Origin of the sequence: Anaerobacillus arseniciselenatis, assembly GCF_001865995.1 — a bacterium.
Lineage (GTDB): Bacteria > Bacillota > Bacilli > Bacillales > Anaerobacillaceae > Anaerobacillus > Anaerobacillus arseniciselenatis.
The window spans coordinates 1-57,671 of the sequence record NZ_MLQQ01000021.1 but is presented as its reverse complement, the minus strand read 5'-3'; the positions used below and the strand labels follow the sequence as shown (position 1 = coordinate 57,671).

General features: G+C 36.8%; 49 protein-coding genes (1 of these 49 running past the window's edge). 16 read left to right on the top strand and 33 right to left on the bottom strand.

The annotated features are described in order from the left end of the window. Positions 1-292, top strand: the end of a protein-coding gene (locus BKP35_RS10855; RefSeq protein WP_071313376.1) for a flavin monoamine oxidase family protein. It extends 1,166 nt beyond the left edge of the window; only the last 292 of its 1,458 coding nucleotides appear in the window; the start codon falls outside the window, past its left edge; the stop codon is at positions 290-292. Between the two features lie 166 nt (positions 293-458). On the opposite strand, the gene BKP35_RS10850 is transcribed toward BKP35_RS10855, so the two are convergent. The 5 genes from BKP35_RS10850 to BKP35_RS10830 all read right to left on the bottom strand — a co-directional run bounded on the left by BKP35_RS10850 (position 459) and on the right by BKP35_RS10830 (position 6,832). Then, on the bottom strand, positions 459-962 hold the full coding sequence (locus tag BKP35_RS10850; protein ID WP_071313375.1) for a DoxX family membrane protein: 504 nt from the start codon (positions 960-962) through the stop codon (positions 459-461). 504 nt (positions 963-1,466) lie between these two features. Then, positions 1,467-3,581 (bottom strand): methyl-accepting chemotaxis protein, encoded by a 2,115-nt coding sequence (locus tag BKP35_RS10845; RefSeq protein WP_071313374.1) that lies wholly within the window; start codon positions 3,579-3,581, stop codon positions 1,467-1,469. Between the two features lie 185 nt (positions 3,582-3,766). Next, on the bottom strand, positions 3,767-4,855 hold the full coding sequence (locus BKP35_RS10840) for a cytochrome-c peroxidase (RefSeq protein ID WP_139192855.1): 1,089 nt from the start codon (positions 4,853-4,855) through the stop codon (positions 3,767-3,769). A gap of 239 nt (positions 4,856-5,094) precedes the next feature. Next, positions 5,095-5,790, bottom strand: coding sequence for a formate dehydrogenase subunit gamma (locus BKP35_RS10835; protein ID WP_071313373.1), 696 nt, complete (start codon positions 5,788-5,790; stop codon positions 5,095-5,097). After that, positions 5,762-6,832, bottom strand: coding sequence for a 4Fe-4S dicluster domain-containing protein (locus BKP35_RS10830; protein WP_071313372.1), 1,071 nt, complete (start codon positions 6,830-6,832; stop codon positions 5,762-5,764). Before BKP35_RS10830 ends, BKP35_RS10835 begins: the two co-directional genes overlap by 29 nt. Positions 6,833-7,302: 470 nt before the next feature. Between BKP35_RS10830 and BKP35_RS10825 the strand changes: the two genes are divergently transcribed. Both BKP35_RS10825 and BKP35_RS10820 read left to right on the top strand, forming a co-directional pair. Next, entirely contained in the window at positions 7,303-8,277 is a 975-nt protein-coding gene (locus BKP35_RS10825; protein WP_071313371.1) for an arsenic resistance protein, read from the top strand. Between the two features lie 121 nt (positions 8,278-8,398). Then, entirely contained in the window at positions 8,399-8,836 is a 438-nt protein-coding gene (locus BKP35_RS10820) for an OsmC family protein (RefSeq protein WP_071313370.1), read from the top strand. 220 nt (positions 8,837-9,056) lie between these two features. Here the strand turns inward: BKP35_RS10820 and BKP35_RS10815 are convergent, their stop codons facing one another. After that, positions 9,057-10,751 carry a methyl-accepting chemotaxis protein gene (locus BKP35_RS10815; RefSeq protein ID WP_071313369.1) on the bottom strand — a complete coding sequence of 565 codons (1,695 nt, stop codon included), beginning with the start codon at positions 10,749-10,751 and terminating at the stop codon, positions 9,057-9,059. Positions 10,752-11,046: 295 nt separating this feature from the next. Here BKP35_RS10815 and BKP35_RS10810 point away from each other — a divergent pair, with 295 nt between their 5' ends. Next, on the top strand, positions 11,047-12,189 hold the full coding sequence (locus tag BKP35_RS10810; RefSeq protein ID WP_071313368.1) for a histidine kinase N-terminal domain-containing protein: 1,143 nt from the start codon (positions 11,047-11,049) through the stop codon (positions 12,187-12,189). Between the two features lie 111 nt (positions 12,190-12,300). Here BKP35_RS10810 and BKP35_RS10805 read toward each other — a convergent pair whose 3' ends face one another. Next, positions 12,301-15,366, bottom strand: a complete 3,066-nt coding sequence (locus BKP35_RS10805; protein ID WP_071313367.1) for an efflux RND transporter permease subunit — start codon at positions 15,364-15,366, stop codon at positions 12,301-12,303. 487 nt (positions 15,367-15,853) lie between these two features. Between BKP35_RS10805 and BKP35_RS10800 the strand changes: the two genes are divergently transcribed. Then, positions 15,854-16,099 (top strand): hypothetical protein, encoded by a 246-nt coding sequence (locus BKP35_RS10800; protein ID WP_071313366.1) that lies wholly within the window; start codon positions 15,854-15,856, stop codon positions 16,097-16,099. A 300-nt stretch (positions 16,100-16,399) separates the two neighbouring features. On the opposite strand, the gene BKP35_RS10795 is transcribed toward BKP35_RS10800, so the two are convergent. After that, positions 16,400-17,278, bottom strand: coding sequence for a polysaccharide deacetylase family protein (locus BKP35_RS10795; protein ID WP_071313365.1), 879 nt, complete (start codon positions 17,276-17,278; stop codon positions 16,400-16,402). A 271-nt stretch (positions 17,279-17,549) separates the two neighbouring features. On the opposite strand from BKP35_RS10795, the gene BKP35_RS10790 reads away from it, so the two are divergent. Continuing rightward, positions 17,550-18,812, top strand: coding sequence for an ATP-binding protein (locus tag BKP35_RS10790; RefSeq protein ID WP_071313364.1), 1,263 nt, complete (start codon positions 17,550-17,552; stop codon positions 18,810-18,812). A gap of 69 nt (positions 18,813-18,881) precedes the next feature. Here the strand turns inward: BKP35_RS10790 and BKP35_RS10785 are convergent, their stop codons facing one another. From BKP35_RS10785 to BKP35_RS10765, 5 genes are all read right to left on the bottom strand, one after another. Next, positions 18,882-19,508 carry a hypothetical protein gene (locus tag BKP35_RS10785; protein ID WP_071313363.1) on the bottom strand — a complete coding sequence of 209 codons (627 nt, stop codon included), beginning with the start codon at positions 19,506-19,508 and terminating at the stop codon, positions 18,882-18,884. Between the two features lie 169 nt (positions 19,509-19,677). Next, positions 19,678-20,469 carry a hypothetical protein gene (locus BKP35_RS10780; RefSeq protein WP_071313362.1) on the bottom strand — a complete coding sequence of 264 codons (792 nt, stop codon included), beginning with the start codon at positions 20,467-20,469 and terminating at the stop codon, positions 19,678-19,680. A 3-nt stretch (positions 20,470-20,472) separates the two neighbouring features. Then, positions 20,473-20,997 (bottom strand): RNA polymerase sigma factor, encoded by a 525-nt coding sequence (locus BKP35_RS10775; RefSeq protein ID WP_071313361.1) that lies wholly within the window; start codon positions 20,995-20,997, stop codon positions 20,473-20,475. 329 nt (positions 20,998-21,326) lie between these two features. Next, a complete protein-coding gene (locus BKP35_RS10770; RefSeq protein ID WP_071313360.1) occupies positions 21,327-22,412 on the bottom strand; it encodes a phosphodiester glycosidase family protein in 1,086 nt (361 codons plus the stop codon). After that, positions 22,402-22,869, bottom strand: coding sequence for a hypothetical protein (locus BKP35_RS10765; RefSeq protein ID WP_071313359.1), 468 nt, complete (start codon positions 22,867-22,869; stop codon positions 22,402-22,404). The genes BKP35_RS10770 and BKP35_RS10765 overlap by 11 nt, the downstream gene beginning before the upstream one ends. A 547-nt stretch (positions 22,870-23,416) precedes the next feature. Here BKP35_RS10765 and BKP35_RS10760 point away from each other — a divergent pair. After that, a complete protein-coding gene (locus BKP35_RS10760; RefSeq protein WP_071313358.1) occupies positions 23,417-24,085 on the top strand; it encodes an SOS response-associated peptidase in 669 nt (222 codons plus the stop codon). 117 nt (positions 24,086-24,202) lie between these two features. Here BKP35_RS10760 and BKP35_RS10755 read toward each other — a convergent pair whose 3' ends face one another. The 11 genes from BKP35_RS10755 to BKP35_RS10705 form a co-directional block, all read right to left on the bottom strand. Next, positions 24,203-24,601, bottom strand: a complete 399-nt coding sequence (locus BKP35_RS10755) for a cytidine deaminase (protein ID WP_071313357.1) — start codon at positions 24,599-24,601, stop codon at positions 24,203-24,205. Positions 24,602-24,759: 158 nt separating this feature from the next. Further along, positions 24,760-24,927: a XapX domain-containing protein gene (locus BKP35_RS10750; RefSeq protein ID WP_071313356.1), complete on the bottom strand. Its 168-nt coding sequence runs from the start codon at positions 24,925-24,927 to the stop codon at positions 24,760-24,762. 18 nt (positions 24,928-24,945) lie between these two features. Continuing rightward, positions 24,946-25,614, bottom strand: coding sequence for a deoxyribose-phosphate aldolase (deoC, locus tag BKP35_RS10745; protein ID WP_071313355.1), 669 nt, complete (start codon positions 25,612-25,614; stop codon positions 24,946-24,948). Positions 25,615-25,708: 94 nt separating this feature from the next. Further along, positions 25,709-26,923 carry a NupC/NupG family nucleoside CNT transporter gene (locus BKP35_RS10740; protein ID WP_071313354.1) on the bottom strand — a complete coding sequence of 405 codons (1,215 nt, stop codon included), beginning with the start codon at positions 26,921-26,923 and terminating at the stop codon, positions 25,709-25,711. A gap of 441 nt (positions 26,924-27,364) precedes the next feature. Continuing rightward, positions 27,365-28,303 carry a sugar-binding transcriptional regulator gene (locus tag BKP35_RS10735; protein WP_071313353.1) on the bottom strand — a complete coding sequence of 313 codons (939 nt, stop codon included), beginning with the start codon at positions 28,301-28,303 and terminating at the stop codon, positions 27,365-27,367. A gap of 119 nt (positions 28,304-28,422) precedes the next feature. Beyond that, a complete protein-coding gene (locus tag BKP35_RS10730; protein WP_071313352.1) occupies positions 28,423-29,322 on the bottom strand; it encodes a DMT family transporter in 900 nt (299 codons plus the stop codon). 251 nt (positions 29,323-29,573) lie between these two features. After that, positions 29,574-29,753 carry a small acid-soluble spore protein H gene (locus BKP35_RS10725; RefSeq protein ID WP_071313351.1) on the bottom strand — a complete coding sequence of 60 codons (180 nt, stop codon included), beginning with the start codon at positions 29,751-29,753 and terminating at the stop codon, positions 29,574-29,576. Positions 29,754-29,863: 110 nt separating this feature from the next. Further along, positions 29,864-30,679 (bottom strand): carbohydrate ABC transporter permease, encoded by an 816-nt coding sequence (locus BKP35_RS10720; protein WP_071313350.1) that lies wholly within the window; start codon positions 30,677-30,679, stop codon positions 29,864-29,866. Beyond that, positions 30,679-31,557 (bottom strand): carbohydrate ABC transporter permease, encoded by an 879-nt coding sequence (locus BKP35_RS10715; RefSeq protein ID WP_084031591.1) that lies wholly within the window; start codon positions 31,555-31,557, stop codon positions 30,679-30,681. The genes BKP35_RS10720 and BKP35_RS10715 overlap by 1 nt, the downstream gene beginning before the upstream one ends. Positions 31,558-31,632: 75 nt before the next feature. Beyond that, a complete protein-coding gene (locus tag BKP35_RS10710) occupies positions 31,633-32,934 on the bottom strand; it encodes an ABC transporter substrate-binding protein (protein ID WP_071313349.1) in 1,302 nt (433 codons plus the stop codon). A 79-nt stretch (positions 32,935-33,013) separates the two neighbouring features. Then, the gene (locus tag BKP35_RS10705) at positions 33,014-34,306 is read right to left on the bottom strand and encodes a Gfo/Idh/MocA family protein (protein WP_071313348.1); all 1,293 of its coding nucleotides are present in this window, start codon (positions 34,304-34,306) and stop codon (positions 33,014-33,016) included. A 220-nt stretch (positions 34,307-34,526) separates the two neighbouring features. Here BKP35_RS10705 and BKP35_RS19570 point away from each other — a divergent pair, with 220 nt between their 5' ends. Beyond that, entirely contained in the window at positions 34,527-34,718 is a 192-nt protein-coding gene (locus BKP35_RS19570; protein WP_071313347.1) for a hypothetical protein, read from the top strand. A 145-nt stretch (positions 34,719-34,863) separates the two neighbouring features. Here BKP35_RS19570 and BKP35_RS10695 read toward each other — a convergent pair whose 3' ends face one another. Together BKP35_RS10695 and BKP35_RS10690 are read right to left on the bottom strand one after the other, a co-directional pair. Next, entirely contained in the window at positions 34,864-35,283 is a 420-nt protein-coding gene (locus BKP35_RS10695) for a universal stress protein (protein WP_071313346.1), read from the bottom strand. A gap of 127 nt (positions 35,284-35,410) precedes the next feature. Continuing rightward, complete coding sequence (locus tag BKP35_RS10690; protein WP_071313345.1) at positions 35,411-36,871, bottom strand: SulP family inorganic anion transporter; 1,461 nt, start codon at positions 36,869-36,871, stop codon at positions 35,411-35,413. A 390-nt stretch (positions 36,872-37,261) separates the two neighbouring features. Between BKP35_RS10690 and BKP35_RS10685 the strand changes: the two genes are divergently transcribed. Together BKP35_RS10685 and BKP35_RS10680 are read left to right on the top strand one after the other, a co-directional pair. Beyond that, a complete protein-coding gene (locus BKP35_RS10685; protein WP_071313344.1) occupies positions 37,262-37,873 on the top strand; it encodes a class I SAM-dependent methyltransferase in 612 nt (203 codons plus the stop codon). Positions 37,874-37,970: 97 nt separating this feature from the next. After that, the gene (locus BKP35_RS10680) at positions 37,971-38,414 is read left to right on the top strand and encodes a CBS domain-containing protein (RefSeq protein ID WP_071313343.1); all 444 of its coding nucleotides are present in this window, start codon (positions 37,971-37,973) and stop codon (positions 38,412-38,414) included. Positions 38,415-38,484: 70 nt separating this feature from the next. Here BKP35_RS10680 and BKP35_RS10675 read toward each other — a convergent pair whose 3' ends face one another. Then, on the bottom strand, positions 38,485-39,771 hold the full coding sequence (locus BKP35_RS10675) for an MFS transporter (protein ID WP_071313342.1): 1,287 nt from the start codon (positions 39,769-39,771) through the stop codon (positions 38,485-38,487). Positions 39,772-40,011: 240 nt separating this feature from the next. After that, positions 40,012-40,134: a hypothetical protein gene (locus BKP35_RS20100; RefSeq protein ID WP_281244218.1), complete on the bottom strand. Its 123-nt coding sequence runs from the start codon at positions 40,132-40,134 to the stop codon at positions 40,012-40,014. A gap of 199 nt (positions 40,135-40,333) precedes the next feature. Between BKP35_RS20100 and BKP35_RS10670 the strand changes: the two genes are divergently transcribed. Further along, entirely contained in the window at positions 40,334-41,752 is a 1,419-nt protein-coding gene (locus BKP35_RS10670) for a phospholipase D-like domain-containing protein (protein ID WP_071313341.1), read from the top strand. A 433-nt stretch (positions 41,753-42,185) separates the two neighbouring features. Here the strand turns inward: BKP35_RS10670 and BKP35_RS10665 are convergent, their stop codons facing one another. Then, positions 42,186-43,721 (bottom strand): glycine betaine uptake BCCT transporter, encoded by a 1,536-nt coding sequence (locus BKP35_RS10665; RefSeq protein WP_139192853.1) that lies wholly within the window; start codon positions 43,719-43,721, stop codon positions 42,186-42,188. A 571-nt stretch (positions 43,722-44,292) separates the two neighbouring features. Between BKP35_RS10665 and BKP35_RS10660 the strand changes: the two genes are divergently transcribed. Together BKP35_RS10660 and BKP35_RS10655 are read left to right on the top strand one after the other, a co-directional pair. Further along, positions 44,293-45,657 (top strand): sodium-dependent transporter, encoded by a 1,365-nt coding sequence (locus tag BKP35_RS10660; protein WP_071313340.1) that lies wholly within the window; start codon positions 44,293-44,295, stop codon positions 45,655-45,657. A 292-nt stretch (positions 45,658-45,949) separates the two neighbouring features. After that, positions 45,950-47,425, top strand: a complete 1,476-nt coding sequence (locus BKP35_RS10655; RefSeq protein WP_071313339.1) for an MFS transporter — start codon at positions 45,950-45,952, stop codon at positions 47,423-47,425. Between the two features lie 111 nt (positions 47,426-47,536). Here the strand turns inward: BKP35_RS10655 and narI are convergent, their stop codons facing one another. Genes narI through BKP35_RS10635 form a run of 4 tightly spaced genes read right to left on the bottom strand, consistent with a single transcriptional unit; the run spans position 47,537 to position 53,975 of the window. Beyond that, positions 47,537-48,256: a respiratory nitrate reductase subunit gamma gene (gene narI / locus BKP35_RS10650; RefSeq protein ID WP_071313338.1), complete on the bottom strand. Its 720-nt coding sequence runs from the start codon at positions 48,254-48,256 to the stop codon at positions 47,537-47,539. A gap of 11 nt (positions 48,257-48,267) precedes the next feature. Beyond that, entirely contained in the window at positions 48,268-48,798 is a 531-nt protein-coding gene (gene narJ, locus BKP35_RS10645; protein ID WP_071313337.1) for a nitrate reductase molybdenum cofactor assembly chaperone, read from the bottom strand. After that, positions 48,788-50,308, bottom strand: a complete 1,521-nt coding sequence (gene narH / locus BKP35_RS10640; RefSeq protein ID WP_071313336.1) for a nitrate reductase subunit beta — start codon at positions 50,306-50,308, stop codon at positions 48,788-48,790. Before narH ends, narJ begins: the two co-directional genes overlap by 11 nt. Then, complete coding sequence (locus BKP35_RS10635; protein WP_071313335.1) at positions 50,298-53,975, bottom strand: nitrate reductase subunit alpha; 3,678 nt, start codon at positions 53,973-53,975, stop codon at positions 50,298-50,300. Before BKP35_RS10635 ends, narH begins: the two co-directional genes overlap by 11 nt. Before the next feature lie 169 nt (positions 53,976-54,144). On the opposite strand from BKP35_RS10635, the gene BKP35_RS10630 reads away from it, so the two are divergent. From BKP35_RS10630 to BKP35_RS10620, 3 genes are all read left to right on the top strand, one after another. Further along, positions 54,145-55,440: a NarK family nitrate/nitrite MFS transporter gene (locus tag BKP35_RS10630; RefSeq protein WP_071313334.1), complete on the top strand. Its 1,296-nt coding sequence runs from the start codon at positions 54,145-54,147 to the stop codon at positions 55,438-55,440. A 249-nt stretch (positions 55,441-55,689) separates the two neighbouring features. Next, positions 55,690-55,914: a DUF1858 domain-containing protein gene (locus BKP35_RS10625; RefSeq protein WP_071313333.1), complete on the top strand. Its 225-nt coding sequence runs from the start codon at positions 55,690-55,692 to the stop codon at positions 55,912-55,914. A gap of 13 nt (positions 55,915-55,927) precedes the next feature. Further along, complete coding sequence (locus BKP35_RS10620) at positions 55,928-57,160, top strand: DUF438 domain-containing protein (RefSeq protein WP_071313332.1); 1,233 nt, start codon at positions 55,928-55,930, stop codon at positions 57,158-57,160. The last annotated feature ends 511 nt before the right edge of the window (positions 57,161-57,671 follow it).

Sequence of the window (57,671 nt, the reverse complement as noted above, 5' to 3'; positions counted from 1 at the left end):
AACTGAAGGAGATAAGCTGAAATTTTTATTACATTATTTAGCAAAAGTTCATGGTGATGTCGTTTTTGATGAATTGGCTACTGCGGCTTCTTATGTTTGGCGACAAGACCCTTTTATTTGCGGTGATATTTCTGTATTAAAACCGGAAGATGGTACACAAATTGCCCCTTTCATTGCAACTCGTGAAGGGCGAGTTCATTTTACGGGAGAGCATACATCTTCGCACCCTGCCTGGATGGAAGGCGGGATTGAATCTGGGATTCGCGTTGCTTTAGAAGTAAACAATAGATAACCATACAAAACTAGCATGAAAGCTTTTGGCTGCGACCATTTAGAATGTCAAAGTCGCGTGCTCATTTTTCACCTTTCCAACTTTTTTACAAACAAACAAGGATACACATTCAATTTAATGAACGTGTATCCTTCGTTTGGGCAACATTAGCTTTGTTTTAATTAAGTTATGCTGCATCTTTTTGTTTTAAATTGAATTTGCTTGCAACCATTTGTCGTAAATAAGGAATTACCCAACGGTCACCACCGAATTTTCCTGCGTTATATCCTGCTACTAAAATGAACATTGACAGTAATAACATCCAAGGGTTTGTAGATACTGTACCAGCAAACATGAATGAGAAGTTCATTACGACACCGAAGAACATTGCAGCTGTTGTTAATACTCCTAAAATTAATCCAAGTCCAACTAGTAACTCTCCCCAGGCAACCATAATGCTAAACAAATCGGCATTTGGAAGGGCGAAATTTTCAATAAATGCGTGATATCTTGGATAAGTTTCCATCACTGTTTCGTTATTGACGACACCGTTTAAATATCCACCTGCATTAAAGGGGTCACCTGTCACTTTACCCCACCCTGCTGTTAACCATTGCCAACCTAAATATATTCTTAAAAATGTTAAAATACCCGCTGCATATACGTTATTTCTTAAAAAGTTCATAAACATTAGCTCATCACTCCTATTTTTTATTTTTACTATAGTGAATATCATAATTACCTAAATTGAGCCATATCAATCTGTATGTAGTTGCGAGCGGTTTAACGCAACTACATACAGTACTTAATGGTGAAAATATTGAATTATGAAATTCACTAATTTGATAGTTTATTGTTTTGTTAGTTTATGTTAGTTGGCGCTATCTAACTTACTTTTATTATATTACATTTAACTATTAACGAACGTGTTAATAGTGACAACTGTGTTACCGTTCCTTGACTAAACTGTGACAAAACTCACCCAATGCAAATGATTTGTCTTTATAGTTTCCTAGACCAAAAAACCAAATGACTAGTCAGCCATTTGGTCTTTGTGATTAAATATAATATTTTTTGAATTCTAATTAAATCTTTCTACTAAATTATAATAGTGTCCACCTCACACGGACATTTTAGCGATTTGTCCACGGGGGGTGTCTGACACCATGTGAGAAGTTCACATTCTTACCGCTACCTAAGCGTCGACTTTAAATTTATCGACAGAGTCTTGAAGGTCTTGTGCACGCTCATTTAACGTATGGACAGATGAGGTGATCTCTTCCATTGATGCTAACTGTTCCTCAGAAGAAGCTGCAATTTTATGGGCATTCTCTTCACATTGATGTGCACTCTTTGTTGTTTCTTTTACGTTCGCGACAACTTTCTCAATCGAACCACTCATTTTTAATGCTAAGCTGGAAACTTCACTTACTTGTTGTTCTACACTACTCGTAGCTGAGACAATTTTTTCAAATCCTTCTCCAGTCATATTGACGACGTTAATACCTTCTTTAGCATCTGCTAAGACTTTTTCCATTGAGCTTTTAGCTCTTTCTGTATCTGACTGCACTTCTTGAATTAACTGGTAAATATTTTTTGAAGAACGTGCCGACTCTTCAGCTAATTTCCGTACTTCATCAGCAACAACGGAAAAACCTTTTCCATTCTCTCCCGCACGTGCCGCTTCAATGGCCGCGTTTAACGCTAATAAGTTCGTTTGTTCGGCAATACCAGTAATTACATCGATGATTTCCCCGATACTTTTCGATTTTTTATCTAGCTCTTCAATAACCGCAAAAGATGTATCAATTGATTGACTGATTGTATTCATTTGGTTAATCGTATTGGTCACTAGTTGGCTACCATTTTGAGCTTCCTCTGACGTATTGTGTGATGATTGAACTACATCATTAGACGTCTCAATCACAACATTAAGTCCTGATGCTAGTTCGTTGATCGATTGATCTATTTCTTGAGCAGCGATGAGTTGGTCTTCAATCACCCTTGTAATCCCTTCAATTGAATATGTGATTTGCTCGCTAGCTTTAGCCGTATCTTCAGTAACCATTGATAGTTCTTGAGAAGATGCTGTAAGCTCATGAGCAACGGATTGATTAGACTGAACGAGATTTTTTATCGACAAAGTCATATGATTTAATGAGTTAGAGATATCTTTCATTTCATCTCTAGTCATTATTTTCACCGACTGAGTTAAGTCACCTTCAGCAATTCGTGATGAAGCTTGTTCAACCTCAATAATATTATCTTTAATCGCTGTATAAAAAGCGATAAAAATATACGCTAATAAAATCATTGTTATCGCAAGAATCACAGTAATCGTATTTCTACTAGATTTTAAATCACTTATTCTTTCAACTAGCCTTTCATCTAACAACTGTGCATTTAATTGTAAAAATTCATAGTATCCATCAATGGCATCTGTTGTAAAATCAAAGTAATCGTTTGGATTAATCGCTATAGAATTACTATTTAAAAATTCCGTTTCTAGTTTCTCAATCAAAATATTTACATTTTCAATCGCTACAGAGCTTTGTTCAGATAGGAGTTGATACAAACTATTGTCCTCCCTATAAATCGCTTCGATGGAACGTTCGACATTGTGTACTTGGTTTTCAAGCGATTGCTTTAGTTGAGAGAGCTGAAAGTTTTCCTCATCATTAATATTACCTCTTGTAGCAATACCAGTTCCTACGGCCCTAGATTGTCCCATTAATTCAGTGATCAGCGGTAGCCTGTCAACGACTAACACAACCATATGATAGTTTACAAGATCATAATCTAAAAATAATGAGGATTCTCCTGCAATCGTTGCAGCAAAGTCAAATATATCGATCATTAAATTATTATGAAGTTCAATTGCTTCTGGAGCGATATATGAAAATAAGTTCGTAGTTATCGAATTCCATTGATCTTTAACGTACTGAAAATCTTCTCTAATACTATACCTATCGTTATCATCATTAATTAAATGTTCAATATTGTTATATAGTTGATTTATATCCTCTTGTCGTTCGTTAATTGCTCCTGCAACCGCTTCGTCACCACTTAAATATCCCGATGAAAGCCCGCGGTGCTGTTGAGTGTATTGAACAATGGATCGAATTTCTTCTATATATACTAAACCGTTTCGTTCACTTTCTGAAACGCGAATATCTTCCATCATTCCATCGATGTATAAAAATGTTATGATTGAGATCGGTATAAAAATAATAATAAAAATAGATATGAACTTTTGGAAAAATGTGAGTTTATTAAGTACATATTTTACTGGTTTAATAGACGATTTCATATGGAACTCCCCTCTATGTCACAAAATTTTACAGTATAAATACACTGTATCAAAACTCCTTATAAAAATCCGGGATTCCCCCGACAAAATTGAGTCAATTGTGTGACAAAACCCTATTGCATTCGACAGTTTTCGTTAAAATACTAAAGAGACTCGCCAACTAGCGAGCCTCATAAAGACAAAGTTTATTCACTTCCTGGAAGATCTGGCTCCGTAAAAATCGGTGGTTCCCCGCCCAAAACTTTTAAGAAAGCAAGTAAATCAGCTTTTTCCTCTTCCGTTAAGTTGATGTTACTCATAAACATGTTCATAAAAATACTCGTATTTGGGTGTCCGTCACCGCCACGATTGTAAAATTCGATGACTTCTTCCAACGTTTCGATACTACCGTTATGCATGTATGGCGCAGTATGAGTAATCCCATATAAGCTTGGGGTTCGGAACCTACCTAAATCATCTTCGTCTCCTGTAACTGCATAACGTCCTTCATCATCAGAGTTAAGCCCAATATTATAAAATTCATTATCAGATAAATTTTCTCCGTTGTGACACGTAATACAAAAGGCATCTCCACTAAACAATTCAAGACCGCGAATTTCTTGGGAATTTAGTGCCTCTTTATCCCCTTGTAGAAACTGATCATAACGAGTGTCTTTTACGACAATTTGCCGTTGAAATGCCGCAAGTGCTTTTCCAACATTCTCTTCTGTGATGCCATCTTCAAACGCTGCTAAAAAAAGTGCTTCGTACCCTTCAATCCCTTTTAGTTTTTCGATAAGTTCATCAAGTGGTAGATTCATTTCATGAGGATCTTGAATAGGACCTAACGCCTGCTCTTCCAAGGTCGCAGCTCGACCATCCCAAAAGAACGATGTATAGTACGCTGAGTTAATAATAGTTTGCGAGTTTCTCGGACCATCCTCACCAGTATACGTTTCAAATGTTGCTCTACCATCACCATAACCTAACTCAGGATCATGACAAGTCGCGCAACTAACTTGATCATTTCCAGATAAACGTGGATCAAAAAATAACATTTGTCCTAATTCTAGAACTTCTGCGGTCATCGGATTATCCTCCGGAATTGGTACGTCCCCTAGAGGAACAAGTCCATCGATCGTTCTTACAAAAGATTGGTCGTGTTCATTTTCATTCGTTTCCCCTACTGATTTTGGTTCAGGTTCAGACGCCTGCAGAGCTTGGTTAGTTGAACAGGCAGCTAAACTAATGCTTACTAACATGATGATCGATAAAAAAATCAATGGTTTTATCACGTTTTCAGCCCCCTTTCACATATATTACTAATTTTTTATTAAAAATAATTATCAAATAGTTTCTAATACTAGTATAGTATAAGTTTAGTTATGATTAGGGGGATTATTGTGACAAAGTCATTAAAAATATAGAGATTTGGACGTACCTCAACCACCTAAATTACATTTGTTTTTATCGGCCATCTTTTTGCTCCTTTAAATAAACAGTTCCTTGAGTGAATTCCATAAACTCTATAAACTTATAATACTTTTCTTTTATTCTTATCTTTTTTACTTTCTTTTTCGAGCTCTTTATACCAAAGGCTATGACGCTCTTTCACGTAATCTTTGTCAACATAACCAGTAAACATTCCAGGCAACATTTTACGATTGGCTTTTACGAGAAATGCCCCAAGATGCATCACAATGCCGATAATAATTAAAACCATCGCTAAGTTATGAAGTTGAGCGCCCCAAAGTAAAACACCGTTACTTGGCTGAACGCCGGAGATGTTCTTGATTACTTTAATGATTCCTGTGACAATAACTAATCCAATTGAAAATGCAAAAAACGCATAAGCTAAACGTTGTTCAGGTAAATATTTTTCACTTGGCGGCTCATGTTTTCGCAAGACCATCGCTTTTATAATTTCATAAGAAGCTTTTACATCACCCTTTTTCGGGATAATCTGAAATTCCTTCCGCATGAAATGATAAAAGAGATGATAAAAAACAACAAACATTAATATCGCCGCAAAAATATAATGAACCCAAAGAGTAGCTTCATAGCTTAATAACCACTGTGTTCCAAAGGGTTGGACGAGTAAATACCTTCCATATAAAGGCATTTGACCCATCCCAGTAATTATTAACATGAAAATTGATATCGCAGTCACCCAATGAACAAAACGATTAGATAGCGGCTGTCTAAGAATTTTCTCTTTCTTTGTTTTCATCAAAAACGCCCCCTTCGCTCTTTTTACCTTTTAATGTTTTGTAAGCAGCAATCCCCGCCGTTGCTGCACCTGCAATCGGAGCCACTAAAGTTGCAAGTACTAGACCGTGCGCCGAATCTAACATATTTTCAACTTTTGGTTCCATCGTTGGACGGCCATCCGGACGCGGAGTTCCATCATGATTTTTTGCCTTGCTTTTGACAATTGCATCATTAATTTTGTCGAATGGAACTTTTGATACATAAAACGTTAACGTTCCACCGTTTTCTTCGTTTCCATACACATACCCACTAATTTCTTCTGCTTTTACTTCTGCAAGCTTTCTCATTTGGTCTACTGGACCAAATTCAATGGCTCCTGTTGGACATGATGTTTCACATGCTGGTTTTTCACCTTTGGCCAAAAAGTCACTACACATATCGCATTTATACATGACTCCACCACCCGCTAAATCAGGAGCAAGGTGCATATAAACTCCGACCCCCGCTTGACGTTGTGGAATATCCCAAGGGCAAACGTCTCTACATTTCGCGCCTCCCATACAGAAAAATTCATCAATCTTTACAGCGCCTTGTTCTGATTTCTCAATAACACCAAATGGACATAACTTTTGACACGGTGCATCTATACAGTGCATACAGCGCCTTGGAACTGAAACTGTTTCAGTAACGCCATCGTGAGAAACTTCTACTTGATCGACAAACGTCCAATTATATGGTGTTAAACGATCTGTTCGGTCTTGTTCCTGTGAGTAATCCTCATGTCTTTTTTGAGGCCAGTAATCTTTAAGTGGCCCTTCTGGTTGTGGAAGACGATGCTCATTTTTCGTTTTACAAGCCGTAACACATAATGGCGTATCGTAATTCGCACACCCATCACACTTCGTTAAGTCAATAATGGAAGCAACATAACCATTAACCTTGTCTTCATCCCGTTCTGCAAATACTGAATTACTTGTCGCTGCTACTACCCCAGCAGTAACCGTCGCTTGTGCCGAACGTTTTAAAAACGTTCGACGGTCTAGTTTGTTTTTTTCTGTCATTATCATTAACCCCCTCAAACCCTTATCAGTTTATTTGTTTTACTTGGATATTTATTTTGTTGAACATACCCTCATCGGTATATCTGTATATGTATAATAACACATCTCTATATACTCGTGTGGGTATATTTCAAAATCTTTCATTAAAAATTTTTAAAAAAGCATTTTAATGCAATTGCTTCATTATATTAAAAAGTTGTGTCATCGAATGAGTGCTCTTAAAACATAAGGTAAGTAACCGTCTTAAGGTTTATTTAGGAGGGGTTCTTGGATAATTTCTTCATTAATCAAATAATAATTTCTGATTGGAATAAGTTTTAATTTTTATTTAAAAATTAGGAAGGTAATATCTTTTGCATGCTTGAAAGTGATTTTTAAAGGTGTTGACAGAAATAAACATACCCTGTATAGTATAGATATACCCAATGGGGTATACAGGCGAACAAAAGGAAAGGGGCGTGAAACAGTTTATGAAAAATATTTATATGTTCCCGCAAAAATATATATTAGTTAGTGTGCCTTTAACGTTAATACTTGGATTTATTATCGGCACTATCGTAGACACTTCATTTTTGAGGGGTACGATTTTAATCGCTACCATTATTATGATTTATGCGACATTGATTGGTTTTAAGCTAAAAGAGTTAACTTCAGTCAAGGGATCAAAAATACTTGGAGCGTCGATTGTTATTAACTTCGTCGTTATTCCAGTGGTTGCTTATCTTTTAGGTAGCGTATTTTTGACAGAGTACCCGATAATGTTTGCTGGATTAGCTCTAGCCGCCTTATTACCGACAAGTGGGATGACGATATCATGGACTGCTCTTCAAAAAGGGAACGTACCTGCCTCTGTGAAGTTAACAGTTTTTGGTCTAACTATCGGTTCAATTATTACGCCTTGGTATTTACTTGTGATGGTAGGACAATACGTGAATATCGACATTTTAGCAACCATGAGAACTATAGCATTAGTCGTTTTTTTACCGATGTTTTTAGGGCATATTACGTTTAAGTTATTATTACGAAAGTACACACTTGAACAGTTTCAAAAACTAGTCAAACCAAATTTAGCTCCTTTAAGTATTTGGGCGATGTTATATGTTGTTTTTGTTAGCATTAGTACGCAAGCAACGATGATTGCAGAAAATTTACAGTTAATCTTCATAGCGATCGTTGTATTAATTGCTTTTTATGGCTTAAATTACGTGTTAAGTACATTTGTTGCTCTTAAATTTTTTAATAGAAATGATGGGATTGCACTCGTCAATGGAACTGTTTTAAGAAACCTTTCTATTGCGATTGGGCTTGCCGCTACAGCCTTTGGAGCTGAAGCTGCACTAATTGTCACGATTGCCTTTGTCGTTCAACAACAAAGTATCGCTTACTATGGAAAGCTTTCAAATAAATATTGGTTTAAGATGAGTGAAAAACCTCAAACACCATAAAAGGTGTTATAAAATATTTTTCATAATGTTTTCACGCTCGGAAGAAAACTTTTTTTAAAAAAAATCTGTTAAAAATATCATATAAAAATAAATTAAAACTAACGAAAGAGAGTGATCAACTATGAATAAAATGACATTAATGGTGAATGCAAAAACAGAAGGAATTACAGTTACAGCGAAGGCTGGAAAGCATGAGTTTATTATAGATGAAGGAAAACAAATGGGAGGACAAGATTTAGGTCCAAATCCATTACAATCTGTATTAGGAGCATTAGCAGCTTGTGAAAATGTAACAGCTCGTTTCATTGCCCGAGAAATGAATTTTGACCTTCAAGACATCTCATTTAAAATTAAAGGTGAATTCGATCCTAAAGGTTTCATGGGAGACCCATCGGTTCGTCCTTATTTTGAAACAGTAACTGTGGAAGCAACGGTAACAACTAGTGAAAGTGACGATCGAATTAAAGAAATGCAAGAGAAGGTTGAAGCACGCTGCCCAGTTTACACGATGCTAAAAGCAGCAAATGTAGAACTCAACGATACTTGGACAAAAGGATAATAATTTCTTGATTTTAGATAACTTTTCAGTAATTCTACAACATCGGTTAAACTCCCACCCAACTGGCGAGTATATTTACTGTGAGGGTTTCGCAATCAAAAAAACTAAGGCTTTCGCCACAATATGGCGGCAAGCCTTAGTTTTCTTTTATATAATAATATTTCCAAAAAGTTCGTGTCCACCTCAGACGGACATTTTAACGATTTGTCCACGAGCGGTGTCAGACACCTAATTTAAATTTGCTAACTTCAACTTGGAGTTTTTCGGCCATTTGTGAAAGGCTTTCGGCAGCGGAAGCTATTTCTTCCATCGTTGCCATTTGTTCTTCTGCAGAAGCGGCAACATTTTGTGAGTACACAGATGATTGTTCTGCGATATTTGCTGCATCTTCAATCGATCCTACCATTGTTTCAGACCCTGCTTTAATTTGCTCAACTGAAGCAGAAACTTCTTGGATTTGTTTTGAGATATCATCGATCGAAGAAGAAATGGTATGAAATTCTTTGCCAGCCTCATTAACATAAGTTAACCCTTCTTGGACAGAAGAACGCCCCTCACCCATGACCACTACTGAATTTTCAATATCTTTTTGAATATCTTGGATTAAACTACTAATCTGACTCGCTGAATTATTGGATTGCTCAGCAAGCTTTCGTACTTCATTGGCAACGACAGCAAATCCTTTTCCATGTTCTCCAGCTCTCGCCGCTTCAATGGCAGCATTTAGCGCGAGTAAGTTCGTTTGTTCAGCAACTGCAGTAATTAATGAAATAATACTACCAATTTCTTTAGATTTATCTCCTAAGTTTGTAACGACCTCGGAAATTTCACTTGTTTTCAAATTAATGGTGTTCATTTGATTAATCGCTTTATTTACAACTTCAACACCATTCTTTGATCTTTCTTCAGCAACTGTTGTTGAGCTTGAAACAACATCGACACTACTTACGATTTGCTGCATTCCGTAAGAAATATCGTTAACGATTTCACGGACCTGGTTCGTGCTTTCAACTTGTTTTTCAGCTCCAGATGCAACTGATTGGATGGCTTCCGTAATTTGGTTTGTTGCTCTACTCGTTTCTTCCGCACTACTCGTTAATTCCTCGGATGAACCAGCAACATGTTCAGCGCCCGTCGAGATTTCTGAGACCGTCTCGCGTAGGTTACTTGCCATTTCATTAAAAGATTCGTTTAGTTCATGGATTTCGTCACGACTTTTAACATTAATTCGTTCAATAGCGAGATTACCAGTAGCTAATTGTTTCGCTGTTTTTGATAGACTAATAATTGGCTTAGAAATAACATTTGAAATTATGATACCAAAAGAGATAGCAATAACTATTGCAACTACACTATTTATCACAACTAAAAACATCGCTCGACTTACTTGGCTCGACGCTTGTGAAGTTCTTTCCTCTGAGAGTTCGCTAAGCAAACCATTTAAAGATTGAACAGCCTCTCTTATTTCACGGGCTTGAGGTATCACATGGTTGTTTGTATAGTTAATTGCCTCATCCATATTAATACGAGTCAAAGATATAGCATGGTCAGCTAAACCTTTATATTCATTATTCAATTGTTCGATTTGATTGAATTGTTCTATGGTTTCAGGGAGAGTACTAAGCTCTCTTCCTTCTTGTATTGCAATATTGATTTGTTGGTTAACAGCATCTAATTGTTCCCGTTCATTTGCGTCTTCAGTTAATAAATAACCACGCAAATGTACACTCTGTTGATTAACATTGCCATCGATCGTTAAACCAATCATATTTAATTCATTAACAACATCATTTAAATAAGTATACGTATCATTAATTTGTTTTATATTTAAATAAGAAACAATACTGCCAATTCCAAAAATGATGCAGACTATTAAAAAACTAGCGATTAATTTCGTTTTTAGTTTAATATTCATCGTCTTCTCCTCTTATTTTACTTCAAATCTATAATTCTCTTATATTATAGTCCTGTTTTGGTGATTTACAACGATTATTATTTGTAAAATTTGTGTAAAGTTACGCAACGAGAAACTGCCTCTAAAAGTTCGGTGTTCCAACAGTCCAACCTTCCAACTTTCTGCTTACCAATTAACCAACTGTCAATTTTTACGCATAAAAATATTATTAAACTATTTCGATATTTCAAAAGGTATAATAGATTATTCGTAGAATTTAATATAATTAGTATTTAATACAGGAGCGGTGAGAAAAGTGAGTTCAGTATCAACCAATACTTATTTAATAGGTTTTTTCGAAAAAAACGAAAACAGGATATTAGAAGATTGGTGGGAAAATATATTAATTGATGCCACCGATACACAAAAGCAAGTAATAAAAGAAAACGGCTACCTCATGTACCAGCTAGTAAAAAGGACATTAACCGATACTTTACGTGACGATGACCTTAAACAACTTGCTCATAAAGTCGCTAAAGAACGTGTCGAAGCAAACATTAATATTGGAGATTTTGTCCACAATGTAAATTACGGCCGCTCACTTATCATTAAACAAACTTTTTTATCTGGAATTGAAATTGAACAACTTCAAGCAGTGATTGATAAAATCAATTTAAAATTTGATCACTTTATTTTTTTAGCTGTAAAAAGATATACATTTTTAAAAGAAGAAGAGATTGAAGAGAAGAATTACTTTATCAACCAATCACATAAAGATAAGCTTACTTTGCTTGGCCAAATGTCTTCAAGTTTCGTTCATGAGTTTAGAAATCCATTAACCTCAGTCATCGGGTTTGTGAAATTACTAAAAACAGATTATCCTAATTTAAAGTATATAGATATCATTGACCACGAACTCGATCAACTGAAGTTTCGAATAACGCAATTCCTTCATACTTCTAAAAATGAAGGAGCACAAGAGCAACGGAAAGAGATTTTAAAAGTACATCTATTGTTAGAAGATATTATTCAATTCTTATACCCTAGCATTGTCGATATCGATGTCGATGTGACGTCTAATTTTAAGACAGATGCACAAGTTAGTGCTAATAAAAATGAAATTAAACAAGTATTTTTAAATATATTGATGAACTCAATCGATGCGATTACCAAAAAAGAAAAACCTCGTAAAATCACCGTTTGTTCTTTTACTGAAGGTGATGAGGTTATCATTAACATATCTAACAACGGACCACGTATCCCTGATAAAACAATGAACATCATTTTTGAACCTTTTTATACGACAAAAGAATTAGGAACTGGAATTGGCTTATTTGTTTGCCGAAAAATTATTGAGAAACATAGCGGCAGTATTTCATGCTTTTCTAACGATAAAATTACAACATTTAGTACTCGCTTACCTTTATTAGAAGCAACTGAAAACGGGGCTACCCCATAAGTATCTGACACCATGTAGAACTTACTAAATATAGGCGTATAAATTAATTATCCGTCTATATTTGGTGCCAAACGGTGTCTGACACTTTATTTTTGGATAGCCCCTTTAATACTACTTTTCAATTATTCCACTGGAGACAGACATTTTACGTTTTTGTCCACGGCGGGTGGGAGACACCAAAGATTGTAATCCTCTTTTTATGTCTTCGAATAGCATGTAGACAGATGGGATTAGTAGCAATGTAATTAACGTTGCAAACAGTAGCCCTGAAATGATGACTATCGCAAGTGGTGATTGATAATTACTTGCTGCACCCGAGGCGATCGCCAACGGGAACATGCCACCTGCTGTTGTTAATGTTGTCATAAAAATCGGACGTATACGGTTTTTTCCAGCTTCAACTACGGCATCCTTAACATCATACCCCTCTAGTCTTAATTGCTTCGTACGGTCGATTAACAAAATCGCATTATTTAAAACGATCCCGATTAAGAACACCATCCCCATTCCCGAAAGTACACTTAACTCCGATTGTGTGATTAATAAACCTAACAATGCACCTGTTGCTGTCATTGGAATGATTGACATAACGATAAACGGATGGATCAAACTATTAAATTGGACAGCCATAACTACGTAAACAAGGAAAATCGCAATTCCTAAAATCATTAACATTTCTTGTTGTGCTTCTTGTTGCTCTTGCAAGCTACCACCGACTCCTATTGTGTAGCCAGCAGGTACGTTAAAATCAGATAGGAGCTCTTCAATATCACGATTGACTGAGCCTAAATCTCTATCTTCAAGATCGGCCATTACCGTTATCATTCTTTCGCCGTCTTTTCTTTTAATCTCTGAAGGAACTTCAGTTGGCATTAAGTCGATATACGTTGATAATTTTTGCATACCGCCCATCGTTGGGATTTCTTGTTCTAAAAAACTTGATTTATCATTGATGTCTATGTTTGTTGTCACGAAGATGGATGATGCTGTATCACTAAGCCTTATTTCGCCTACAGGTATACGCGAAGACCACTCTTGAAATTGTCCGAATACTTGAAGTGCCGTCACGCCATCTTCTTTCATCTGATCTGTTTTTAATTCAATTAACTCTTCATTTAGTTTCCGGTTTGCTGATGATGTTATTCCAACAAGGCCTTCAACAGAAGTCATTTCACTTATAACGTTAGAGGCGATTTCACTCAGTTGTTCTAGATCATTCCCTTTAATTTCAAGAACTACCGGATAACTCATTCCTGTAAAGTCTGCTGTTGCTACTCCTATTATCGGGTATTCATCTTGAAGGTCACGTAAAGCTCTATTAATATTTTCATTCACTATTCTCTGCTCGACAGTAGCTTCTTCTTCAGGTGTCATATTGATCAGCAAATAAAACATATCGATATTATCATTAATTAAATTGCTTTCAACATCGTCAATGGCAGAAATTTTTTGATTGATTTTAAGCGCTACTTCTTCACGTTCTGCTGGAGTGAGACCACTCTCAAGTTGAACCATTAGCTCTGCATATCGATTTAATACATCAGGCATTACAGTCATTGGGATTTTTGTTACTAACATGATCGAGCTAATAAAAACAACCATAAAAATTGTAATTATACTATAGCGATTACGTTTTTTCCTCGTAATCCAAGAAACGAGCTTTCCATATTTACTAATAATAACCCCTTCGCTACGCGCTCTTTTCTTCTTTTTTAATTTCAAGAAATTCTCACTTAACGTTGGAATTAATGTAAAAGCTACAATAACGGAACTTACGAGCGTAACGACTACAATTAAGGAAAGAATGACCATAAACTGACCCATCTCACCACCAAGTAATCCAATCGGTACAAATACGACAATCGTTGTCAACATTGATGCAAAAACTGCTGTTGCTACTTCTTTTACCCCTTGTAAAACAGCCTCAAGGTTTTGTAAGCCTTGCTCTTTTTTACGGTAAATCGATTCCAAAATAACGATTGAAGAATCTACCATCATTCCGATACCTAGCCCTAAACCGATAAGTGTTAATATATTGAAACTATGGTCAAACAGCCACATTCCAGTAAATGTTAAGAGGATCGATAACGGGATCGATAAGGCGATAATCATCGTTGCGCGAAGGTTTCGTAAAAATAAGATGAGAATAACTAATGCAAGTAACCCTCCAATTAAAACATTCGTACTTACACCTTCGAGCGCATCTGTAACATAGTCTGCTTGTGCAACTAACTCGTTAAGTTGAAATCCATTGACAAGGCCTTCTGCTCTTATTTTTTCAATTTCTGCTCTGACACTCTCTGCCATCTCTATCTGTGTCGTACCATTTGCTCGACCAATCTGTACAAAAATAAAGTCTCTATCACCATTTTGCCAACCAATCGATGTTGATGTGTTTTTCTCTTCAAATACTTTTGCTATTTCATTAAGTTCAACGATCCCTTGAGCAGATGGGATTTGAAGATTTTTAATATCATCTAACTCATTAAATGAAGTCGTCCACCGGACTGTCGGCTTACCTTCTTCTTCCTCTAAGGTGGCTACAGAAGTATCGATATTCGATTGCTGAATGATTTGAATCACTTGTTGTTGAGTAAGACCGTTCTCTTGTAGCTTTTGTAAATTCAACTCGACGATTACTTCTTTTTCTTCGAAACCGTTAAGAGAAACTGTACGAACTTCTGGTAATGCTTCGAGCCTTGATTTCAGCGTTTTCTTTGCAAATTGAGACATCTCAGCGTTTGAGCCATTCGTAATTGTCATATAAAATTCATACGGTTGCTCTGTAGAAAACTGGAATGTTGATATAAAATCAACCCCACTAAGATCGTTTTCAAACCCTCGCATTGTACTTTCAATCTCTGTATAAACTTCTTCACCTAATCCTTCTTCTGCCATGACGATAATTGAACTTACTCCGACAGATGACGAACTATCAATGGACTTAATACCATTAATATTTTGCAATACTTGTTCTATTGGCTTAGTTACTTGTTCTTCAACATCTAGCGTTGTCATTTGACCCGCACTAGCATAAATTTGGGCTCCATCAAATGAAATGGCTGGGAATAATTCACGGTCAAGCTTGTTAGCTGCAAATATCCCCACTATAAAAATAAATACTACCATCAAAGTAACTAATATCTTCCGACCAATGATAAAACGTAACAACTGCAATTACTTCTCCCCCTTTTTTCCTCAAACAAATAAATTATACACCAAATGGTTATTTTTGGTAATATTTTTCTAGGATAACAGTTCATGTTTGTGACTTTATTACCTTGACTTAATATTATTTGAAATTTACAGTAAGTGGAATGATCTGGAGTCTGAATTTAACTAAGACTTAAGGCGTAGGGAGTTTTGAGTTTTGAGTTTGTGTAAGAAGCTGGTTTGGGGCGTATTTTCGGAGTTAGGTGCGTATTTCTTTTTTTTGGGGCATATCTTCAAATTTCAGGGCGTATTTCCCTAGTTTTTGATGTGTATCTTTGTTTCTCCGTGTAACGACATAGGTACAACGTTATTCTTTTTCACCTGACAAGAGTTCTTTAGATTAATTACAAAATAAAAATCTTTTTCGTTCATTTATTTGTAATAATCTCACCATCATTGCTCCATTTTTCTATCTTACTCTTGAAATATAAATTTAAAGGAGTTGATTGGTATGAAAGCATTAGTAGTAACTGTATTAACTTCAGCGTTATTAGTATTTGGAGCAGGAAATACATTAGCAATGGAACAAGAAAAAGATGGTGGCAATACCCCTGAAGTATGTAACTTTGGACAATTTTTACAAAAACATGAGGATCTTACAGTAGCTGAAGCGAGAGTTAAATATGAGGAACATCATAATACACTTGGAGCAAAGCCAAGTAAAAACTTTAAATGTGAAATGATGATGGGTAAGTAGTTATACTAACTGTTAAAAGAATGAAGAGATAAATACACGTGATTGATACTAAGTACAAAGCAGAACAGAAAAAGCTCAAGGCAGCCCCTTGAACTTTTTTTGTAGAACTATATATTCATTATTATAATGTCCACTGGAGACGGACATTTTGTCGATTTGTCCACGAAGGGTGTCTGACACCAGTGAAAGTTCACTTTCACCAACATTAATGTAAAATAGTTGCTAAGGCGTGCTCAATTAAAGAAAGTGAACTTTCCCGTAGCAACTTATTTACAGGCCAACCCCTTGTGAATAAGTCACCTACTTTTGATACGGGATGTTCAACAATTCTGGAACGGTAACGAACTCATACCCTTGCTCTAGTAATGTTGGGATGATTTCGCGTAGAGATGCGATCGTATTTGTGCGATCATCGTCCCAATCACCACCATCGTGCATGAGGATGATTGCTCCTGGGTGTACGTTATTAGTGACGTTGTCGGCAATCACCTCTGGTGGATCTTCTTGCCAATCTAATGAGTCGACGGACCAAACGATAATGGAATACGTCATTTCAGCTAATTTTTCAACTAACTCATTATACAAAAATCCGTACGGAGCGCGGAATAGCTTGGTGCGATAGCCAATAATGTCGTTAAGGGTATCTTCTGTTCTAGTTACTTCTCTTTCTAATGTCGCTAAGTCGCCTTCCTTGACGAGATTTGGATGGAAATACGTATGGTTCCCAATAATATGACCTTCAGCGACCATGCGCTCCACAATTTCTGGATAAGCTATAGCTCTTGAACCCATCACAAAAAAGGTTGCCGGAACATTATATTCTGCTAGTACATCTAATACTTGTTCTGAGAAGCGCGGATCAGGGCCATCGTCAAACGTGATCGCTATTTTATTTTCTGTTTCTGGCCCTTGTAAAAAAACAGTTTCTGGGTACCGCTGTTGTAAAATAATATTTGATATTGGTTGTTCTTGAATTCTCTCTGGATTTTCAGACCCACCGCCTAAGCGTGGTAAATCTTCAGGTGGAGTTTCCTTATCACGATCTTTCTTCCACCACCACTGTTGCTCAACCTTCCCTAGTTCCTCAACCTCGTTCGCATGCCCAACCCCAACTACAGACAGCTGCGCACCTACCACTAAAAGTAAAATAAGCATTAACTTCCATATTCTGTTGTTCATTCATTCATCTCCTTAAAAATATATTCATTACAAACCGATGTTATTTTTTTACTAATTAAGGAGATTTATTCACTTTTATATCTATTCTCTCATTCTTTTTCCATATAAATATTACAAAATTAGTACAAAAGTATAAAAAATGGAATTTTACTATAAATTAATTTTGCTAAATAGTATAATAGTAAAAAAGGTTTATGAATTGTTAATATTTTCATAATACCCTATAGATTAACTAGGACTTTATACTCAATTGTTGTTTGGAGGCTCTCGATTGAACTCTATTAATTTTTTACTGAATGTGCTTTTTATCATTATCCCGTTATATGTTTATCAAATATTTCTCGTAGACTTAAAAAAGGTTAAACCTTCATATAGAAACCATTTTATAACCTTTTTATTAGCTGTTTCGATTATGCTATGTCTAAGTTTTCCTGTAACTGTTTCTGAAGAGTTTGTTTTTGACTTACGACAAATCCCACTAATTATTGGGGCACTATATGGTGGCTATGTGGTCGCCATCCCTTTATACTTTATCACGAATTTCTATCGCTTTATTATTAGTGCAGATGGAGTGTGGATTAGCATATTGGCAACAACTTTCATCATTATTTTTGTCCCACTTTTACGGAACAATTATTTCAAATCTAAAACTGGAATTAAAATTTTAATGAACATGGGCATTTCAATAATGAGCTCGTTAATTGTTGTACTAACAGCTATAGTAATTCTTAGCAGTTCTAACTCTATAATAATTGTAGCTTTATATTATATTTTCATACAAAGCTTAGCGATGGCATTACTTACTTATTTAATCGAAAAAATGATTGAAAACATCAGGATCATAAATAAAATTAAGGAAACCGAACGACTACAAATTGTTAGTCAACTAGCGGCTAGTGTCTCACATGAAGTTCGCAATCCGTTAACGGTCACAAAAGGATTTCTAAAACTATTACAAGATAACACCATCGCCAATGAGAAAAAATTTGATTATCTTAAACTCGCACTCAGTGAACTGAATAGAGCAGAAGCAATTATTAATGATTATTTATCAATTGCTAGGCCGAAAGAAAAAGATGTAGCTATTGGAAATATTACAAATGACACTTTAAACTCAACGAACATATTAGCTCCCTACGCAGTTATGAATCAAGTTGAATTGATGACAGAAATTGACGAGGCTTGTAAAGAGCTTACTGCAAAATATGACCAGCAAGAGTTACTGCAATGTTTAATTAACATTGGAAAAAATGCAATTGAAGCGATGCCAAATGGCGGTGTTTTAAAATTCATAGTACGTAGCGGCCATGAAAATAATATCGTAATTAACATTAGTGATACAGGGGTCGGTATGACACCAGAAGAAATTTCTAAGCTATATACTCCATACTATACAACAAAAGAAACAGGAACTGGATTAGGGTTGATTGTCGTTTCTGACATGATCCAGGCAATGCAAGGGACACTCAAAATTAATAGTAAAAAAGGTGAAGGAACAACCTTTTCAATTTCTATACCTTTACATATAAAATAAAGTGTCAGCTAACCTTTAATTGCACTCGTAAAGATGTGCTTTAAAAAGGGGCTGACACTTTTTGAACTGTTAATCTCTACTTGCGGAATATTCCTCAGATCCATGTTCAGTTTCGAGATAATGCATGATTTCATCTTCTTTTAAATAGTAGATTGAGTATGAAGTGGCAATATCATTTTCAAAAAACACCATCAATTGAGCTTCCATTTGCTCGTTGTACAGTCCCTCAACATCAACTGCGTTAAGTTGATTATCAAAGAAATACCCTTCACTTGGATAATCGTATCTCCAAACGTGTAAAATAGCATCTTTCGCCTCGACAGTCGGCCTACCTAATAGTAGCTCCACATCATTAAGCTCTTTTCCTACAATTTCTTTTTCTTTTAGAGTGTCGACATTACTTCGGTATTGCTCTTCGGTTGGTTCTTCTTTTTCTCCCTCGGTAACGTCGCCAGTTTGTTGTTCTTCATTTGTTTCCTTTTCGTCACTTTTTTCTGTATCTTCGGTGACAGGCTCTTCTTTACTTATATTATTTTCTTCACTCTCATCTTGAGTTTTTTCTTTTTCACCAATTTCTTCGTTCATTTGTTCCTTTTGATCAGCGTCGTTTTCAGGCTCATTTGTGTCCGTTTGTGTACACGCTGAGCTGAAAGCTAATACTAAGCTTAGTAACAATAATAGCAAGAGTTTTTTCATTTTTTTCCACTCCCCATTTAAAGGTTGGCGGAGGTTGGGCCAAAACAAGTCAGACACCGTTTCACACCTACAAATAGACATACATTAAAGCCTTTTTGTCTATATAAAGTGGTGTCAGACACTTTTGGCCCACCCTCTTACCGCCAAATTATCGTTTAATGTTCTTTGATTAATTTTCAGATGCATCATACATATAAAACTGTTCTAGCATATGCTCAAACCGTGCTCCATGACCTTCCCCTGCTTCTAAAAAGTATTTTTGTTTTACAACAAAGCTTCCACCTTGCTCGTTACTAAAAAAATAATATCTTACAACTGGGTCATCCCATTCATAACCACCTGTTCCACCTACTGCGTGAACGACAAAGCTTTCGATCGGCCACTCAACTTCATCAACTTCTAACACTTTTGGATATTGTTGTTGTAATTGTTCGTACATTTTGGTCGCTAAGTTAAGAGCACTTTCCTCGGTTTGTGAGATTTCCATATACACTTCTGGATAGATTTCAGGTAACTCTTCATTGAAAATAATTCGATCTTTTCCTTCTACATCAATCATTGAGTACATTTCTTTATCAAAATAGATTACATACCCTGCCTGACCTTCATGTAGTGAAACATCACTTTCATTTTCAATGCCTTCAATTTGTTCAGTAACAGTTTTTTCAGGCTCGAACATTTGTCGCACTTGGTCAATAAACGCACTTCCTGTATCTGTTGTTACGAGGGTAAGAGCGAGCACAAGTGATGCAGCCATTGAAGCGAGCATCCCTACCTTCCGATACCCTCTTTTCTTTTTTCCTTTAGCACGAGTTCTTGTCGGTACGTTAATAGTTTCCGATTGTTCATTTTCAATTTCCTTTTCGATGTTATTCCATATATCATCCTTTAACTTCGGATCATAATCAGTTCCTTCGATGAAACTATCTTTTACTTTTTTATCGAAGTTATCTTTCTTCATCGGTTACGCCTCCCTTATTTTCAGTAAAAGTTCTTTTAGCTTTCGCTTCCCCTTAAACAGTCTCGATTTCACTGTGTTAATATTTAATTCAAGCGCTAAGGCGATATCCATTTCTGTAAAATCATTTAAATATTTTAGAACGATTGGTATTCGTTGGGTGTCATCTAGACTTTGGATCGCATCATATAAATCTTCGTATTCTTCGAAATGATGAGCATCGATTTGTGGTTCCAATTTTACTTTATCGTCGATCTCCATCGGAATTACTTTTGCCTGTTTTTTTAAATAACGATTACACTCATTAATTAAAATTCGATAAAACCACGGTTTAAATGCTTTGTCACAATCAAAATCTCCGATATTCTTATACACTCGAATAAATGTTTCTTGAACAACATCACTAGCCGTATTCTGATTTTTTGTTACTGCTGTTGCCACCCTCATCGCATAATCAAAATGTAGATCATACAATTGTTTAAATGCCTGACGGTCACCATTCTTCACTTTATTTATTAACTCTTTTTCCATTAAGAAATTTCCTCCTTTCTTAACTACTTCACTATATATACCTCGTGACATAACTAAAAAGTTTTCGTTCTTACTAAATTTTTTTTGGAAAAATTATCTTATCACAAATACAAAATCTTTATGGCGATTAAACGTTACCTTCTAATATGAAAAGTCGGGTGCTTTCCCTCACTTCACCTTGACCTTCTTACAAATCTCAGACGTTCGTTCGCAAAAGCACCCGCCTTTTTTTCATAAAAAAAATCTAACTACCAATGTTCGACTGATAGTTAGATTTTTCCTTTTTATTATTCCCCATATTTACTGTTGTTTTCATTATGCTACTGCCATTACGGTAAAATGACGATATTTGTCGTGACTCTCCGTTCTTGCCCTCCGGACGGTTTGTTTAAAACCTCGCCATCGTAGTAAAACGTACTAGAACCTCCACCATCTAAATTATAGGCATCACGAATGTTAAATTCTAACAATTTTTCTTGAGCGTCTTCTAATGTTACTCCTTCACTCCATCCTGCTCTCCGTCCATCAATCACCATAAAAAAGAGATCTCCATTCGTGAAGTGTCCGACTAATGTTCGTGGATGTCTAGCGTTTGCCCACCTTGCCGGAATTGGGAGCTTCTCACCATCCTTCAATAATGTCGGATGAAAGCTTGCTCCTTGTTGCACGCCCAATTCTTTAATTTCTTCTCTAGAAGTAATATTTCCCCCTACTAAATTGCCTGTTTGATTAAAACCGATAAAACTAATGCTCGTATCGTAAAAGGTAACGATCTCCCCGTCGATCACTGTAATTCCAATTGGATGGAGTTGACCGCCCTGACTAGCAAATCCACCTGCATTGATCGCTAATATTGCATCAGATCTTTTTGCAGCTTGGCTCGTCGTTTCACCGCTACTCGCAATTTCGTCATTCGCTAACACCATACGAATTCCATCAGGGTGAAGTACACGGACTTTTGCCATAAAGCCCCGATATCCCGCCTCTTCAAGAGAATATACTTTTACGATCGAATTTTCCCCGAACGTTTGTCCTATTGGGTCGCCTAACATTGTGGCTAATAATTGTTCAATTAAATTCGTTGACCTTTGTTGGTAACCAGTACTTGCTTCTACTAAAGATTCTATTCTCTCTTGTTGCACCAAATAATCGGATAGCTCTTCATAGGCGTTATTTTGAATATAACCTAATACTTCATTTGAATCTTGAACAATCTGTTTAGTCTCAGTGATAACTTCTCTTTTTTCAAAAAGAAATTGTTGCATCCAATCACTTTGATCCTCTATTTCTGTGTACTGATCTATTAAATTAGCTTCTTCAATACTAGAATATGGGTTCAATTGTGTAAAAAAGAGGAGTGAACCGATAATGGGTGCCAATAAAAACAAGAAAAAGATCTGTATTTTAATGAGCACGGGCTGCTTCCTCCAATTTAATTAATTGCGATTGTAATTCATTTAAGCGCTTGTCTAGTTCTGTCATACGTTCTTGTAAAATCACTCTCGTCTCATCGCTACCAGTAATCGTCTCACCTGTAATTTCTAATGATTCCTTAATATAGTCTAGTTCACCTTTTATTAATGTTAACTCCTCGTTAGAGTCTTTTAATTCTGCATTAAAGTGCTCCAACTTCGAAAAAACCTCTTCATTTTGAAGTTTTATTTCTTGAATCTGTTCATCTAGCTGACTATGAGTCTCTTCGAAGTAGTTATACGCGACTGTATATCCCCCATAAAGTAACACTCCCCAAGCAAGGATGGCTAAGATCGTGGTACTGATTGTTATCATAAGTCTCCGTTTACCTTTATCATCCCCACGCCTTTTTTTCGATAAAGTATGACGAAGGTTTGTTGTTTCATGTTCTAAGCTCATTTCTAAAAATCCCTTTCATGTCGGTTTAGTATTATGTTCTCTCAGTAGAAAAGTTTAAGCACACCTTAAACTTAAAGGAATCTCAAACTTCAATTTTAAATAAGTTAATCTTTAACAACATTTATTTTAACATATGCTTATAAAAACACTAAATCCTTATGACTATTAAACAATTAATCGTAGGGATTTTCTAATAATGACAGTACTCTTACTCTCGTAACTCGTGAGTTTCTAGTCCGTAATCTGAATTTACTCCCATAAATCGTGACTTTCTCCCCGTACTCCGGAATTTACTCCCCATGTAATAATTTTTCTCCCTTAATTCACGTTTTTCTCCCGAAGTTATTTTCTAAATAACTCTCTCTACTTTAATGAATTTCATAATTCAATATTATCGCCCTTAATTAACTATATGTAGTTGCGTTAAACCACTCGCAACTACATATAGTTTGATATGACTCATTTTAGGTAATTGAGTTTCACTCTCTTGAAACTACTTTATGGAAGAGGTATTCTACTTTAAAAGACGAAAAAGTAGGTGAGATTCATGTGCGGGCGTTTCACTTTATACAGTACTGAGCAAGAACTGATCAACGAATACGCAATTGAAAATTCATTCACATTTGAGCAAAGTTTTAATATTGCGCCTAGCCAACGAGTATTAGCAGTCATTAATAACGGAAAGGAAAATCGTGCTGGGCAGCTACATTGGGGATTAATCCCGCCATGGGCAAAAGATAAAAAAATCGCTTACAAGATGATCAATGCCAGAGGAGAGACACTCGCAGAAAAGCCTAGCTTTAAACGAGCATTCCAGTCGCGAAGGTGTATTATACCTACTAGTGGGTTTTATGAATGGAAGCGTACAGAAGATGGAAAGAAAAAGCCGTATTTTATTCACCTGAAAAATAAGAAATTGTTTGCATTTGCAGGGTTGTGGGAAAAGTGGAACGACCCTACCACAGAAGAGGACATTTTTACTTGCACGATTGTGACTACTTCACCAAACGAAATGATGGCAAATTTGCACGATCGGATGCCTTTATTACTTGAAAATAAACATCAAGATGATTGGCTCAACCCTGATATAAGGGATACCGATTACTTACAACAACTTATTAAACCACTCCCATCAGAACATATGACTGCTTACGAAATTTCAACGGCAGTTAACAAACCGACTCATAATGGATCCGAGTTGATCGAGCCAATTTAATTAGAATAAACAACTTTCCAGTTCCAAAATATATACTTTATGGACGAGTAAAAAGACGTGCAACAAACTAATTAAGTTTGGCACGTCTTTTTTTATATTAAATCACTTGAACAAATATTATTTATTCAAATCCTCTGGCATAAAAGCACCAGGCAATAACTCTGCAACTGTCGTTTCTTGTACATTCCCTTTTAAATTCGATAGATATACCGGCATGTTCGGGTCGCACAGTTCGGCGATCACTTGACGACAAGCCCCACAAGGTGGGACTGGCCGCTCCGTATCAGCGATAACAGCTAAAGCAGCAAACTCTGTCGCACCTTCTGAATAAGCATTAAATAAAGCAGTTCTTTCACCACAGTTACACAAACTATAGGCTGCATTCTCGATATTACAACCCCGGAATACGTCACCACTTTTCGTTAAAAGTGCTGCTCCGACTTTAAATTTAGAATACGGTGTATAAGCCATTTCTCTAGCAATTTTTGCTTCGTTTATAAGCATTTCTTTGTTCATATCGTCTCCACACTTTCAATACGAATTTTCTGTTAATTATTCCTATAATAACTAACTTCTTTACGTTGCTCTCATTCCGTCAGTTACCAATAATATGAAATAAAAAGATGTATTATATACACCTTTTTATTTCAACAATTTAACTTTTTTCTCAACTTTTATGAAAACAATTTTACTACCTGGGTGAAAATCAAGCCACCTAAAAAGATCCCGACGATACCCATAATCCCTGCAAGTACAGGTGGGGCTGGTAAAGGTAATTTTAAACTTTTAAAAACAAGCCCAATAATTACCCCAGCAAGTAAACTTAATAATATTTCTTTCATGATTAACCCTCTTTTTTATTAATAGTCTGACGTTGACGTTTCACCATTGACAATTGAAACTCCGGAACTCGCTCCAATTCGTGTAGCGCCAGCTACGATCATTGCCTTAGCGTCCTCTACACTTCTCACGCCACCTGATGCTTTTACTCCTACATCTGGACCTACTGTCTTTCTCATTAACGCGATATCTTCCACAGTTGCTCCACCCGTTGAAAAACCAGTAGACGTTTTAACAAAATCAGCTCCTGCTTTTACAGATAAACGACAAGCACGCTCAATTTCCTCTTTTGTTAAAAGGCATGTTTCAAAAATAACTTTCGTTAATGCTTTTCCTTGCGCAGTTTCAACAACGGCACGAATATCGCGTTCAACTAGTTCGTCATTCCCTGCCTTTAATGCCGCTACATTGATGACCATATCAACTTCTGTTGCTCCTTTTTCAATCGCATCGTTTGTTTCAAATGCTTTTGTTTCAGGTGTATTGGCCCCTAACGGAAAACCTATTACTGTACAAACATCGACACCCGTACTTTTTAACATTGTAGCTGCCGTTTCAACCCAAGTCGGATTAACACATACAGAAGCAAAGTCGTATTGTTTAGCTTCACTACATAGAATCTCAATTTGTTCCTTTGTTGTGTTTGCTTTTAATGCTGTATGATCAATCATTTTTGCTATATTAGTCATTGTATCTATTCCTTTCTTATTACGAGATTTTTAAATGATGGCTTCGAACTCAACTAACCCTTACTATGCCCTTAGACAACAGGTTCATTAATGATTAAAATAACATCCCTGCAATTGATGCACTTAATAATGAAGCTAACATCCCTGCTAATACTGCTTTCATCCCTAGTCTTGCAATATCTTGACGTCGGTTTGGCGCTAGATTTCCTAATCCACCTAATAAAATTCCCATTGAAGATACGTTGGCAAAACCACATAGTGCAAAACTGATGACCGCAACGGCTTTCGGTGAAAGTTCATCAATTTGTGGCGCAAATGATGCGTAAGCGACAAACTCATTTAAAATTAACTTCTGTCCGATAAATCCACCTGCTTGAACAGCCTCTGCCCACGGTACGCCGATTGCAAAGGCGATTGGTGCAAATAATACTCCAAGTATCATTTCAAGTGTTAAACCTTCAAAGCCAAATACTCCACCAACTGCCCCTAAAAGGCCATTAACTAAAGCAATTAATGCGATAAATGCAAGTAACATCGCACCAATGTTAAGCGCTAATTGAAGACCTGTACTTGCTCCACGAGCTGCCGCATCAATAACGTTTGCTGTTTCTGTATCTTTTTCTAATTGTATGTCGTCTGACGTCTGCGAACGTTCTGTTTCAGGAAGCATAATTTTCGCGATAATTAAACCTGCTGGAGCTGCCATGAAACTTGCTGCTAATAAATACTCTAACGGTATCCCTAATAACGAATAACCAATTAAAACCGAACCGGCAACTGAAGCTAATCCCCCAGTCATAACCGCAAAAAGTTCTGATTTCGTCATTTTTGCTAAAAATGGTCTTACAACTAATGGTGCTTCCGTTTGTCCGACGAAAATATTCGCTGCTGCTGATAGAGACTCAGCCTTACTAGTTCCTAGTAATTTTGAAAGTACTCCACCTAATATTTTAATAACAAACTGCATAACTCCAATATAATAAAGAACGGAAATTAGTGCCGAGAAAAAGATAACAACTGGTAAAACTTGAAAGGCAAATATAAACCCCACATTATCTGCTACAAATAATCCCCCAAATAAAAACTCAATTCCTTCATTAGCATATTCAATAATTGCGTTAACCCCTAAAGCTAATTGTTGTAATTTTTCCTTCCCAAATTCCCATCTTAAAACGATGACCCCAAATAAAATTTGAATAGCTAAGCCACCAAAGACAGTTCTTGGCTTAATTGCTTTGCGATTACTTGAAAATAAAAATGCAATAAAAAATACTGTAGTAATACCAAAAATTCCCCATAAAATATTCATAGTCTTTCACCTCAAATGTTTAATAGTTTAATAGAATAGTACAAAACTCTTTTAAAATTGGAACCTCTACCTTATAGGTGAACGATTTCATTTTTCTTAAAAAAGTTTGTTCATTTCATGATCATGATCAGTACATTGATAATATAACAGATGCACTGATCATTTGTAAACGCTTTATTGAACATTTGTAAAAATAATTCTTTCCGATTTTTCGCTTTTTGACAAAAAATTCGTTTTTCCACTTACAAATGCCTCTATTCAGACTATCTCTATTTTACATTTGCAACATTCTATTTTTACAATTGAAAAAGAAGCTGTTCCACAAATGTCTGACACTTTCTTTTGGAACAGCCTCTTTTTTAGTCAAAAGGATAAATATGAATTTGTTACACTTTGAAAGTTGCCAAGTACTCCTGCTGCCTGAGAGGACCGAAAATAGTCTTATTTATCCAATAAAAACTTAGCTGTATACTGGTCGGTCACTAATACATTCGCATATCCACCCTTAAGTGCGCCATAAATTCCATCTATTTTTGCAGGGCCACCTGCAACTAGAATAGAGTGTTCTTTCTTTTTTAACTCACTAAGTTCAATCCCTAAAGTTCGAGCATTTAATTGTTCATTACAAATGTCGCCGTTCTCGTCAAAAAAACGTGAACAAATGTCACCGACAGCTTTCGACATAAGTTCATCAACTTCCTCTTCTGTAAAGTACCCTAATTGAAACAGTAATGAATGAGACTTTATTGGCCCAATAGTGAACAGCGCAATATTCGCCTCTTTCCCTAGTTCTAAAATTCGTTTTATATGACGGTCAGCCTCCATTGCTTGTTTTACGACAACATGATCGACAATGGCCGGTAACGGAAGGTGAAGCGGAGCTGTATTATATGCCTTGCCAAACATATAAAGAATTTCATTCATATGTGTATTCGTTTCAGAGTGGCTCACACCACCTTTTAGCTGAACAACTTTCACATCTTTTACCGACTTTTGATTTAATTCAACCGCAGTGTGGTATAGAGTTGTTCCCCATGTAACTCCTAAAATATCACCATCATCGACAACCTCATGTAAGTAATTAGCGGATACTTCCCCTAAATACGTCTTTATGACATGATCTTCATATTGTGGTATTTGAGCCACAATCACTTTTTTAAAATTGAACTTTTGTTCATTTTTTTTGGATAAGCTTTCAATATTTTCGGTCGGGTCGATAATTTTTATTTGAACGATGCCTTCTTCCTTTGCTTGTTGAAGAAGCCTTGAAACTGTTGGCCTGGATACACCTAGTTCCTTCGCGATATCACTTTGATTATGATCAAGTAAGTAATAAAGCTTTGCTGCTTCGATCACTTTTTGTAGCTTCTCAGGTCCCATGTCATCACCCTAATTCTGAAATTATGTTCTATTATAACAAACAATTCCAGCGCTTTCATAGAGTGAAATTAATTCATTAAAATTCGATTAACTGTTAAATTTTTATTTGTTCATTATCTTTAAGCCGCTTCGGATCTAGCTACTTTTGGTTTTGACTCTGTTTTCAAAAAGATGGCGACACCAATAATGACGACGATGCCTCCAACGACCTGTGTCCAAGTAAGGCGCTCGTTTAAAATAAAATACGCAAGGATAATCGCTCCTGCGGGTTCGAATAAAATGCTCATTGAAATCATGTTTGTACTGACCCATTTTATGACCCAATTAAACAAAGAATGTCCTAATAAAGTCGGTATAAGCGCTAATAAAATAAAATACATCCAATCACTTGTTTGATAGCCTACTAATGGATTACCGAGCAATAATACGTAAATAAGAAGTGTAATAGAACTAATTCCGTAGACGATAAATGTATATGGAATGACGTCGATCCGTTTTCGCACGTCTTGACCAAACAGGAGATATCCAGTGACAAATGCACATGCGAGTAGCGCGAGCATATTTCCAAATAACGCCCAGCCACTTATTTGATAATCTCCCCAACTGATGATAATGCTACCAACAATGGCTAGAACACCACTAATAATACCGATCACGCCGACTTTTTCTTTAAAAAAGAAATACGTACCGACGAAAGCGAATAACGGTTGCAACGTTACTAAAACGACAGAACTAGCTACAGAAGTATAATTCAACGATTCAAACCAAAGGATAAAATGGAAGGCTAACAAAATTCCAGCAACCGCCGAAAACATCCAATCCCTTTTCGTCACTTCCGCTAACGACCTTCGATATTTGAGAAAAAATAGCGGAGCAATGATTAAAAAAGAAAAAAATAATCGATAAAACGCAATCACACCAGCAGGAGCATCGGCTAACTTTACAAAAATAGCCGATGTTGAAACGGAAATCACACCTATGGCTAGAGCAATATGAGGATTTATGATAGGTTTGTTCATTTTAGGTTCTTCCCCTTTTTTAAAAAAGTACGATAAACCTATTTTACATGTATGTGAAGTGAAATTATATAAGAATTTTCAGAATTAGTATGTAAAAAGACGGGGCTATCCTAAACAAAGTATCAGACACTGACCAGCCTAAATATAAGCGAATGGTAAATATATATACACCTATATTTAGTAGTTTAGCCTGGTGATCAGACACTTATGGGACAGTCCCGCCTGGTCATTATATTTTTCATTTTGAAAAATTACTGTTCTTGTAAACTTGTTACAGAAACACTTTGTTTATTGCTTGGGTTATCCAGAGTATGGATTGTTGCTACTCCTTTGTCTTGATCAACATGTTCAATGTAAATAGGCTCACCATTGTACATTACATTTGCCATCGTTGATGCAGATGCGATTTCTTGTGCTCGTTGTGCATTCATTATGTACACCTCCTTTTTCATATACAACAATCATAATATTTGTTGTAAGTTGTGGAGATATACTTAGCATTGTAAAAAAATTCCCCTTAATATTTTTTGATAATATTCATTTATTCTTTTAAAGCACCACTTGTAAATCCTCGCAAAAAATATTTATGTAAAAATAAAAAGATAATTAACGGTGGAATAATCGCAATGATCGAGGCTGCCATTAAATTATTCCATTCCACTCCGTATTGTGTCATAAAACTATAAAGCCCATATGGTAATGTTCTTTTTTCTTCCGAAGATGTTAATGTCAGTGTAAATAAAAACTCATCCCAAGCAACTAAAAATGAAAAAATAGCCGTTGAGACCATCCCTGGGCTAGCTAGCGGTAGCACAACTTTAACGAAAGCTTTAAAACGAGATGCTCCATCAATCATTGCTGCCTCATCTAGCTCACGAGGAATTCTTTTATAAAAACCTGTCATAATCCACGTTGAGAAAGGTAATGAAAACGTGACATATGCTAAAATTAACCCTAAATAAGTATCCATTAATTTTAAATTCGTCATAATAAAAAAGATTGGCATCAACAAAATGACGCCTGGTATCATTTGTGCACTTAAAAAAATATGTAATAGTCGCTTTCTTCCTTTAAAATAAAACCTTGAAAACCCGTAACCGGCTAAACTCGATAATAAGACTGAAATAATCGTTGAACAGATTGCCACAAATAAACTGTTTCCTAAATAACGACGATACGACTCCATTTTAATAACATCTATAAACGACTGGAATGTCACATTTTCCGGAATGAAGGAAGGTGTTAATGAAAAAATTTCATTCGTAGGCTTTAACGCTGTTGATATCATCCAAAGTAAAGGAAAGATCATAAATAAAGCAAATATAGTGATTGTGATATACCATAATAAACGCTTCATTAAAATTCTCCTTCCCTGTCTAAAAGTCTTCGATAATAAATAACAATGATTGAAATAATCATAAATGTGATAACCGCTAAAGCTGACGCCAACCCGAAATTGTATTGTGTAAATGCAGTCCGATATATATAAATGACTAAAGTGTTTGTTGCATTAATTGGCCCGCCTCCAGTCATTGTATAAATAATATTAAAGCTATTGAACGTGCCGATGAAGCTTAACGTTCCCATCACGAGTAAAATTGTCTTCATACTCGGTAATGTAATATTAGAAAACTGTTGTAGACTATTTGCTCCATCTACCTTAGCTGCCTCATACCATTGTTCTGGTATTGTTTTTAACCCTGCAAGACATACAATGATCATAAACGGTAAGCCAACCCAAGCATCAACAACTATGACCGAAACAAGTGATAAGAACTCCCTACTTAACCAAGGAATTTGTGTATCAATCACCCCTATAGAAATTAAAACTTGATTAATAATCCCGAACTGTTCATGTAACATCCAGCGCCAAATTAACGCAGCAACAACTGAAGGAATGAGCCACGGTATTGTAAAAAGCGACCAGTATACTTTCGTTCCCGGATAATTTTGGTGTAATAATAATGCTCCGATCATCCCAAACACCACTTTTATTGCAACAGATGAAATCGTAAAAACGAGTGTTATCCAAATATATTTCCATAAATTTGCATCCGTAAAGATTTTTTGAAAGTGAGCAAGACCGACAAATTGATCATTTACTGGTGAAATTAATATTTTTTCTTGTAGGCTAAGCCAAAAAGTCCAAGTAAGTGGATAAAAAACAACGACACATAGTACGAGTAAAGCAGGTAGTATAAATAATAATCCCGTTAAACTTTCTCTTCTTCTCAATATCCCCACCACTTTTAATTTTTTAACCAAAGTGAAGATCGCACTCAAAATATGAGTACGATCTCCATTATTTTTTTAATTCCCAAGTAATTCATTTACTATTGCAGCTGCATCGTTAAGGGCATCTTCAGCTGTTTTAGTCCCTATTAATGCTTGTTGAATTGCATCAGCAATCGCTTGGTCGATTTGTGGCCATTCTGGTAATGTTGGGTAAGAAATTGCGTCCTCAGCAACGTTTAAGAAAAACGCCATATCTTCATTACTCGTTATTTCTTCGTCATTTAAATTAGCCTCACGATAAGGTATAAAGCCTTGATGTTTTGCCCATTTTAAATCATTTTCTTGATTAGTGAAAAACTCCATAAATGTCCACGCTGCTTCTTTCTTTTCAGATGTATTAAACATGACGATATGATCAGCAGTTCCTAAATTAGCTGGTTGTTTTTTTAATGGATATGGAGTGATCCCATATTCAATTTCAGGAGCGTCGTCCTCAATAAATTTCGGAAACCACGGACCAACCGTTGTCATTCCGACAGCTCCTGTTAAAAATAAATTTTGTGAATCTCCTCTTCGGTTACTAATACTTCCTTCAGGGGATGCTTCACGATATAACTCCTTATAAAATTGTAATGCCTCAATTCCTTCTGGTGAGTTAAAAATAGCTTTTGACATATCTTCAGTTAAAATATCACCGCCATTCCCCCATAAAAAAGGAGCCCAAAACATTGTTGTTTCCATGCTGTTGTCGCCTACCAAACCAAAGCCATATTTCCCATCATTCGTGAATGCTTTAGCAACTTCAAGAAATTTATCCCAAGTTGTTGGTGGTTCACTAAAACCTGCCTCCTCTAACCAATCGGCATGATAAAAAAGTCCAGTTGTCGTAAATCCGACGGGTAATCCCCAAGTTTCATCTTGATACTGAGTCGTATTCCAAGCAGCATCAACAAATTCATTTGAAAAATTACTATCAAAATAGCTATCTAGTGATTCTACAACTTCCATTGCCACCATTTGTGCCGTCCAGCGACCAGCAATTGTAGATACATCCGGAAGTGTTTTGTTTGCAGCTGAAGTAATTAGCTGATTTTCTCCTTCGCCCCAAGGTATGTAATCTAAATCGACTTTAATATGTGGATATTCTGCCATAAACCTTTCAACAAGATCATCATGATAACTTCGCCAATAATCATCAGTACCCATTACCCATGCCGTAATCGTTACTTCTTCTACTGTTTGGTCATCACTAGTTATTGCATCTTCAGATTTCGATTCATTTGGACTTAGAGCTTCTGATGCAGTTTCTTCGTTACCACATGCTGTAATCAACAACAGCAACATTAAGCTAAAAAGCAAGTAAATTAATTTTTTCATCAAATATCCCCCTATTTCTATTTGTTAATATATTTATAGAAAGCAAAATAATCACGTTTATATGATTATGTTTACTTTTTTATTGTGTAGCTCTAGTAATATCCCTTTTCCCTTTGGCTTCTGCTAGCTTAGGAATATACTCGCTCGTATAAACAGTTTCCCCATTTAACCTTGACGTTTCAGCCATATGTGCATAGATATGGCTAAGGATTGTATCTTCGCTATCGTAAAAGTCGTTTGAGGAGACCGAGGCTGTCATTTGTTTACAAAATTGTTCCATAAGACCGAAATCCCCACCGGCGTGCATCCCATAAGTAGCAGGGTTCACTTGATAAATCATTTCTTTTTTTCCGAACGGTTTCAAACTAATTTGATTTGAACTAAACTCTCCAGAAATTTCTCCGTGAGTACCAAGTAGGCGAACATACCGTTCAAGTTTATCGGTAAAGCCGCTCATCGTTATCGTTGCTGTTGATTTATTATTGAATTGCATATTCACAATTTGGTGATCAACGACATCATTATCGCAATGATATACACAACGTCCGTACGGGCCAGTTTCAATCGCTTTTAATCGCGCTTCAATTGAAAGGTCATTGGTAATCGTATTAACTGGCCACTCGATATTGTTTTGCAAGTATATTTTTTCAGCTGAATAAGGACAGTCTTTTTCAATATGACAACGATCTAAACAACGCATAATAAATTGCGATGGCGCATTTTCTTTTCTGAAATGAGTAAGCTCTCCAAAAGAAGATATCTTCTGACATCGGCTATCTATTAAGTAATGAATGATATCAAAATCATGACAAGCTTTTGCTAAAATCATCGGTGAAGAACTAGCTAAATTACGCCAATTTCCCCTTACAAAACTATGGGCTTGATGCCAATAGGCAACATTCATATCAATTGAAATATGACGAACATCTCCAATTGCATGCTCATCGATTAATTGTTTTATTCTTTGAAAAAATGGAGTGTATCGTAACACATACGCAAGCAATAATAGCTTATTGTTTTGTTTTGATTTGCGTACCATTGCATAACATTCATCAATACTAGGGCTCATCGGCTTCTCAACCAATACGTGGTACCCTTTATTTAAAGCTTGCATCACCGGCTGAAAATGTTCATTATCTTGCGTTGCAACAATTACTGCATCACAAAACTTCTCTTTCTCTAATAACGCATCATATGTAGCATAAATATTATTAGAATGGATCTGATGTTTTTGGACAAATTGATCTCTACGTTCCTCATCAGGCTCAGCAACGGCTACTACCCTCATTTTTTCAGGATAAAGCTTCGCAAAATCACTGTATAAATTCCCACGATTCCCCGCACCAATAACTGCAACAGTCGTTTCCATCATTTATCACATGCCTTTACTAGAAGTAAAAAAATTCATTTTAAAATAATCATAAAGGGATTTGATCGAAAAGTCTATAACTTTTTTTAATTAAAACAATAACATTAAGTTATTCGAAGGAGGGATTGATGTACACTAGCACCGATGAACAGGTCAATAATACAGAAATTTATTTTACAGAAGGAACTATGTAACATAGGATTCATCGATTTTTTTCGAACAGATGCAAATTACATATGATTATGAGAATGTTAATGATGTGACCGTATCTTATCATGTGATTGACAATGCCATGGCTTATTTTGAATATATGGTTGGTGATGTTTCAGGGCAAAGTAGCGAAATAGAGGTTGTACAAACTCGGATTTCTAATGGCAATTATTTTAACGGTCCTTATTTCACAAGTGATAATTAATGGACTTATTTTGCGGATTCTATGAGTGAGGCTGGTGGCATTTACCGTTATTAAAAAGGCTGCCCTCTAGAAACAATAGCAACCACACGTATTCACAATACACGACGGTTAACTATGCTCTCTAGTAGACAGCCTTTATTTTAGATTATTTAACAATCATTACTGGACAATTTGCTCGTTTTGCCACTTTATGACTTACTCCGCCTAATACCATGCTTTGCAGACGATTAAGTCCTCGGCTCCCAATAACTAAGCAATCGAATTCATTTTCATTTGCAAACTCTACGATCGTCTCTCCTGGGTCTCCGTGAACGATCTTCAGTTCGTGACGAACATTTGCTTTTTCTAATGAACCAAAAATGTCTTTTAGCTTTTCTTTACGTTTCACTTCGATATCTTTGCTATCTTTATTATGCAAAACATCTGATTTTGATGTTGAACCATCAACCGCATAAACTACTGTTACGAATCCAGAGTCTTTTTCAGAAAGTAATTGAATTGCATTTTCCGTAGCTCTTAAAGAGTGTGCTGAACCGTCAGCCGCAAGTAATATATTTTTAAACATTGAGAAACCCCCGTATTTTGTATTCGATTAAAAAATTTTGCTATAAAACAAAAGTGTCAGGCATCTTTTGAAACAGTAATGTTCAAAAGGTGCACAAACACTTATACTAATGTCTCATTTTCAAATGTTAGTGACCAGAGTTTTTCGATAAGCCACCGATTTTTTGAACTAATAGTGAACTTTCTTTATTCAATCCTGTTAAGTGAACAGTAGCTCCAGTTTGTTCGTATTTCATTTCAACTTTATCAATTGCACCAATTGCTGAGTCATCCCAAAGATGGGCACGACTGAAATCAATCTCAACTTCTTTCACTTCATCTTTAAAGTTAAACGCTTCGATAAAATCTGTCACTGATACAAAGAAAAGTTGACCTTCAACAAAGTATGTTTTCTTCTCACCTGAGTGTGAGAGTTTTGATGTAACATGAACCTTTGAGATTTTTGCACCAAAGAAAATCGCACTTAAAACGACACCCGTTAGTACACCAATTGCTAAGTTATGAGTGATAACAACCGTTAAGACAGTTACAACCATAACCGTTGCATCAGTTTTCGGAATTTTGTGTAACGTTTTTAAAGAGCTCCAATCGAACGTACCGATCGACACCATGATCATGACCCCAGCAAGTGCTGCCATTGGAATTTGAACAACTAAACCACCAAGGACAAGAAGTAATAACATTAAGACAATACCTGCGACAAGTGATGACAAACGTCCTGTTCCACCTGATTTCACATTAATCACTGATTGACCAATCATCGCACAACCAGCCATTCCACCGAAACATCCAGTTACGACATTCGCAACTCCTTGACCACGACTTTCTTTGTTTTTATCACTATCTGTGTCAGTCATATCATCAACGATTTGAGCCGTTAATAGTGACTCGAGTAAACCGACAATCGCTAAAGCTAATGAGTAAGGTAAAATAATCATTAATGTTTCTAACGTTAACGGAATTGAAGGGATTAAGAATATAGGAAGAGTACTTGGTAATGTCCCCATGCTTCCAACCGTACTTACTCCAAGACCACCAAAAATAGCGATTGCTGTTACTACAATAATTGCCACTAAAGTTGACGGAACCGCATTTGTAAACCTTGGTAAAATGTAAATAATTCCAAGTGTTAATGCTACTAAAGCGTACATTACCCAAGTTACATTCACAAAGTGTTGTAATTGCGCTGTAAATATTAAAATAGCTAACGCGTTTACGAAGCCTACCATAACAGATCTCGGTATAAACTTCATATACTTAGCCAGCTTAAAAACGCCGAATAAAATTTGAATTATACCCGTTAAAATCGTTGCTGCTAATAAATACTGTAATCCATGGTCCGCAATTAATGTAATCATTAATAAAGCCATTGCTCCTGTAGCCCCTGAAATCATTCCTGGACGGCCACCGATAAATGCGATCACTAAGGCAATACAAAACGAAGCATATAATCCAACCATCGGGTCTACTCCCGCGATGATTGAAAAGGCAATCGCTTCAGGAATTAACGCTAATGCGACAACAATCCCAGCTAATGTATCCCCCTTAACATTGCTAAACCATTCTTTTTTAATTGCTTGTAAATTCAAGCTAACACCTCTTTCTTTATTTTTAAAATGCGACTTTCGACTCTCACGAAAGTCAGTCCGTTTCCAATACATTGAATAGTAACATGAACTCAAAAGAAATGAAATTCGCATGTAAGCGGAAATCATACTATAAATACTCTGTTTTACTAACTAATACTCGTTATTACCACTTAACTTCACAACTTGATCACAATTTTAAAGTTTAATTAATCTGAAAATTCCTTTTGGTGTCAGACACCCCTCGTGGACATTTCGCCATTTTGTCCACTGGAGGCGGACAAATACATTAAAAACACGCTTGCTTACATTTCATTATTATTTCACTTGTAATATAATGAAATAATATTCTTACTTTATTTAAAGGAAAAATTTATATAAGCGGTGATAAAAGTGTTAGAAGATACTGGAGAAAGAATCATTCCTAAAGAAATGAAACCTATGAATGGACTGCTTTTAGAGCATATTGCGAGATATTACTTTTCTACTCCTTATGTGAAAGGACGTGTTCTCGACATAGCTTGCGGAACAGGCTACGGTAGTCAGATGGTTACAAAAGACAGGAAAAAGGAAATTACGGAGATGATCGCAGTCGACATTGATGATAAAACGTTAAAGTACGCGATCGATAATTATTACCATCCACTTTTGACGTTTCAAAAAGGAGATGTTCTTGATCGCGAGTTACCTCAAAAACTTGGTACATTCGACACAATCTTAAGTTTTGAAACGATTGAACATGTTGAAGATGATCAGCTATTTATGAAAAATATGTATGAATTATTGAACCCTGGAGGTAAGCTCATCTTATCGACCCCTTTCGGTCAAGGAAAAGGAGTTCCTAGTGGACAACCTTTCCACGTTCATCAATTTACGATTGAGGAATTCAAAAATTTATTTCAAGGGTTTTCTGAAGTTGAATTTTACTACCAACGCGGAGTGACGATTGAGCCTCCTCGAAAAGATGTGTATTATCCATTAGGGGTTGCTGTAGCGGTAAAATAGCTGTTAGAAATGTCAATGATTTCATGATTTTTCATCGTTCTCCTCGAATGTTTTCTTTGCTCTAGAAGACACTATTTAGAGTAAAGGAGGGAAAACAATGCAACATTCAATTAACGAAATCATGACAAAAAACGTTGTTTCTATATCGCCTGAGCAATCAATCCAAGAAGCTGCTAACTTAATGAAGCAACATAACATCGGTGCACTTCCTGTCGTTGATAACGGTCAACTACAAGGGATTGTTACTGACCGAGACATTACGATACGATCCACTGCTGATGGGGAAGCTACAAATACGCCAGTTTCTGAGTGTATGACGAATAATATTACCGCTGCCACTTCCAATATGGATGTTCATGAGGCAGCTGACTTAATGGCGAAACAACAAATTCGCCGTTTGCCAGTTGTTGATAACAACCAATTAGTAGGTATGGTTGCTATCGGTGACTTAGCCGAGCAGAACATTTATGAAGACGAAGCTGGTGAAGCTTTATCAAGCATTTCAACTCCATCAGAACCAGATCAACTTAATAACAAATAGTTGATCAATGGGTTAGGTATATTGTGTGGTGCGTCTCTCGTTTGGGACGCACCACTTTTTTACTACCACGTCATGACGCTTTCTCCTTTAAATTAACGGCGCTTTTCTCTGGTTTCTTTGAAATAAACGCAAAGATCATTGCTAACAACGGAAAGACCATCATTACATATATTATTTCTTGATAGCTACCAAACCGATCGTACGCAAGCGCAAACGGAAGGGGACCAAAGGCAGACCCGATAACCATAATCGTTGACGTTACACCTTTTATACTACCGATATGGGCACGACCAAAGAAATTTGGAAATATAATCCCTAAACTAATCGCTTCAAACCCACCAACAATTCCACGAGCAATACCGAAAATAATCGCCGCTGTGTAAGTATCTGTTTGCACTAAAAGAAACATAATTCCAATTTGTCCGAGAGCAGCTACAGTTAACACATAATTTGCCTGCACTCTTTCAACGATAAACCCTGCTAAAAAGGTAACCGGGAAGGAAACGATCGCCATAATACTTAAAATAAATGCAGCTTGTGTACGTCCAATTCCACTTTCAGCTAAAATCGGAACAAAATGAAAGACGATTCCTGTGTTCACCATCGAGGGGACAGCTATACAAAATAATAGCAACCAAAATTGCTTCGTCCTCATTGCTTCTTTTACTGTCCAAGCTTCCTCAAAAATTGATGATTTCTTAGATCCTCTTCCTGAGACTTCTTCCTCCGTTAAATTATCAGGATAAAGCCCAACATCTTCAGGCTTATTTCTTATAAAGAAAAAGGCTAAAGGAACAAAAATAAGAAAAAGTAATCCTGCCCAAACTAACCACGATGTTTGCCAACCGACCGTATCAATTAACCATGCATTAAATGGTGGCAATGCCGCAGCACTCAAAAAACTACCAAAAGCCATAAAACTCAACGCCCGACCCCTTTTTCCAACAAACCATTGTGGAACAAGCGTCCCTGGAATAAGCGTCATTGACCCTTGCCCGAATAGCCTTAACATAAAAAAGCCAATGAAGAGCATCGTTGGCCCTAATAAAAAGCTGTTAAAAATACAAGCGATGCCTAGAAGTGAAGCAACTGTAACAGTCATACGCCGTTGACCAAACTTATCGACGAACCTACCTACTATAAAAAGAAGTAACCCTGCAAACAACGTTGCAAATAAATACATCGTTGAAACTAATGTACTACTCCATCCAAAATGTGTTAAATAAGCATCGATAAAAATAGAAATCGAGTACGTTTGCCCTGGTCCAGAAAAAAATACGGATAGGGCAGCAATAAAAACAATAATCCACCCGTAATAAAAAGGCGGATTCACCGGTAATTTAGTATTTCCTTTCATCAATACTCCCCCATATCTTGTACAAATTATTTCGCCTGACTAAATTTACTTAATTAATATAACAAATATATATTGAAGCGTAAATAGTGAGCGAGCATATTGGCTGTGCGACATTTTCGGAAAAAAACTGCGTATTAAATCGTGCAACACCCTCTAATTTTACGGTTTTGTTTACCACTTCCCCTAAACAAAAAGGTCCCCTCCATGAGCAGAGAGAACCTTTCATCTTAACTTCTACATTTAACTATGTCTATTTGTCTTCTTCATTTTCGTTTTTTTCGAGGTGCTTGGTTTACCACCTTTACGAGAACTAGGGTTATTTTCATTCGCATGTTCAACCGCTTGTTCAAGCTCTTTTCTCATTGTTTTGACCTCCCTTTCATTACAACTTCAGTTATAGAATTCCCTCTAGAAGCTGTTTAACACTGTTAAAAACTGGCGCCCAACGAATTCTCTCATCATTTTAAAAATTATGTCCCTCCCTAAATAAGTTCTAAACTTCAACGAAAAATTATACTTATATAATAGCATCGTTGAATTCTCGCTAAATGGGGTGGGACAGATGAAGTCGGTATTAAAGGTGACGATTGCAGTTGCGCTTACTTTTACCTTATACGGTTTAATTTTTGGCGTAGTTATTTTCAATTTTTATCAACAAACTACAACCGATACCTATTCCGCGGGCGATTTTTTTCACGAACAACAGTCAACAGATCGAGTTGTCCTTCTAGAGGATAATTATGAAGCGTTGATTGCTCGCATTAGCTTTATCGAAAAAGCAGAGGAAACCTTAGATATAACTTCCCACACTATTCATCGTGGCTTTTCAACTGAAATTATTTTTGGATCGATCATCGAAGCTGCGGACCGTGGGGTACAAGTGCGGGTGTTACTTGATGGGATGTTTCATAATTTAAGAGGTCCTATGCGTGACGTCCAGTATGCGTTTTATAACCATCCAAATATTGAATTGAAATTTTATGAACCTTTCTCGTTACTGCAACCGTGGACTTGGAATAACCGCCTTCACGATAAAATAATGATTAGGGATGATAACATGGCGATGATTGGCGGAAGGAACATTGGTGATAAATATTTTACAACTGACGATGACACTGTCCATGACCGTGATGTCGTTATAATAAACCAACAACTAAATACTTCTCCTGACAGTGTTCTTCATCAATTAAATGACTATTTCAGTCTTGTATGGCAGCACGAATTTTCAAAAAGTCCGATAGAGCAACTAAACCGAGCTCAGCTTTCACGTGGCGATAAAAAAACAACTGCTCTAAAAGACAATTTAGTTGAAATGAAGCAGTCGCATCCCGAACTTTTCATCAACTCATTTAATTGGCATGAAAAATCGATACCTACAAATAAAATAACGTTACTTCATAACGGAATTCAACGTTTCAATAAGGAGCCTAATGTTTGGGCAAATATCACTAACCTACTCGAAGATGCAGAAAAGTCAATTTTGGTCCAAAGTCCATATGTTATACCTACAAAAGAGATGCTAGCTTATGTAGACAAACAAGCGGTTTCGGCTCCCGAGATTACGATATCGACCAACTCACTTTCAGCAACGCCGAATGTGCTTGCTTTTTCAGGCTATTTGAATAATCGAAAGATGCTCGTTGACTCTGGGATAAACATATATGAATATCAAGGACCAAGGTCAATTCACGGAAAAACATTGGTCATTGATAATAGAATTAATGTGATCGGATCATTTAATATCGATCATCGCAGTAGTTTTTTAAGTACCGAAACGATGGTAGTCATTGATAGTGAAGAGTTAGCTACGCAACTTGAAAAAGAAATAAAGAAGCACCATTTATGTAATAGTTTACTCGTAAAAGAAGTTTATTCTTATGAAGACAGCGACCATGTTGATGCTGGTGAAGTATCATTGTTGAAAAAAGTAGTTACTCACCTTCTTTCTAAGGTGACGAGATTTTTTGATTTTATGTTGTAAGAGGAGAGTATTTTAGAGGCTTCTTGACAGATGTTAACTGGAGCACCCATATGAGAGTTATTTTTTTACAAATATCTACGAGAGCACCTTAGAGGAGGTGCTCTTTATTGAGTTTCTCTGATTTTATTTGCGGTTTTTGTTTTTCACTTGCGATTCTCCTCTTTATACTTGCGATTTTCTCTGTTTTTTTGCACAACACCTCATGAGTGGGATCTTTAATTGAGTTTCTCTAATTTCATTTGCGATTTTTGCTTTTTTCTTGCGATTCTTCCCTTTATACTTGCGATTTTCCTGATTTTTTTGCACGACCACTAGTACCCGTTTTTAACAAAACAAAAAAACTACCACCCAACCATGGATAGTAGCTTTCCTATATTGACTATTCGTTTATTCGCAAACTAGCCGTTTTATTAGCTAACTATTCGTTTATCAGTTAACTAGCCGTTTTATCAGCTAGTTTTTTCTCTTTTTTTCGAGCGATTTCATTCTTTTGCTCTTTTAAATCTTGATTTAGTGCTTTAACTAAACCGTAGCACATCACTAATACTATAAAGGTAAGTGGCAATGCACTCACGATGATCGCGGTTTGTAAACCAGCCAATCCACCGGATGCCATCAGTACTAACGTTGATGCTACTAAAATAACTCCCCAAGTTACTTTGACACGGTTTGACGGATTTAACTTACCGCCAGTCGTCAGCATTCCTAAAACAAACGTAGCTGAATCTGCTGAAGTAACAAAGAATGTCGTAATTAAGGCGACTGTTAAAATCGATAAAACAATTCCGAACGGTAAGTTTTGATACACGTAGAATAAGGCGGTTTCTAATCCTTGACCAGAAACATTCAGTCCTTGAACAAGTTCTAAGTAAATACCTGTGCCTCCGAAAACAGTAAACCAAAGCGCACAAACAACCGTTGGAACTAGAAGAACTGCTACAGTAAACTCTCTAATTGTTCTTCCTTTTGAAACGCGGGCAATGAACATCCCAACAAATGGTGTCCATGAAATCCACCATGCCCAGTAAAAGACCGTCCAGCCTTGAGTAAAGGCAGCTTCGCTATTTTCAAATGGTGACAAGCGTAATCCCATTAAAGCAACATTTTGTACATAGCTTCCTAAACTAGTTGTAAACAAGTTAAGTAAAAATAATGTAGGTCCGAGGATCAGCATTGCAAAAAGTAATATCGTAGCTAAAGACATATTGACATTACTTAATATCTTAATTCCTCGTGAAAGACCTGTGTTTGCTGAGATGATGAAAAGAACTGTTATGATTCCCATGATCATCATTTGAACCATAAAGTTATTAGGAATACCGACAAGATATTCTAAGCCTGCGTTTATTTGTTGAGAACCTAGCCCTAAAGAGGCTGCTACTCCAAACAAAGTCGCAAATACAGCTACAACATCGACCGTTTGACCGATTGGACCTTTCACCTTTTCACCAAGCACAGGATAAAGTGTTGCACTCATTAATCCAGGTGCGCCTTTTCTAAACTTTTGATATGCAAGTGCTAATGCAACAATCGCATAAATTGCCCATGCATGTAATCCCCAATGTAACCACGTATAACGCATTCCGACAATGACTGATTGTTCTGTGCTTCCATCTCCCATTGGTGGAGCCGCAAAGTGGGCAATCGGTTCTGAAACTCCGTAAAAAAGTAACCCAATCCCCATTCCTGCAGAGAATAACATCGCAAACCAAGTTGGACGACTATACTCAGGTTTAGAGTCAGGTTTTCCAAGTTTTATTTTTCCATACTTACTAAAGATCATAAAAATCGCAAAAACGAGGAAAAATGTAGCGACTAGCTGATAATACCAACCAAAAGATTCAAGCATAAAGCTTTGTGCTACTCCCATCGCTTGACCTAATTGGGTGGGAATTAAAATCCCTATTAATACGAAAACTGTTGCAATAGCAACGGATATTTTAAAAATCGACCTGTCACTTTTATCCAAAACATGACACTTCCTTCCATAAACCTTTTATTGTTTGTAAAGTGTATTCTGTACGAACAGTTCGTCATTTAATTAAACCATAAATTTTATAAAAAGGAAAAAGGGATAAATGGCGATATTACCGAGTTTTTTGTGATAGTAATTTATTGATTGAAGTTATCTTATACGATCTATAATAATACTCGTAAATGAGTTCGAATTCTCCTGTTTTCATTTCAACAGTGAAAATAAACGTTTAACCTTAAATATTGTTGCAAGCATCTTCCCGGTTTCAAGGTGATATTGTTCATCATCTCCAAACCGAGAAATACTTCTGGCTGATCATGAATTTTTAACATCTCCAAATAACCAACTCCCTAATATTTTACATCCAACGTATAAAAAGGTAGATATAAAGTGGTTTTATAGCTAGTCACCACGAAAAAATTATGATAGGATAATAATTACTTAAAACACTTTAGTGCATTAACGCTTTTAACCATTTAATTATTTTGAGGTTAATAGAAAAATATATGTAAAAAGTAGACAAATAAAAAAAGAGAGAGCTTAGAAAGTTGAGAGGAGAATTTATATGTCAACAAGAAATACACCAAACCTTAACCAACCTAGAGAACAGTGGGGAACAAGATTCGGTTTTATGCTTGCTGCTGCTGGTTCAGCAGTCGGTTTAGGAAATATATGGAGGTTTCCTTTTGTCGTTGGTGAAGGCGGTGGCGCTGCATTCGTATTATTATATTTAGGATTCGTCCTACTTATCGGACTGCCTTTAATCATTGGTGAAATTAGTATCGGGAGAAAAGGACGTAGCAATGCCATGGATAGCTATAAAGTGATCCAACCTAATTCAAAATGGTATTTGAATGGATTCATTGGAGTCATTGTAAACTTTATGATTTTATCCTTCTACTCCGTGATCTCTGGTTGGGCTCTTTATTATTTTATTCTTGCCCTTACTGGAAACCTACTTGCCAATGAAAAAAATTATGAAAATGCATTTGGTGGTTTTATTACTGATCCAATCATGCCGATTGTATGGCAAGCACTTTTAATGAGCATTGTTGTATTAATTGTGCTAAGAGGTGTGAAAAAAGGGATTGAAAAATGGAATAACATTTTAATGCCTACACTTTTTGTTTTATTAATTATTTTAGTTTTTAAAAGTACAAGCTTAGAAAATGCTCAAGAAGGGTTACAATTTTTCTTACAACCTGATTTCTCTGCAATTAATTCAGGAGTTATCTTAGCAGCTTTAGGACAAGCTTTCTTTAGTTTAAGCTTAGCTACTGGAATGTATGTTACTTACGGAAGTTATAAACGAAACGAAAATAGTATAGTGGGGAATGCTGGAGGAATTGTTTTTCTCGATGTTTTTGTTGCAATTTTAGCTGGGTTAATTATTTTTCCTGCAGTCTTCCATTATGGAATTGATCCAGGACGTGGACCTGACTTAGTATTTATCACGTTTCCTTATATTTTTACTGATATGCCATTTGGTACTATTTTTGCAGTAGTTTTCTTCTTTTTCGTCTTTGTATCTGCCTTAACTTCTGCGATCTCTTTATTAGAAGTTGTTGTTGCTTTTGTAAAAGAAAAGTTCAATCTTTCTCGTAAAGTAGCAGCTCCAGTTACTGGAATAGTGATTACCACTGTTGGTGCGTTCACTGCGCTATCATTTGGTCCATTATCACATATAACTTTATTTGACCTGACGATCTTTGGATTGTTTGACTTTATCGCGGCTCAAGTGCTAATCCCATTTTCCGGATTCCTATTATGTATCTTTTTAGGATGGGTGTGGAAGCCACATGAGGTGAAGCTTGAAGTCGAGAAAGAAGGAAATAAATTCCCATTATTTAAATTATGGAGCTTCTTGATTCGTTACGTGATACCGGTTGTTCTATTAGTGATCTTTTTGGATTCAATAGGTATTTTATAATTTTAAGATAACAAAACGTAAATTTTAATAGTAATGAGGGGCTGCATGAAAAGTGATAGACACTTTCATGCAGCCCCTCTTAAAATTCTTAAAAAATAGCTTCTAGTTGAATGAATTTCCTACTTACAATTGAGCCAAATCAAACGATAAGTAGTTGCGTGGACTTTACGCAACTACTTATAGATACTTATTGGCAATAATATTAAATGATGAAATTCATTAAAGTAAATACATAATTGTCCGTTTAAATAAAAAACTAAAAGGACAATTATATTTTACGGAGGCTGTACATATGAGACCTAAAGAGCTTTTGGATTTACAAAATCGGCAAGTGCAAATTTTACATTTATCATGGCTTGCTTTTTTTGTTTCTTTTTATGCTTGGTTTAACATCGCTCCCTTGGCTAGTACGATGGTCGAAACTGTTGAATGGATGACGATGGATCATATTTCTACTTTATTAATTTTAAACGTAGCTCTTACAATCCCTGCTAGAATGGTCATTGGAATGTTGTTGGACAAACTTGGACCACGTATCGTTTTTTCATTGCTTCTAATTATTATGTCTATCCCGACTTTTATTTTTGCTTTCGGAACTACTTGGGCACAGCTAGCTGTAGCGAGGCTACTAATAAGTGGGATAGGCGCTAGCTTCGTAGTCGGAATTCGTCTCGTCGCTGAATGGTTCCCTCCGAAAAAAGTAGGTTTTGCTGAAGGATTTTATGCTGGTTTCGGTAATTTTGGATCAGCTTTCGCAGCCATGACGTTACCTTTTATAGCGACCTCCCTTTTTAGCCCCGAAGATGGCTGGCGGTATGCAATTGCATTTAGTGGAGTACTATGTATTGCTTATGCAATTTTCTTTTTTTTCACAGTAACAGACACACCGGAAGGAAAAGTGTATCAATCACCGAGAAAAATTGCCGCATTAGAAGTGAGTAGCTGGGGAGACATGATCCTTTTAATTCTTTGGACAATTCCACTTTTTGCAGCATTAGGCGTCGTTGCCTGGAGACTATTACATCTCGATTTTATTAATTTAACTGCTTATTATGTCATCATCGGGCTTTTAGTGCTTAACTTTTTATACCAGCTTATTCAAACGTTACGAGTTAACGTCCCTATTTTACGAAAAGGTGTACCTGAAGACGATCGTTACAGTTTTCAAACGGTTGCCGCTCTCAATACAACTTACTTTTCAAATTTTGGTGCTGAACTAGCAATTGTTTCGATGCTGCCGTTGTTTTACTTAACGACATTTGATTTGTCACTCACAACAGCGGGGTTAATTGCTTCTTCTTTTGCTTTTGTTAATTTACTTGCTCGTCCTTTAGGTGGCTGGTTTTCAGATCGTATGCAAAACCGAAAAAAAATAATGCTTATATACATTGTTGGAATCACAATAGGGTTAGCGTTTATGGGATTTATTAATTCATCATGGCCAATAACATTAGCAATATTTGTAACGGTTTTAACTTCATTTTTTATTCAAGGTGCTGAAGGGGCAACGTTTGCGATTATCCCGTTAGTAAAAAAGCGTTTGACAGGACAAATTTCCGGTATGGCTGGGGCTTACGGCAACGTCGGTGCTGTTATTTATTTAACGATTTACACATTCGTTACGCCTCAACAGTTCTTTTTTATTTTGTCATTCGGTGCTTTTATTAGTTTCTTGTATTGCCTCTTCTTTTTGAAAGAACCTGAAGGTGGGTTTGGGGATGACTACCAACTTTCGTCTGTAGATGCTCAAATAAAAGATCAAAAATAAATACCAAACTCAGCTAGTGGAGGCCGTTAATGACTATATGTCCGAATATACCCTAATCAATAACCAAAAAGCTGTCCGCAAGAATAATTTCATTCGCGGACAGCTTTTTTTCTAACTATTTCGCTCCATTGCTTTAAAGGCTTTTTTCGGGTTACGTTTTCGATAGACAATATAGTGACGATTTAAGTACGTCAGTGGAATGCTCCACATGTGAACTAAGCGAGTAAATGGCCAAATAGCGAATAATAAAAATGAACTCAAAATGTGAATTTGGAATCCGATAGGTGCACCAACCATTAACTGATAGTTCGGTGAAAATAACAGTATGCCACGGAACCAAGGTCCAACCGTATCACGATAATCAAACGTTCCACCTGTCGCCGTATAGCCGACGGTGTTTGTAAACCCAGTCAAGATGACGAAGCTTAGTAAAATCAAAACGATAAAATCACTCCGTGTACTGTTCTTTCTTATTCGTTCTACCGTCGAGCGTCGTACTAAAAGTAAAATAACGCCGACCACCGTGATAACCCCTGCACCACCGCCGATCCATATCGCTCCCCAATGGTACAAAGGTTCAGAAATCCCAATAATTTCATAGAAGCCTTTAGGTACGAGGATACCAGCAACATGTCCAAAAAATACAAGGATAATCCCCCAATGGAATAGCGTACTTCCCCATTTTAAATTTCGATCTTTATGCAAAAATTCACTAGATCTTGCTTGCCAGCCGAACTGGTCAGTATTGTAACGGTATATATGACCAACAACAAATATCGTTAACGTAATATACGGAAAGATTAGCCATAGAAATTGATCGATAAAATACATCGCGTTCCCCCCTAAGATGCCTTCGTTTTTTTCATGTATTGATTGATCGCCTTAATACATACATTGATTAACGGTAAGTAAGGGCTGTTGAATTTTTCAAGTTCATTCTGAAGCTTTTCAATTCCTTTTCGATGAACTTTAAATATTTTCTGTGTTATGTGTGCTGGTGCTACGGCCGCAAACTCAAGCACTAACGGCAAATAATCAGGTAACTCTTCTGTTTCTATAAAGTACCCTGCTTCCTCAAAATATTTCTTTAATTCAACAAAAGCCGGTCCTCGCTCACGGTTGTCACCGAAAATGGTGTACGTTAAATAAAGCGTCGTGCCCTCATTAAAGTCAAACGTAGAAACATAGTTCGTACACAACTGACCCACATCGGTGCTTTGCAAATAATTAATAAACTGTAAAAACATCTCTTGAACTTTGTCATTTTCTAATTGCGCCACTTCTTGTTTAAGGATGTTAAATTTCATCCAATCACGATGAGGATACTCGAGCATAATTGAACAAAGTTTAAACACTTTTTGGTTATCGTCCACCAATATCCCTCCATCCTTCATCATCAAAATAGTCGGAAGTCATTCCAGTACAACTTGAGCAGCCTTCCATAAAGTCATAGCCAGCCGTTCCTTGTCCGATAAACATATTCTCCGAATGTTCACGATGGGCTTTAGGAATGATATAGCGGTCCGAATATTTAGCAATTGCCATTAAGCGGTACATTTCTTCAACAGTCTCTTCTGTTAACTCTGTTACCTCTAACAGATTTTTATCTGGTTCTTTGCCAATCGTTTTCGCTCTCATATAACTTCTCATCGCAACAAGTTTCTTTAACACTTTGCGGATCACCTCAGTATCACCAGCAGTTAAAAGGTTTGCTAAATATTGAATCGGAATCCGCATTTGATCGATCGTTGGAAAAACTAAATTCGGATCAAGTGTATCTTGTTGACCATCAAATGCCCCCATGATCGGACTTAGCGGTGGTACATACCAAACCATCGGTAACGTACGGTACTCAGGATGAAGTGGTAAGGCAATCTTTTGCTCAACAGCCATCTTATAAACAGGCGAACGCTGTGCTGCCTCAATCCAATCTTCCGAAATCCCTTCTTTTCTCGCAGCTTCAATCACTTCTGGATCATGTGGATCAAGAAAAATATCTAACTGAGATTCATATAAGCCTTTTTCATCTTCAACAGATGCTGCTTCCAATACTTTATCCGCATCATAAAAAACGATCCCTATATAGCGAATTCTTCCGACACATGTTTCCGAACAAATCGTCGGATCTCCGTTTTCAATTCGCGGAAAACAAAACGTACATTTTTCTGCTTTTTGCGTTTTCCAGTTGAAATATACTTTTTTATACGGGCAACCCGTCATACAAAGCCGCCAACTACGACAGGCATCTTGGTCGACGAGAACGATGCCATCCTCATCACGCTTATAAATCGCCCCTGACGGACAAGACGAGACACAAGGAGCATTTAAACAGTGCTCACAAATACGTGGCAAGTACATCATAAACGTTTGCTCAAACTCCATCCGAACCGACTCTTCTAAGCCACGCATATTTGGGTCTTTCAAACCAGTTTTATGAACTCCGGCTAAATCGTCTTCCCAGTTTGGCCCCCACTCAATCTTATCCATATATTCTCCAGTTAATTGCGATTTCGGTCTCGCCACAGGCTGATGCTTTTTAGCAGGGCTATTAATCAAAGTTTCGTAATCGTATGTCCACGGTTCGTAGTAGTCATCAATGTCAACTAAGTTAGGGTTATAAAATAGCCTTGCAAGCTTCGATAACCTCCCCCCGGCTTTTAATTCTAACTTTTCATTTTTATATTCCCAGCCACCTTTATGTTTCTCTTGATTTTCCCATTCTTTCGGATAACCAATTCCAGGCTTTGTTTCGACGTTGTTCCACCACATATATTCGGCTCCTGGGCGATTCGTCCACGTATTGTTACAAGTGATACTGCACGTATGACAACCGATACATTTATCCAAACTCATCACCATGCCGTATTGCGCTTTAATCCTCAAGCCATGACACCTCTTTCAGTTTTCGTATGATGACTTTATTGTCACGCTGGTTTCCTGTCGGTCCATAATAGTTAAATCCATAGCTTAATTGAGCATACCCACCAATCATTTGCGTCGGTTTCACATGAATTTTTGTTGGGCTATTAAACGTACCACCACGATCTTTCGTCGTCGGTGAGCCCGGAACATTAATGGTACGCTCTTGCACGTGATACATGAAAGAAACTCCTCTAGGAATTCTATGACTTACAACCGCCCGTGCGACGACAACACCGTTAGAGTTGTATAATTCCAACCAATCATTGTCTTCAATTTCAATTTCAGCCGCATCTTCATTATTCAACCAAACGTGTGGGCCACCACGGAACATCGTTAACATCGGTAACGTATCTCCGTACGTACTATGGTACGACCACTTAAAATGTGGAGTTAAATAATTTAAGGTGATTTCCTTTCCGTCATGGACAGGCTTATGGTCACGGTCGTAAAACGCTTGCTTCGGTAGCATCGGTTTAAACAAAGCCATTTCTTCACCAAATTCAAGCATAATCTCATGATCAATATAAAAATGTTGTCTGCCTGTTAATGTTCTCCACGGAATCATTCGTTCTACATTCGTTGTAAATGGAGAGTAACGGCGGTTACCGGTTTCTGTTCCACTAAAGACAGGAGAAGATATCACTTTACGTGGTTGCGCTGTAATTTCCTGGAACGACAAATGTTCTTCCGCTCGTTCTACGGCTAAATCCTTTAACTTTAAATTCGTTTTCTTTTCTAATGCTTCCCATGCTTTCATTGCCATTGAACCGTTCGTTGTACTTGATAATGTCAAGATCGTCTCGGCAACATTTCGATCAGATAGTAAGCTCGGGCACTCTTTATAATCTTCATTTTTACTCGTGCCAAGCATATTTTGTAATTTTTCATATTCGTCCGTTGCGTCCCAAGAAATACCTTTAGATCCAATTGGCCCCTTCGCCTTCGGTCCTAACGCGATCATTTTGTCATAAATTTTCGTATAATCTCGTTCAACGATGTGTAATTGCGGTAAATTTTGCCCTGGAACTGGTTCAACTTCGCCCTTTTTCCAATCTGGGATTTTCCCTAGCGGTTGCGCTAATTCTGCTGGTGAATCGTGCAACAGTGGTGTCGCAACAACGTCCTTAACCGGTCCTGAATAATATCGTGCTGCCATTTCCGAGAATGTCTTCGCTAATTTTTTAAACGTATCCCAATCAGAACGTGCTTCCCAAGGCGCGGCAATGGCTGGGTTGAACGGATGAATGAACGGGTGCATATCAGTACTACTAATATCGGATTTTTCATACCAAGTTGCTGCTGGTAAAACAATATCAGAATACAATCCTGTTCCTTGCATACGGAAGTCAATATTAACGAGTAAATCTAACTTACCTTCTGGTGTATTTTCTTCCCAATTTACTTCATCTGTCATTAAAGCTTTATTTTCTTCACTCAAATTATGTGAATGTGTTCCTAATAAATGTTTCAAGAAATACTCATGTCCTTTGGACGAACTTCCTAATAAATTAGCCCGCCAAACAAATAACGTTCTCGGAAAGTTCTCCGGTTTTTCCGGATTTTCTATTGCAAAATTCAATTTACGATCCTTTAATTGTTGAACAACATGTTGAATGACTTCCTCATTTGAGGTCGCTTTCGCTTCTTCAAAAAACTTTAACGAGTTACGATCAAATTGCGGATACGACGGTAGCCAACCTAACCGTGCGGCCAACACATTGTAATCTGCATTATGCTCATATCTCGGTTTGTCCCTAATCGGCGACGTTTGCTCACTAACCGCAAATTCTTCATAACGCCATTGTTCTGTCGCAAAGTAATAAAATGATGTTCCGTTTTGTAAGCGTGGTGGTCCGCCCCAATCTCGAGCAAGCCCGACCGTTTGCCATCCTTCTAATGGGCGAACTTTTTCTTGTCCAACATAATGAGCCCAGCCTCCGCCGTTTACTCCTTGCGAGCCTGTTAAAAGAACAAGGTTTAGTACAGCACGATAGATCATATCGGAGTTATAATAATGATTAATTCCTGACCCCATAATGATCATCGACTTTCCTTTTGTATTAACTGCATTTTCAGCAAATTCTCTCGCCACTTTTATAACTAAGTCACGATCAACGCCAGTAATAGCTTCTTGCCAAGCAGGTGTGTATGGCTGAGTCGCGTCTTCATAATCCACTGGATAATCACCCGATAAATCACGATTAACTCCTGCATTAGCAAGCATTAAATCGAACGTCGTTGTAACATAAATCGTTTCGTCTCCTTGTTCAATTTTTTTAACAGGAATTGATCGATGTAGCACTTTTCTTTCCTCTTTATCAAAAAACGGCAAATCAAGCGTGACAATTTCATCATGATCATTCGCAAGTGACAGCACTGGTTCAATATCATTTAAGTTTTGATTCTGGTCATTTTGGTGTAAATTCCACGTACCTTCTTCTTCCCAACGGTGACCGATACTTCCGTTTGGCACAGCATATTTTTGAGATTTTTGATCGATGACAACCGTTTTCCATTCCGCTTTTGAGAGCGGCATACCAATATCACTTGCTCGTAAAAACCGGTCTGATACGAAATTTTCACCACGTTTTTTTAACTTAATCAAATACGGTAAATCTGTATATTTTTTTACATAGTCATTAAAGTACTTAGTCTCATTATCTACGTAATACTCTTTTAAAATGACATGGGTCATTGCCATTGCGACCGCCGCATCCATTCCAGCATTAACTGGCATCCAGTGGTCCGCAAATTTCACAAATTCCGCATAGTCTGGGCTAATCGCCGTCACTTTCGTTCCACGATAACGTGCTTCCACCATAAAATGAGAGTCTGGCGTTCTAGTTTGTGGTAAATTCGAACCCCAGACGAGTAAATACCCTGAATTATACCAATCAGAACTTTCTGGAACATCCGTTTGATCTCCCCAAATTTGCGGTGAAGCTGCTGGTAAATCAGCATACCAATCATAAAAGCTTAATAGAGGAGAGCCTAGTAATGAAAGAAAACGTCCCCCTGCTGCATAACTGACCATCGACATCGCTGGGATCGGTGAAAATCCGAAAATTCGATCTGGTCCAAAGCGGTCGATCGTATCTAGTAAGTTAGCGGAAATCATTTCATTTACTTCATCCCACGATGCCCTTACAAATCCACCTTTTCCACGTGCCGCTTTATAATGTTTTGATTTTTCAGGATCATCGACAATGCTTCTCCAAGCGGCTACAGGATCTTGCTTTTCAGCCATCGCTGCTTTCCACAGTTTCAGTAATGCGCCACGAACGTATGGGTAGCGAACACGTAGAGGACTGTATGTATACCAGGAAAAACTTGCACCACGAGGACACCCTCTCGGCTCATACTCTGGCATATCAGGACCTGTCGTTGGATAATCGGTTGCCTGTGATTCCCACGTAATAATCCCGTCCTTCACATGAATTTGCCAACTACATGATCCAGTACAGTTCACACCGTGAGTTGACCTAACGACTTTATCGTGTTGCCATCTACGACGGTATATTTTTTCATTTTCACGATCGTATGGAGATAACTCTGCCCAATTCGTGATTTTTTCTGATTTTCCAAGAAAATTTAATTTCTTCATTAGCGGGGAAATCTTTTTACTCATGTTGATCTCCTTTCAAACTCCACTTCATTTTTTTCTACACATTTACCATGATTTGCATAAACAGAAAAATTATTCATTTTCGGGAATTTTCAATGAATACTTTCGGCTCACAAAAATGAATACTAAGGGAGATTGTGTGAAGTAAAAGATTTAGTGGGGAGGCTTATGCATGTCAAGAATTACAAATTGGAATCCAGAAGATGAACAATTTTGGGAGTCAGAAGGAAAACGGCACGCTAATCGAAATTTATGGATTTCTGTACCAGCTTTATTATTAGCATTTGCTGTATGGCAAATTTGGTCGGTAGTTGCAGTCAACTTAAATGACATTGGTTTTAACTTTACGGCGAATGAACTATTTACTTTAGCAGCTTTACCCGGCTTGAGTGGGGCAACATTACGGTTGATCTACACTTTTGTTGTACCTATTTTCGGTGGCAGAAACTGGACAGTAATAAGTACGGCTTCTTTATTAATTCCGGCGGTAGGGATTGGTTACGCTGTACAAAACACAGAAACCTCTTTCATGACGATGGCTATATTGGCAACACTATGTGGGTTTGGTGGGGGAAATTTCGCTTCTTCCATGGCAAATATTAGTTTCTTTTTCCCGAAAAAAGCGAAAGGAACGGCTTTAGGAATTAATGCAGGAATTGGGAACCTTGGTGTAAGTGCGGTCCAATTTCTCTCTCCTTTAGTGATAACATTTGCTCTTTTCGGTGCCATTGGCGGAGCTCCACAACAGTTAGAAGATGGGACAAATGTTTGGATGCAAAATGCGGCTTTTATTTGGGTTATTCCAATTGTACTTACTGTGATCGCTGCTATTTTCGGGATGGATAACTTGCCGAATATGAAAGCTTCAGTGAAAGAACAAGCGATTATTTTTAAAAATAAACATACGTGGCTAATGACTTGGCTTTATGTCATGTGTTTCGGTTCATTTATTGGCTATTCTGCCGCTTTTCCATTACTCATTAGAACCGAGTTTCCAGAGGTAAACGCCTTACAGTTTGCGTTTCTCGGGCCGTTAGTCGGTGCTTTAATACGCCCTATCGGAGGCTGGGTTTCTGATAAGATTGGAAGTGGGGCGATCGTTACGTTCTGGGATATTATCGCCATGATTGCAGCAACGTTTGGAGTGATATATTTTTTAAATGTTGGCAATTTTTACGGATTTTTAATTATGTTTATGGTTTTATTTACAACGACAGGCATTGCCAATGGATCAACATTTCGAATGATCCCAATCATTTTTCCACCGATCGAAGCAGCTCCAGTCCTCGGATTCACATCAGCGATTGGTGCATACGGTGCATTTTTCATTCCACGAATATTCGGATGGTCGTTAGATACTACCGGCGCTGCAAACTTAGCGCTCTACTTATTTATCGCCTATTACGTCTCGAGTCTATTTGTTACTTGGTATTGGTATTCAAGAAAAAATGCTGAAGTAAAGTGTTGATGAATAGTTACGAGATTTTTCATTGGTGCCTGTAACTTGTTTTGTGGACAATATACTTTGTTTCGACTGTTCATTCATTAACTCATTAATTAGACGATAGATTGTTTATTACAATTACAGTTCGCGCAAAATAATTTCGAAAAACTTTTTTCATACAGTGACTTATATCACCGATTATACTTCTGCCTAATGATACAATTTCGTTGAGAATAAAAATCATTTGCACTATCAAAAAGAGGTGAATGGACTGTGAAGGAAGTATCTTTAAAAAAATCAGTTTATGAATTATGTTCAACACACCCTGAATTAGTCACCTTAATGAGAGAAATTGGCTTTGTCAATATTACGAAACCAGGAATGTTACAGTCAGTTGGAAAGTTTATGACCATTCCAAAAGGTTGCCGCACGATGCGAATATCGTTGGAAGATGTTAAACAACATTTATCTAATAATGGTTTTACTATAATAGATTAAGGAGCGGATAAACATGAGTGAAATGATTAATAATCGTGAGAAGCAAACTGCAGACAAATCTGAACGCCAGCAGGAGTTAAAAGAAATTATTAAACAATTACATGACGGAAAATCTATCGATGAAGTAAAAGCACGTTTTCAAAAAGCGATCGACAAAGTGAGTGTTAATGAAATTTCTGAAATGGAACAATCATTAATGGAAGAAGAAGGAATTGCTGTTGAAGAAATCCAACGTCTTTGTTCGGTTCATGCTGAGGTTTTTAAAGGGTCTATTGAAGATATTCATGGTGACGATGCCTTGCAAACACCACCTGGACATCCTGTACACACATTTTTTAAAGAAAACCGTGAAATTGATAAATTCGTCAACTTTAAGCTTAGCCTTCATAAAGAACAGTTTCAGCGGGAGCAAACGGACGAGAATAAAGAAAAATTAATCGCAGATTTATCGAAGCTACTCGAGATCGATAACCACTATAGTCGAAAAGAAAATTTACTATTTCCTTTTTTAGAGAAGGTAGGAATTTTCGGGCCAACGAAGGTGATGTGGGGAGTCGACGATAAAATCCGCGCGTTCATCAAACGTGCCCGTACCCAACTCACAGAAGGCGAATGGGTACTAGAAGATTTAATCGAGCAGTTAGACTTTATTATTTTTGAAGTAACAGAAATGATTTTTAAAGAAGAAAATATTCTTTTACCAATGTCGATGGAGAAGTTAACGGAAGATGAGTGGTTAAAAATCGAACGTGAAGGTGATGTCATTGGTTACACATTTATTGAAGCACCTGAGCCGTGGCAACCAGAGCGAGAAGATCTATCTTCCAATGAATTTATGAAAGACGGTGTCATTCAATTAGAAACAGGGATTTTATCGTTAGACCAATTAGAACTAATGATGAACCACCTTCCTGTAGATATTACGTTTATCGATGAAAATGATGTTGTTCGCTACTTTTCACACGGGAAAGACCGAATCTTCCATCGTACAAAATCGATCATCGGACGTACGGTGCAAAACTGTCACCCACCACAAAGCTCGCATATCGTAGAAGCTTTGTTAGAAGACTTTAAATCAGGTAAAAAAGATGTCGAGGATTTCTGGATTAAGTTCCGCGATAAATATGTGTTAATCCGTTATTTTGCTGTTCGCGATAAAGATGGTGCATATAAAGGAACGGTTGAATTCACCCAAAATATAGAGCCGATCCAAGAAATTACTGGTGAAAAACGGTTGATGTCTTAGTCAAAACATTAAAATCGAAATAACATAGGGCTGCCTTAAACATTTTTTCTCACCTATATTTGGTGGGAGATGTAGGGCAGCTATTTTGTTTTGCTTATTTACATCTATCTTAAAGTTTGTTAGTTAGCGAAAAGTTTTTTCTTATTCGTAAAGCGAAAGAATAGGCTTTAATTTACGTTAACCTAAATCATATTATCTATGTTAATGAATTTCATAATTCAATATTACCGCCATTAAGGTACCTATATGTAGTTGCGTTATGTCGCTCGCAACTTCATATAGGTTGATATGGCCCAATTTAGGTAATTATGAAATTCACTCAAGTAGAATATTTTTTTTAAAAAGTACAATCCTATAAACGTAAACATAATTACATAAAAAAAGGAGCATTCCTGTTAGAAGGATTTTCGGGGACTTGAAAAAAAAAGAGCCCTCCTGGTATGATACGGGGTGTCAAATCGTGCACCGAGATGACCCCTAACTTAGTTAACCAAGGAGGACTTCATAATGA

Bases quoted from the DNA above. Each gene is read 5' to 3' on its own strand.
- BKP35_RS10635 (WP_071313335.1), bottom strand. From the start codon at position 53,975: ATGAGTAAAAAGATTTCCCCGCTAATGAAGAAATTAAATTTTCTTGGA.
- BKP35_RS10845 (WP_071313374.1), bottom strand. From the start codon at position 3,581: ATGAAATCGTCTATTAAACCAGTAAAATATGTACTTAATAAACTCACA.
- BKP35_RS10765 (WP_071313359.1), bottom strand. From the start codon at position 22,869: ATGAGCTTAGAACATGAAACAACAAACCTTCGTCATACTTTATCGAAA.
- BKP35_RS10795 (WP_071313365.1), bottom strand. From the start codon at position 17,278: ATGAACAACAGAATATGGAAGTTAATGCTTATTTTACTTTTAGTGGTA.
- BKP35_RS10780 (WP_071313362.1), bottom strand. From the start codon at position 20,469: ATGAAGAAAGATAACTTCGATAAAAAAGTAAAAGATAGTTTCATCGAA.
- BKP35_RS10720 (WP_071313350.1), bottom strand. From the start codon at position 30,679: ATGAAGCGTTTATTATGGTATATCACAATCACTATATTTGCTTTATTT.
- BKP35_RS10800 (WP_071313366.1), top strand. From the start codon at position 15,854: ATGAAAGCATTAGTAGTAACTGTATTAACTTCAGCGTTATTAGTATTT.
- BKP35_RS10670 (WP_071313341.1), top strand. From the start codon at position 40,334: ATGAAGTCGGTATTAAAGGTGACGATTGCAGTTGCGCTTACTTTTACC.
- BKP35_RS10785 (WP_071313363.1), bottom strand. From the start codon at position 19,508: ATGAAAAAACTCTTGCTATTATTGTTACTAAGCTTAGTATTAGCTTTC.
- BKP35_RS10850 (WP_071313375.1), bottom strand. From the start codon at position 962: ATGTTTATGAACTTTTTAAGAAATAACGTATATGCAGCGGGTATTTTA.
- BKP35_RS10660 (WP_071313340.1), top strand. From the start codon at position 44,293: ATGTCAACAAGAAATACACCAAACCTTAACCAACCTAGAGAACAGTGG.
- BKP35_RS10830 (WP_071313372.1), bottom strand. From the start codon at position 6,832: ATGACAGAAAAAAACAAACTAGACCGTCGAACGTTTTTAAAACGTTCG.
- BKP35_RS10725 (WP_071313351.1), bottom strand. From the start codon at position 29,753: ATGAATGCACAACGAGCACAAGAAATCGCATCTGCATCAACGATGGCA.
- BKP35_RS10705 (WP_071313348.1), bottom strand. From the start codon at position 34,306: ATGATGGAAACGACTGTTGCAGTTATTGGTGCGGGGAATCGTGGGAAT.
- BKP35_RS10680 (WP_071313343.1), top strand. From the start codon at position 37,971: ATGCAACATTCAATTAACGAAATCATGACAAAAAACGTTGTTTCTATA.
- BKP35_RS10730 (WP_071313352.1), bottom strand. From the start codon at position 29,322: ATGAACAAACCTATCATAAATCCTCATATTGCTCTAGCCATAGGTGTG.
- deoC (WP_071313355.1), bottom strand. From the start codon at position 25,614: ATGACTAATATAGCAAAAATGATTGATCATACAGCATTAAAAGCAAAC.
- BKP35_RS10695 (WP_071313346.1), bottom strand. From the start codon at position 35,283: ATGTTTAAAAATATATTACTTGCGGCTGACGGTTCAGCACACTCTTTA.
- BKP35_RS10750 (WP_071313356.1), bottom strand. From the start codon at position 24,927: ATGAAAGAAATATTATTAAGTTTACTTGCTGGGGTAATTATTGGGCTT.
- BKP35_RS20100 (WP_281244218.1), bottom strand. From the start codon at position 40,134: ATGAGAAAAGAGCTTGAACAAGCGGTTGAACATGCGAATGAAAATAAC.
- BKP35_RS10735 (WP_071313353.1), bottom strand. From the start codon at position 28,303: ATGGGACCTGAGAAGCTACAAAAAGTGATCGAAGCAGCAAAGCTTTAT.
- BKP35_RS10710 (WP_071313349.1), bottom strand. From the start codon at position 32,934: ATGAAAAAATTAATTTACTTGCTTTTTAGCTTAATGTTGCTGTTGTTG.
- BKP35_RS10755 (WP_071313357.1), bottom strand. From the start codon at position 24,601: ATGAACAAAGAAATGCTTATAAACGAAGCAAAAATTGCTAGAGAAATG.
- BKP35_RS10740 (WP_071313354.1), bottom strand. From the start codon at position 26,923: ATGAATATTTTATGGGGAATTTTTGGTATTACTACAGTATTTTTTATT.
- BKP35_RS10655 (WP_071313339.1), top strand. From the start codon at position 45,950: ATGAGACCTAAAGAGCTTTTGGATTTACAAAATCGGCAAGTGCAAATT.
- BKP35_RS10620 (WP_071313332.1), top strand. From the start codon at position 55,928: ATGAGTGAAATGATTAATAATCGTGAGAAGCAAACTGCAGACAAATCT.
- BKP35_RS10835 (WP_071313373.1), bottom strand. From the start codon at position 5,790: ATGAAAACAAAGAAAGAGAAAATTCTTAGACAGCCGCTATCTAATCGT.
- BKP35_RS10820 (WP_071313370.1), top strand. From the start codon at position 8,399: ATGAATAAAATGACATTAATGGTGAATGCAAAAACAGAAGGAATTACA.
- BKP35_RS10675 (WP_071313342.1), bottom strand. From the start codon at position 39,771: ATGAAAGGAAATACTAAATTACCGGTGAATCCGCCTTTTTATTACGGG.
- BKP35_RS19570 (WP_071313347.1), top strand. From the start codon at position 34,527: ATGCAAATTACATATGATTATGAGAATGTTAATGATGTGACCGTATCT.
- BKP35_RS10630 (WP_071313334.1), top strand. From the start codon at position 54,145: ATGTCAAGAATTACAAATTGGAATCCAGAAGATGAACAATTTTGGGAG.
- BKP35_RS10775 (WP_071313361.1), bottom strand. From the start codon at position 20,997: ATGGAAAAAGAGTTAATAAATAAAGTGAAGAATGGTGACCGTCAGGCA.
- narI (WP_071313338.1), bottom strand. From the start codon at position 48,256: ATGTATTTTATCGATCAATTTCTATGGCTAATCTTTCCGTATATTACG.
- BKP35_RS10815 (WP_071313369.1), bottom strand. From the start codon at position 10,751: ATGAATATTAAACTAAAAACGAAATTAATCGCTAGTTTTTTAATAGTC.
- BKP35_RS10760 (WP_071313358.1), top strand. From the start codon at position 23,417: ATGTGCGGGCGTTTCACTTTATACAGTACTGAGCAAGAACTGATCAAC.
- BKP35_RS10825 (WP_071313371.1), top strand. From the start codon at position 7,303: ATGAAAAATATTTATATGTTCCCGCAAAAATATATATTAGTTAGTGTG.